General features: G+C 62.5%; 49 protein-coding genes and 3 pseudogenes (2 of these 52 cut by a window edge). 24 read left to right on the top strand and 28 right to left on the bottom strand.

The annotated features are described in order from the left end of the window. From V8U06_RS14305 to V8U06_RS14290, 4 genes and pseudogenes are all read left to right on the top strand, one after another. Positions 1 to 6 carry the final stretch of a threonine/serine dehydratase gene (locus V8U06_RS14305; RefSeq protein WP_427141221.1) on the top strand. Its footprint begins 954 nt before the window's first position, so only the last 6 of its 960 coding nucleotides appear in the window; its start codon lies beyond the left edge, outside the window; it ends in the stop codon at positions 4 to 6. Further along, on the top strand, positions 6 to 413 hold the full coding sequence (locus V8U06_RS14300) for a M20/M25/M40 family metallo-hydrolase (RefSeq protein ID WP_427141220.1): 408 nt from the start codon (positions 6 to 8) through the stop codon (positions 411 to 413). Before V8U06_RS14305 ends, V8U06_RS14300 begins: the two co-directional genes overlap by 1 nt. Next, a pseudogene (tnpC, locus tag V8U06_RS14295) lies at positions 373 to 1290 on the top strand (IS66 family transposase); the annotation flags it as partial. The gene V8U06_RS14300 and the pseudogene tnpC, both read left to right, overlap by 41 nt. Before the next feature lie 187 nt (positions 1291 to 1477). Next, entirely contained in the window at positions 1478 to 1732 is a 255-nt protein-coding gene (locus V8U06_RS14290; RefSeq protein WP_117372067.1) for a DUF6894 family protein, read from the top strand. 39 nt (positions 1733 to 1771) lie between these two features. On the opposite strand, the gene V8U06_RS14285 is transcribed toward V8U06_RS14290, so the two are convergent. Then, positions 1772 to 2485 carry a Crp/Fnr family transcriptional regulator gene (locus tag V8U06_RS14285; RefSeq protein WP_427141219.1) on the bottom strand — a complete coding sequence of 238 codons (714 nt, stop codon included), beginning with the start codon at positions 2483 to 2485 and terminating at the stop codon, positions 1772 to 1774. Between the two features lie 255 nt (positions 2486 to 2740). Here V8U06_RS14285 and V8U06_RS14280 point away from each other — a divergent pair, with 255 nt between their 5' ends. From V8U06_RS14280 to V8U06_RS14270, 3 genes and pseudogenes are all read left to right on the top strand, one after another. Then, positions 2741 to 3109 (top strand): response regulator, encoded by a 369-nt coding sequence (locus V8U06_RS14280; RefSeq protein ID WP_427141218.1) that lies wholly within the window; start codon positions 2741 to 2743, stop codon positions 3107 to 3109. Between the two features lie 193 nt (positions 3110 to 3302). Further along, a pseudogene (locus V8U06_RS14275) lies at positions 3303 to 4076 on the top strand (sensor histidine kinase); the annotation flags it as partial. Positions 4077 to 4156: 80 nt separating this feature from the next. Next, the gene (locus V8U06_RS14270; protein WP_427141297.1) at positions 4157 to 4507 is read left to right on the top strand and encodes a response regulator; all 351 of its coding nucleotides are present in this window, start codon (positions 4157 to 4159) and stop codon (positions 4505 to 4507) included. Positions 4508 to 4645: 138 nt separating this feature from the next. Here the strand turns inward: V8U06_RS14270 and V8U06_RS14265 are convergent, their stop codons facing one another. The 5 genes from V8U06_RS14265 to V8U06_RS14245 form a co-directional block, all read right to left on the bottom strand. Beyond that, on the bottom strand, positions 4646 to 5017 hold the full coding sequence (locus V8U06_RS14265) for a COG4315 family predicted lipoprotein (RefSeq protein ID WP_427141217.1): 372 nt from the start codon (positions 5015 to 5017) through the stop codon (positions 4646 to 4648). Between the two features lie 158 nt (positions 5018 to 5175). Next, on the bottom strand, positions 5176 to 7092 hold the full coding sequence (locus V8U06_RS14260) for an ABC transporter ATP-binding protein/permease (protein WP_427141216.1): 1917 nt from the start codon (positions 7090 to 7092) through the stop codon (positions 5176 to 5178). A gap of 126 nt (positions 7093 to 7218) precedes the next feature. Continuing rightward, positions 7219 to 7671, bottom strand: coding sequence for a pyridoxamine 5'-phosphate oxidase family protein (locus tag V8U06_RS14255; RefSeq protein ID WP_427141215.1), 453 nt, complete (start codon positions 7669 to 7671; stop codon positions 7219 to 7221). A gap of 423 nt (positions 7672 to 8094) precedes the next feature. Then, entirely contained in the window at positions 8095 to 16494 is an 8400-nt protein-coding gene (locus V8U06_RS14250; RefSeq protein WP_427141214.1) for a GH36-type glycosyl hydrolase domain-containing protein, read from the bottom strand. 301 nt (positions 16495 to 16795) lie between these two features. Next, complete coding sequence (locus V8U06_RS14245; RefSeq protein WP_119258563.1) at positions 16796 to 17047, bottom strand: DUF1488 family protein; 252 nt, start codon at positions 17045 to 17047, stop codon at positions 16796 to 16798. 410 nt (positions 17048 to 17457) lie between these two features. Here V8U06_RS14245 and V8U06_RS14240 point away from each other — a divergent pair, with 410 nt between their 5' ends. After that, on the top strand, positions 17458 to 17799 hold the full coding sequence (locus tag V8U06_RS14240; RefSeq protein WP_427141213.1) for a hypothetical protein: 342 nt from the start codon (positions 17458 to 17460) through the stop codon (positions 17797 to 17799). 112 nt (positions 17800 to 17911) lie between these two features. Here V8U06_RS14240 and V8U06_RS14235 read toward each other — a convergent pair whose 3' ends face one another. The 3 genes from V8U06_RS14235 to V8U06_RS14225 all read right to left on the bottom strand — a co-directional run bounded on the left by V8U06_RS14235 (position 17912) and on the right by V8U06_RS14225 (position 18851). Continuing rightward, the gene (locus V8U06_RS14235; protein WP_427141212.1) at positions 17912 to 18112 is read right to left on the bottom strand and encodes a hypothetical protein; all 201 of its coding nucleotides are present in this window, start codon (positions 18110 to 18112) and stop codon (positions 17912 to 17914) included. 55 nt (positions 18113 to 18167) lie between these two features. Then, positions 18168 to 18416, bottom strand: a complete 249-nt coding sequence (locus V8U06_RS14230; protein WP_160788259.1) for an acyl carrier protein — start codon at positions 18414 to 18416, stop codon at positions 18168 to 18170. Between the two features lie 144 nt (positions 18417 to 18560). Then, positions 18561 to 18851: a hypothetical protein gene (locus V8U06_RS14225; protein WP_427141211.1), complete on the bottom strand. Its 291-nt coding sequence runs from the start codon at positions 18849 to 18851 to the stop codon at positions 18561 to 18563. A 377-nt stretch (positions 18852 to 19228) separates the two neighbouring features. Here V8U06_RS14225 and V8U06_RS14220 point away from each other — a divergent pair, with 377 nt between their 5' ends. From V8U06_RS14220 to V8U06_RS14200, 5 genes are all read left to right on the top strand, one after another. Beyond that, on the top strand, positions 19229 to 19558 hold the full coding sequence (locus V8U06_RS14220; RefSeq protein WP_427141210.1) for a hypothetical protein: 330 nt from the start codon (positions 19229 to 19231) through the stop codon (positions 19556 to 19558). A 182-nt stretch (positions 19559 to 19740) separates the two neighbouring features. Beyond that, a complete protein-coding gene (locus V8U06_RS14215) occupies positions 19741 to 20094 on the top strand; it encodes a response regulator (protein ID WP_427141209.1) in 354 nt (117 codons plus the stop codon). Between the two features lie 88 nt (positions 20095 to 20182). Beyond that, the gene (locus V8U06_RS14210; RefSeq protein WP_427141208.1) at positions 20183 to 21226 is read left to right on the top strand and encodes a sensor histidine kinase; all 1044 of its coding nucleotides are present in this window, start codon (positions 20183 to 20185) and stop codon (positions 21224 to 21226) included. 77 nt (positions 21227 to 21303) lie between these two features. Further along, on the top strand, positions 21304 to 21600 hold the full coding sequence (locus tag V8U06_RS14205; protein WP_427141207.1) for a hypothetical protein: 297 nt from the start codon (positions 21304 to 21306) through the stop codon (positions 21598 to 21600). A 519-nt stretch (positions 21601 to 22119) separates the two neighbouring features. Further along, positions 22120 to 22407, top strand: coding sequence for a hypothetical protein (locus V8U06_RS14200; protein ID WP_427141296.1), 288 nt, complete (start codon positions 22120 to 22122; stop codon positions 22405 to 22407). A gap of 188 nt (positions 22408 to 22595) precedes the next feature. Here V8U06_RS14200 and V8U06_RS14195 read toward each other — a convergent pair whose 3' ends face one another. Further along, positions 22596 to 23189: a general stress protein gene (locus tag V8U06_RS14195; protein ID WP_427141206.1), complete on the bottom strand. Its 594-nt coding sequence runs from the start codon at positions 23187 to 23189 to the stop codon at positions 22596 to 22598. Between the two features lie 21 nt (positions 23190 to 23210). Beyond that, complete coding sequence (locus V8U06_RS14190; RefSeq protein ID WP_427141205.1) at positions 23211 to 23528, bottom strand: PepSY domain-containing protein; 318 nt, start codon at positions 23526 to 23528, stop codon at positions 23211 to 23213. A gap of 443 nt (positions 23529 to 23971) precedes the next feature. On the opposite strand from V8U06_RS14190, the gene V8U06_RS14185 reads away from it, so the two are divergent. The 3 genes and pseudogenes from V8U06_RS14185 to V8U06_RS14175 all read left to right on the top strand — a co-directional run. After that, complete coding sequence (locus V8U06_RS14185; RefSeq protein ID WP_226922982.1) at positions 23972 to 25054, top strand: extracellular catalytic domain type 1 short-chain-length polyhydroxyalkanoate depolymerase; 1083 nt, start codon at positions 23972 to 23974, stop codon at positions 25052 to 25054. 103 nt (positions 25055 to 25157) lie between these two features. Beyond that, the gene (locus V8U06_RS14180) at positions 25158 to 25664 is read left to right on the top strand and encodes a ferritin-like domain-containing protein (RefSeq protein WP_226922983.1); all 507 of its coding nucleotides are present in this window, start codon (positions 25158 to 25160) and stop codon (positions 25662 to 25664) included. A 43-nt stretch (positions 25665 to 25707) separates the two neighbouring features. Next, positions 25708 to 25889 (top strand): annotated as a pseudogene (locus V8U06_RS14175) (hypothetical protein); the annotation flags it as partial. Between the two features lie 74 nt (positions 25890 to 25963). On the opposite strand, the gene V8U06_RS14170 reads toward V8U06_RS14175, so the two are convergent. The 5 genes from V8U06_RS14170 to V8U06_RS14150 form a co-directional block, all read right to left on the bottom strand. Further along, positions 25964 to 26125 (bottom strand): hypothetical protein, encoded by a 162-nt coding sequence (locus tag V8U06_RS14170; RefSeq protein WP_226922984.1) that lies wholly within the window; start codon positions 26123 to 26125, stop codon positions 25964 to 25966. Next, positions 26122 to 26409 carry a hypothetical protein gene (locus V8U06_RS14165; protein WP_427141204.1) on the bottom strand — a complete coding sequence of 96 codons (288 nt, stop codon included), beginning with the start codon at positions 26407 to 26409 and terminating at the stop codon, positions 26122 to 26124. The genes V8U06_RS14170 and V8U06_RS14165 overlap by 4 nt, the downstream gene beginning before the upstream one ends. A 51-nt stretch (positions 26410 to 26460) precedes the next feature. Then, entirely contained in the window at positions 26461 to 26859 is a 399-nt protein-coding gene (locus V8U06_RS14160; RefSeq protein ID WP_427141203.1) for a hypothetical protein, read from the bottom strand. A gap of 377 nt (positions 26860 to 27236) precedes the next feature. Further along, entirely contained in the window at positions 27237 to 28565 is a 1329-nt protein-coding gene (locus V8U06_RS14155; RefSeq protein WP_427141202.1) for a DUF4038 domain-containing protein, read from the bottom strand. 33 nt (positions 28566 to 28598) lie between these two features. After that, positions 28599 to 29798: a glycosyltransferase family 4 protein gene (locus tag V8U06_RS14150; protein ID WP_427141201.1), complete on the bottom strand. Its 1200-nt coding sequence runs from the start codon at positions 29796 to 29798 to the stop codon at positions 28599 to 28601. Between the two features lie 217 nt (positions 29799 to 30015). Here V8U06_RS14150 and V8U06_RS14145 point away from each other — a divergent pair, with 217 nt between their 5' ends. From V8U06_RS14145 to V8U06_RS14135, 3 genes are all read left to right on the top strand, one after another. Next, positions 30016 to 31254 (top strand): polysaccharide pyruvyl transferase family protein, encoded by a 1239-nt coding sequence (locus tag V8U06_RS14145; protein ID WP_427141200.1) that lies wholly within the window; start codon positions 30016 to 30018, stop codon positions 31252 to 31254. A 131-nt stretch (positions 31255 to 31385) separates the two neighbouring features. Then, positions 31386 to 32840, top strand: a complete 1455-nt coding sequence (locus V8U06_RS14140; RefSeq protein WP_427141199.1) for an oligosaccharide flippase family protein — start codon at positions 31386 to 31388, stop codon at positions 32838 to 32840. Positions 32841 to 32843: 3 nt separating this feature from the next. Then, on the top strand, positions 32844 to 33815 hold the full coding sequence (locus V8U06_RS14135) for a glycosyltransferase family 2 protein (RefSeq protein WP_427141198.1): 972 nt from the start codon (positions 32844 to 32846) through the stop codon (positions 33813 to 33815). Between the two features lie 4 nt (positions 33816 to 33819). Here V8U06_RS14135 and V8U06_RS14130 read toward each other — a convergent pair whose 3' ends face one another. From V8U06_RS14130 to V8U06_RS14105, 6 genes are all read right to left on the bottom strand, one after another. Beyond that, positions 33820 to 35004: a polysaccharide biosynthesis/export family protein gene (locus V8U06_RS14130; RefSeq protein WP_226922992.1), complete on the bottom strand. Its 1185-nt coding sequence runs from the start codon at positions 35002 to 35004 to the stop codon at positions 33820 to 33822. 85 nt (positions 35005 to 35089) lie between these two features. Next, positions 35090 to 37276, bottom strand: a complete 2187-nt coding sequence (locus V8U06_RS14125) for a GumC family protein (protein WP_427141197.1) — start codon at positions 37274 to 37276, stop codon at positions 35090 to 35092. A 27-nt stretch (positions 37277 to 37303) separates the two neighbouring features. Next, positions 37304 to 38104 (bottom strand): response regulator transcription factor, encoded by an 801-nt coding sequence (locus V8U06_RS14120; protein WP_226922994.1) that lies wholly within the window; start codon positions 38102 to 38104, stop codon positions 37304 to 37306. Positions 38105 to 38171: 67 nt separating this feature from the next. Then, positions 38172 to 38825 (bottom strand): PIG-L deacetylase family protein, encoded by a 654-nt coding sequence (locus tag V8U06_RS14115; protein WP_226922995.1) that lies wholly within the window; start codon positions 38823 to 38825, stop codon positions 38172 to 38174. Further along, on the bottom strand, positions 38822 to 39634 hold the full coding sequence (locus V8U06_RS14110; RefSeq protein ID WP_427141196.1) for a sugar phosphate nucleotidyltransferase: 813 nt from the start codon (positions 39632 to 39634) through the stop codon (positions 38822 to 38824). Before V8U06_RS14110 ends, V8U06_RS14115 begins: the two co-directional genes overlap by 4 nt. Next, the gene (locus tag V8U06_RS14105) at positions 39631 to 40926 is read right to left on the bottom strand and encodes a methyltransferase domain-containing protein (protein WP_427141195.1); all 1296 of its coding nucleotides are present in this window, start codon (positions 40924 to 40926) and stop codon (positions 39631 to 39633) included. Before V8U06_RS14105 ends, V8U06_RS14110 begins: the two co-directional genes overlap by 4 nt. Before the next feature lie 291 nt (positions 40927 to 41217). On the opposite strand from V8U06_RS14105, the gene rfbC reads away from it, so the two are divergent. Next, a complete protein-coding gene (rfbC, locus tag V8U06_RS14100; protein WP_226922998.1) occupies positions 41218 to 41763 on the top strand; it encodes a dTDP-4-dehydrorhamnose 3,5-epimerase in 546 nt (181 codons plus the stop codon). Here rfbC and V8U06_RS14095 read toward each other — a convergent pair. From V8U06_RS14095 to V8U06_RS14080, 4 genes are all read right to left on the bottom strand, one after another. After that, a complete protein-coding gene (locus V8U06_RS14095; protein WP_427141194.1) occupies positions 41754 to 43073 on the bottom strand; it encodes a DUF4910 domain-containing protein in 1320 nt (439 codons plus the stop codon). The genes rfbC and V8U06_RS14095 overlap by 10 nt on opposite strands. A gap of 9 nt (positions 43074 to 43082) precedes the next feature. Next, positions 43083 to 44153 (bottom strand): NAD-dependent epimerase/dehydratase family protein, encoded by a 1071-nt coding sequence (locus tag V8U06_RS14090; protein ID WP_427141193.1) that lies wholly within the window; start codon positions 44151 to 44153, stop codon positions 43083 to 43085. Positions 44154 to 44251: 98 nt separating this feature from the next. Then, a complete protein-coding gene (locus tag V8U06_RS14085) occupies positions 44252 to 45649 on the bottom strand; it encodes a glutamate-1-semialdehyde 2,1-aminomutase (protein ID WP_427141192.1) in 1398 nt (465 codons plus the stop codon). 103 nt (positions 45650 to 45752) lie between these two features. Then, positions 45753 to 46502, bottom strand: a complete 750-nt coding sequence (locus V8U06_RS14080) for a LuxR C-terminal-related transcriptional regulator (RefSeq protein ID WP_427141191.1) — start codon at positions 46500 to 46502, stop codon at positions 45753 to 45755. A gap of 305 nt (positions 46503 to 46807) precedes the next feature. On the opposite strand from V8U06_RS14080, the gene V8U06_RS14075 reads away from it, so the two are divergent. Then, positions 46808 to 51133 carry a chemotaxis protein CheB gene (locus V8U06_RS14075; RefSeq protein ID WP_427141190.1) on the top strand — a complete coding sequence of 1442 codons (4326 nt, stop codon included), beginning with the start codon at positions 46808 to 46810 and terminating at the stop codon, positions 51131 to 51133. Here the strand turns inward: V8U06_RS14075 and V8U06_RS14070 are convergent. Together V8U06_RS14070 and gmd are read right to left on the bottom strand one after the other, a co-directional pair. Next, the gene (locus V8U06_RS14070; protein ID WP_427141189.1) at positions 51124 to 52113 is read right to left on the bottom strand and encodes a GDP-L-fucose synthase family protein; all 990 of its coding nucleotides are present in this window, start codon (positions 52111 to 52113) and stop codon (positions 51124 to 51126) included. The genes V8U06_RS14075 and V8U06_RS14070 overlap by 10 nt on opposite strands. Continuing rightward, positions 52097 to 53167 (bottom strand): GDP-mannose 4,6-dehydratase, encoded by a 1071-nt coding sequence (gene gmd / locus V8U06_RS14065; protein ID WP_226923005.1) that lies wholly within the window; start codon positions 53165 to 53167, stop codon positions 52097 to 52099. Before gmd ends, V8U06_RS14070 begins: the two co-directional genes overlap by 17 nt. 298 nt (positions 53168 to 53465) lie before the next feature. Here gmd and V8U06_RS14060 point away from each other — a divergent pair, with 298 nt between their 5' ends. The 3 genes in view from V8U06_RS14060 to V8U06_RS14050 are tightly spaced (each overlapping or abutting the next) and all read left to right on the top strand, a layout consistent with a single transcriptional unit that may run on beyond the window. Then, complete coding sequence (locus V8U06_RS14060) at positions 53466 to 54728, top strand: glycosyltransferase family 4 protein (protein WP_427141188.1); 1263 nt, start codon at positions 53466 to 53468, stop codon at positions 54726 to 54728. Beyond that, on the top strand, positions 54725 to 55957 hold the full coding sequence (locus tag V8U06_RS14055; RefSeq protein ID WP_427141187.1) for a glycosyltransferase family 4 protein: 1233 nt from the start codon (positions 54725 to 54727) through the stop codon (positions 55955 to 55957). Before V8U06_RS14060 ends, V8U06_RS14055 begins: the two co-directional genes overlap by 4 nt. Further along, positions 55954 to 57098: the 5' portion of a glycosyltransferase gene (locus tag V8U06_RS14050; protein ID WP_427141186.1), read on the top strand. 25 nt of this gene lie beyond the right edge of the window; 1145 of the gene's 1170 nt are visible here — the first part of the coding sequence; its start codon is at positions 55954 to 55956; its stop codon lies off the right edge, out of view. Before V8U06_RS14055 ends, V8U06_RS14050 begins: the two co-directional genes overlap by 4 nt.

Here is a 57098-nt window from a genome sequence, read left to right as displayed (position 1 = left end):
CTCTGATGTCCGCCGAAACTGCCGCCGGTTTCCTCACCACCGAGCTGCCGCGCCTAACGGCGCTGCGCCAAAAACTCCACGCCATGCCGGAACTGTCCCGCCAAGAGGTCGAGACCTCCAAACTCGTTGCTGCGGAACTGCGCGCGCTGGGGCTCGTCGCCCACGAGAATATCGGCGGTTACGGCGTGGTCGCGGAGATCGCCGGCAAGGCGGAGGGGCCGATGGTCGCGCTGCGGGCAGACATGGATGCGCTGCCCATCCAGGAGGCCACGGGGCTCGGCTACGCATCTCGCCATCCCGGCTGCATGCATGCCTGCGGTCACGACGGACACACGGCCGCTCTGCTGGGTGCCGCGGCCTATCTCGCCGCGATGGGTCGGTCGGGCGGCCTACGAACTGCGGCCTGTCTTTGACGCACTGATGGTGGACCTGAAGCGGTCAACCAAGCTCTTCATGGATGAGACGCGTGCTCCGGTTCTCGATCCCGGCTCCCGCAAAACCAAAACGGGATATTTCTGGGCGCTGGCGCGGGATGATCGACCTTGGAATGGCAGCGCTCCACCGGGCGTGGCCTTCACCTATGCACCCGGTCGAGGCGGGCATCATGCGGAACGGATATTGCAGGGCTTCGCCGGCATCCTGCAGGTTGATGGCTATGCCGGGTATAACAGGCTGATCGCACCAGAGCGCGTCGGCCCGGACATTCAGCTTGCCTATTGTTGGGCACACGCCCGGCGCAAGCTGGTGGAGGTCACTCGCAACGGAACAGCACCGATTGCCGAGGACAGTGTCAAACGGATAGGCGTGCTGTATCGCATTGAAGGAGAATTGCGCGGCCTTGATCCTGAGGCTCGCCTTGCAGGTCGGCAGGAACGATCAGCGCCACTTGTCGCGGGCCTCCATAACTGGCTAATCCATCACCGCGCCCATGTCGCGACCAAATCTCCGCTCGGCGAGGCTTTGGCCTATATCGCCAAATACTGGGATGGTTTGAAGCTCTTCCTGACCGACGGCCGCATCGAGATCGACAACAACAGCGTAGAGCGGACCATTCGTCCGATTGCCCTTAATCGGAAGAACGCACTCTTTGCGGGTCATGATGCGGGAGCCGAGAACTGGGCAACCATCGCCTCTTTGATCGAGACCTGTAAGCTCAATGGCATTGATCCGCAGGCCTATCTAACCGCCACGCTCACCGCCATCGTAAATGGCCACAAGCAGAACCGCATCGATGAGTTGCTGCCTTGGCATTGCCGTACCAGGACCGCACGTGCCTGGAGCTCGGCTTAGGAAGACGGTGACGAGACTTTAAGCAAGGGCCCAGCCTGGCACATCCGGTGATATGTGGTGGAACTTCTCTGCTACCGCTCTGTTGGGGAGTAACCGGGCCTAATCCGACGCCCGCATAGCGACCGTGCCTCCTTGGTGAGAACAGGTTTGGTCGCGACGATCTCCTCTTCTCGCTGGTGGGCATCCAATGTCACTCTACTTTTTCAACATCTACAACGGCAAGCAGTCCTGTGACGATGTCGGCTCCGAATGCACAAACGTCGCTGAAGTGCGGGCCGAAGCAGTCGGAACCATCCAGGAACTGGTGCGGCACTCTTTGCTGGAGAAGAAGGACCTGTCATCTATGACCGTCAATGTCGTGGATGGCGAAGGCAAAACAGTAATGATCGTCAGCCTCGCGGCTTCCGTCGAAACTGTTGCTGGGTCCTCACTAGCAGCCTAGTGGACCCACGACCGGCGCAACCCGGCGCACAGCCGACCACTAAAACAGGTCGGACATCAGCCGCCGGTATTCGGCCTCGGGTGTTCCGTAGGCATCATGAGCAAATTCCTCAAGGGCTGCCCTATTCTTGATAACCACACTACCCCGATAGGCACGAATGAAGCCGTTTCCCTCAAGGATATGCATGGCGGTGGTAACGCTGGGACGCCGAACCGCCAGCATCATTGACAGGAAGTCGTGAGTGAGGGGCAGCTCGTTCGCCTGAATACGGTCCTCACACATCAACAGCCACCGGGCCAATCGTTCATTTACATCATGGATTGCATTGCAGACGGCCGTATAGGAAAGCTGAACAGAGAACGCCTCGATGGATCGGACCACAACCTTCCAAAGGCTGCGGTTTTCCTCCATCGCAATCCGGAAGCTCTCATAGTCCATCCGATAGGCCTCTGCATCCATCTGCACCACGATATCGTGCGAACTGCTGTCCACACCTGCGGCCGCAGATGTTGGAACATAGCCCTCGTTCCCGAAGATGCCTGCTTCCCCCTGGTATCCGCCAGGCGTCGTAACAACAACCGATGCAATCCCGCTCTCCAGGAAGTAAACATGTTGAATGCTTTCGCCTCTTTTCGCGATCAATGTACCTCTCGGGAGGCTCGCGAGCTCAAGCTGGGGCGCAAGCACATTCATGTCTCGCTCCGGCAAGATGTTGAGTAGCTTGTTCCTGATCTGGGACTGTTGCTGCACCATCGTCACCCCTCCGTGCTGTCGGGTTGACGCACAAAGCCACCCGCCCGTCCAACTTACCTTGACAGATGAACAAGAACAGCAGGGCCGTGTATGTGAGATCGCATTTTTCGTTGACGCGCACCTAAGACATGGGAACCTTCGTCACCGTTACAACTCAATCAGCCCAATCCGCCGCTGATTGATAAGGAACCTATACCAGCGACTGATTGTTGTGTACGATACCGTACATTTTTCTCCAGCAGAAACGAGCGCACCGTGCCTGATCCTAGAACCGCCGTTCTCGTGGTCGAGGACGAGGCGCTGATCCTCATTGGCATTTCCGATGATCTGACGGACCTGAACTTTCGCGTTTTCGAAGCGTGCAACGCCCAACAGGCAATCGAGCAGTTGATGCTACACCCTGAGATCGAGGTGATGTTCACCGACATCGGCACGCCGGGTGACATGGATGGACTTCGGCTTGCCAAGCTGGTGCGAGGGCGTTGGCCACCAATCAAGATCATCATAACCTCGGGCAAGCATAAGCTCACGAGAGACGATCTTCCGGTTGTTGCCACCTTCATCCCGAAACCATACGATCCGGCTTCGGTAGCTGGTGCTATACACGAAGTCATGGCCAATTAGAGGAAGGTCCGGAGCTAAACACCGGCTAGTAGGCGGCCGACTGATGATCAGAAAACCTGCCTTTATCCAGCGACGACCTAGTTGGCATTTTCAACTGAGGCTTCAATCGCAGCCCTCGTCGCCAATTTCAGAGACAATCCGACTCCAAGTAGATAAAGCCGCCCATCAAGGTGAGACAGCAACATCGCTAACGCCAAACCGCAAGACGCGACAGTTGATCGTCAATGCGCAGATCCTCGACGATGGCGACAAGGCGCGTATCCGGCTGCTGCTGGCCATCACCGACGTAACGGACGCGGGCGCCGAAGCGAAACTGAAAGATGACCTTATCCGGGAGAAGGCCATCTTGATGCAGGAGGTTCAGCACCGCGTGGCAAACAGCCTTCAGATCATTGCCAGCGTTCTCATGCAGAGCGCACGCCAGGTGCAATCGGAGGAAGCGCGCGGCCACCTCCGCAACGCCCATCACCGGGTCATGTCGATCGCGGCCGTGCAACGGCAGCTTTCCACGTCCAGCACCGGCAACGTCGAGCTGCACACCTACTTCACGCAGCTTTGCGAAAGCCTCGGCGCATCGATGATCGCCGACGACGACCGGCTTTCGATATCGGTGAACGTCGATGACAGCTTGGTGGAAGCCGGCGTTTCCGTCAGCCTTGGACTCATCGTGACCGAATTGGTGATCAACGCGCTCAAGCACGCCTTTCCGGGTCAACAAACCGGCACGATCGTCATCGACTATTGCTCGACGGGCAGCGACTGGACGCTTTCCGTCACTGACGACGGCATCGGCATGTCGACCGGCGATCTTGCCCCCAAGTCTGGCCTGGGGACCGGCATCGTCGAAGCGCTTGCCAGGAACCTGGAGGGCGAAATCCAGGTGAGCGATGCAAATCCCGGCACCACCGTGACCATCAGGCATCAGGGAGACGCCGATCGCCAGATCACGCCTCCAGCCGCCGCCTAGGAACTTATCTCCCGCTGGAACGCTCTATCAGGGAGCGGACAAGCTCCGCTTCAAACAAACCCCTGAGGCTCAGGTGTTCAATCCTCGTGGTCGAAGACAGTGCGCTCATCCGGATGAGTGCCGTCGATCTGGTGCTATCGGCCGGCTACGAGGCCCTTGAGGCTTGGGACGCCGACGAGGCCATTCGCATCCTGGAAGCGAGGGCAGACATCGACCTGGTGTTCACGGACGTACAGATGCCGGGAACGATGGACGGCATCAAACTGGCGCACTACATCCGCGACCGGTGGCCACCGGTGAAGTTGATCGTCGCGTCCGGCAATGCGATCCTCGAAGAGAGCAGCCTTCCGTCGGGAAGCCGGTTCTTCGCGAAACCCTATGAAGATCACGCCATCTCAGACGCGATAGCCCGAATGCTGTCGAGCCAATAGAATGCGCGCGGTGCGGAGCCACATTCTCCATTCATATCATCGGAAATGAAGGCCTTTTGCTATGCCCTGCCGCAATCGAGACCGCCTCTACGACAACGGGCGGTCCGAAGACCGCCCGTTCAAAAGATCGTGGATTGGTTACCTGGCCAGATGCCAAACGCCCCCAACGCCGTCGCCGTTGGTCTCACCGGCCTTCTCGTCCTCAGCATATGTGTAGAGCGGCTTGCCTTCATAGGCCCACATCTCCATCCCGTCCGTCGCCTTGACCAGAGACCAGTCTCCTTCAGCCTTGGCACCGGCCGCAGCGTGGAATGCCGGCCATTTCTTCAGGCAATCCGCATCGCAGTTGGATTTGCCTTTGGCATCCTTGTCGAAGGTGTAGAGGATCATCCCCTTTTCGTCGGCCAAGGCCTTGCCTATTTTGGTGTCGACCATCTTGGCAGGCTCGGCTGCGAACGCCGATCCGCCCAGAGCAGACACCAGGCCGATCGCAATCAACATCGTTCTCATGACATTCTCCAGTTCGGGAGTGCCGGCGGAATGCCGGTAGCGCCCGATCTAACGAGGAGAAACCCATCAGGGATGGACGAGGTTCCATTTGGCATCACCCAATCGGAGCGCTCAAAAACGGCATCGGGCGTTGAAAATTTGAACCGGCCCGACCGCCGTCACCCCGCCTCCGCCTGACGCCACGCCGCGATGGGTGTTTTTTCCGCCCTGCCGTTCTCGACGGCGAGCACGCTGTCGAAGAAATCGGCGCCGCTCGCGGATCGTATGGGCGAAACATCATGCATGACGGCGATCACCGTCGCCTCCGGGCAATGATCCCTGATCGCCTGATGGAACGCATACACTGCCTGGGTATCGAGCGCGCTCGTTGCCTCGTCGAGAAACAGAAGACCCGGCCGGAGCAAAAGGATCCTGGCAAGGACGAGCTTCTGCTTCTGGCCTCCGGACAGAAGCAGGTCCCAGCTTTGGCCGTCGCGGCCATCTTTCAGGAGTTCGTCGATGAGTTCGCCGAGCCCCGCCTCGTGCAACGCCACCGCGACACGCGTATCCGGGTAGTCCTCGGCCGCATCCGGAAGACAGACGAGATCCTTCAAGGATACGGCCTGAAGCTTGACGTCCTGGGCGGCATACAGGGTCCTGACATGCCTCGGCATTGCGATCGTGCCGCGACCATGCGCCCATAGACCGTTGATCGCCTTGAGAAGCGAGGTCTTGCCGCTCCCCGACTCGCCAACGACCAAGGTCCACTCGCCCGGCAGGAACCGGAGGTCGGCGGCGGCCAGAAAAGGAAGATCGGCGCCCGCATGCAGAAGTTCGATCCGCCGAAGAGCGAGGCCGAGCGCGGAATCCTGCTTGGTATACTGGAATTCGTACAGGCCGGTTTGCGAATAGAAAGCCTCGGGCCGCTGAACGGTTTCGATCGCCTCCGCGAGATCGGTTATGCGGCGGGCGTTCGCCCTGAGCGTCGCAATGTCGGGCATGACGTGGATAAACCACGAGCACTCGTTGATGAGTGCATTGGCCAGCTCGGCACCCGTAACGTAATGCTGCAGGCTGACCTTGTTGTCCATGTAGGGAATCAGGCCCGGCGCATAGGCGACGATCCGCGAGCCGATGAAATTGTGGACGAGCTCGAACCCCAAATAGCCGGCAGTCACCCGGTTCAGGCTGGCCCAGGTTTTGTCGATGTCGAGATACCGGCGCGCATTGACGACCTTCTGGGCCCTTTCGCCATGGAGGACGGCAACATGGAAGCTGCGATGCAGCAGGGTGTTCAATTCGGCGCGGTAGCTGCCCTCGGCCCATTGCATGCGCACCGACAGGCGCTGGAGGATCCCGCCGAGCTTCGCCGCGACGACGGTGTTGAGCGACACGTAAATCGCGACCGCCGCGAAGGCCAGGAACGCGCTGCCATAGCTGCCCAGGAACGCGAGCCCTCTGACATGGCTCGACATCTCGATGAGCTTGCTGCCGACGAAGCCAAGGGACAGCACGACGCCGGCAATGCCCATCGCAAGCCCGATTGCGCCCCCGGTCATGCCTTTGATCGATTCCTGGACGCGTTGATCGACATTGTCAGGCGCGGGGGTAGCCGATCCGGCCGCGTCGGATCCGAATTGCTGAAGATGGAAATGCGTGTGGTTGGTATCGAGCAGGGCTTCGTTGAAGCGTCGGTCGAGCCATTCGCGCCACTTGCGGTGGAGCGTGGTCGAAAAGAAATGGCGGACTGCCGTGAAACACACGTCCTTCATGATCGCGATCGCGGCAAGCGTTGCCGCTGTCGTCAACAGGGCCGTGGGCGTGGTGGGTGTGGTCGGATGGTGGAAATTGGCGATCCGGTTGATCAGTTCGCCCGAGGTGACAGCGAACCAGACGCTGGCCTGGGCGGACAATGCCGTCAGCACAAGGATGGCGCATGTCAGTCCCCAGGCCTCGCGCCAGCTTTCGGAAAACCAGTAGGCGCGCATCAGGCCCCAGAAGCTGCGCATTGACGAAACCGGGCTTGTATGGCCGCGCGTCTCGCCGCCGATCATCCTTCTGACGGATGAGCCTATTCGCCGGGCATGACTGCGCATGGCGACTTGATCTCCCCGAACCGATGCAAGCAGAAATCTGGCGCAGGCGCCGCAGTTGTCAAATCGAGACGACGAGCCGAGCGCCGAGACCTTGAGGCTCGCTCACATGAATACTCCCGCCTCCCGTCAGGCCATCGTTGCTTGCCGCCCCGACAATGTGTCGATCTCCACGCGATAGAAGACCGGCCGCGTTTGCGCATCCGGATGCGCACCCCCTTCGGGCTTGTAGGCGCCCGGTTCCCACCAGTTGCCGCGCTCCTGCAGGAGCTGCCAGGCGCGCATATGTTCGCCATGGTCCTTTTCGTCGTCAGGCAATTCCCGATAGAGGCCCTCCAGAAGGACGCTTTTCCATTCCTCCGAGGTCACCAGCTGTTCGACCTGCACGCAGACGCGCGGATTGAAACGAAGGCTGTCGATCTTCTTTCCCGGCAGTGAAAAACTGTAGAAGACGCGTTTCTGATAGACGTAGCGGATCGGCACGACATAGGGCCGGTTGCCGGAGATACATCCCAGATGGCCGATGGAGTTCGTCGAGAGCGTGGCCTCGCATTCCGCCCTTGTCATATCCCGCAAAATCATTTCGACCTCCCGGCATGGCTGCCATGGAAAGCGGGGCGATGGACGTCCGCCGCCTGCAATCGATTTTGCGCCTTTTCAAGCGCTGTGGCAAACAGCCGCAACACGGCGGGTTTGCTCTGGAACAAGGGCGGTCATGGAGCGTTGAGGTGAAGTGAAGTGCCGTCCGCACATGCCACCTACGGCAAGACGATCACGAGCACTCACCGGAGCCTGTCATGGACATCACCACCCTTGTTATCATCCTCCTTGTCGTCGTTCTCTTGGGCGGCGGCTTTTATGGCCGTGGGCGCTGGTATTGAGCCACATCGTTCCCTATGCCCGGCCTGCGCTAGCGAGCCGGGCAATCCAGCCTCGAACACCAAGCTCGCCGTTTGTACCGTGATAAATTCTAGGCGGACGCGACTTTCGAGCTTGATCGACAGCTCATTCAACCAGCACCAGAACATGCCTGTCACCATCCACGGGCAAACGTATCGGGCCGCCGGCGTGGGGCAATGAAGAGCCGTCCAACGTCGCGGAGGGTGGTTGATCGGAAGCCCGTCTGACCTCGATATTGTAGCAAGTGTCTCCCAATTTGACCGTCACCTCGACCTGCAGCCATGATGCCGGCAGGCAGGGTTCCATCACGAGCACTCCGCCTTGCCGGCGCAGGCCGAGGATGCCCTCGATGCCGGCACGGTACATCCAGGCGGCGGAGCCGGTGTACCATGTCCAGCCGCCGCGCCCGATATGCGGCGCGACCGAATAGACGTCGGCGGCCACCACATAGGGCTCGACCTTGTAGCGCAGCGCCGCCTCCGGCGTGCCCGCATGGTTGATCGGGTTGAGGAGCGCGAAGAGACCGTGCGCCTTGTCGCCCTCCCCCAGCCGGGCGAAGGCGAGGATCGCCCACATGGCGGCGTGGCTGTACTGGCCGCCGTTCTCGCGCAGGCCCGGCGGATAGCCCTTGACATAGCCCGGATCACGCGGGGTTGCGTCGAAAGGCGGCGTGAAGAGAAGCGCAAGCCCGTCCTCCCTGCGGATCAGGTGGCGCTCCAGCGACGCCATGGCGGCGGCGGCACGGGCGGGATCGGCGGCGCCGGATAGAACCGCCCAGGATTGGGCGATGCTATCGATCCGGCATTCGTCATTGTCCTTCGATCCCAGCCATGAGCCGTCATCGAAGGTGGCGCGCCGGTACCAGGCCCCGTCCCAGGTTTCCTGTTCAATGGAAGCCTTGAGCGTCTCCGCATGCGCCTTCCAGCGCGCGGCGCGCGCGGGGTCGCGGCGCTCCGCAAGCGGCGCAAACAGGTCGATCGCGCGGGTAAGCAACCAACCAAGCCAGACGCTTTCGCCCTCGCCGCCCTCGCCGACCCGGTTCATGCCGTCGTTCCAGTCGCCGGTGCCCATCAGGGGCAGGCCATGCCGGCCGGTGAGCGCGACAGCCTGGTCAAGGCCGCGGGCGCAATGCTCGAAGAGAGAGGCCGTCTCGCCGGAGGGCGTCGGCTGGAAGAAGGCATCGTGTTCTCCCTCGGCGAGGACCGGCCCATCTAGGAAAGGGATGGCTTCATCGAGGATCGGCGCGTCGCCGGCCGTTCCGATATAGGTCGCGGTGGCGAAGGCGAGCCAGATGCGGTCGTCGGAAATCCGCGTGCGAACACCCGCGCCCGAATGGGGCAGCCACCAATGCTGCATGTCGCCTTCGGCAAACTGCCGACCGGCGGCGCGCAGGATATGCGCCCGCGTCTCCTCCGGCCGGGCGAAGGCCAAAGCCATGCCGTCCTGCAACTGATCGCGGAAGCCATAGGCGCCGCTGGCCTGGTAGAAGGCCGAGCGCGCCCAGATGCGGCAGGCGAGCGTCTGGTAGAGCAGCCAGCCGTTCAGCATGATATCCATCGCTCGGTCCGGCGTCCTGACCTGCACGGTCTGCAACAGCGTCCGCCAATGCTCGGTCACGTCGGCAAGAACCGTATCGAGATCGGCGGCGCGGTAGCGGGTGATCAGCGCGCAGGCTTCCTCGGCCGAAGCGGCCTCGCCGAGGAAGGAGACGAGCTCGATGCTTTCGCCCGGGTCGAGCTCGATCGTGCATTGCAATGCGGCACACGGATCGAGGCCCGCGCCGACCTTGGCGCCGAGCGGCACTCTCCTTGCGAGCGCCGCCGGTCGTCCGGAGCTGCCGCCCCGCCCGAGGAATTCCGTGCGGTCGGCGGTCCATGCGGTCTGCCGGCCGCCGAGATCGGCAAAGGCAACCCGGCCGGGAAAACCCATGGCCGATCGATTGCTGGCGAAGATCGCCCCCGTCTCGGCGTCCAGGGATGTTGCGATGAACGGCGCACTCGCACCGCGCAGGGTGCCGAGCACCCATTCGGCATAGCTCGTGACCGACAGGCGGCGCGGCAGCGACGAATGGTTGGTCAGCGTCAACCGCGAAATGCGGATGGGATCGGCAAGCGGCACATAGGAGAGCAGGTCGCTTTCGATCCCATGCGCCCGATGCCCGAAACGGCTGTAACCGAAGCCGTGGCGCACGATATACCGCCCGTCGTTTCGGATCGGCTGGCCCGTCGGGCTCCAGAGTTCCAGCGTCTCCTCGTCGCGGATGTACAGCGCCTCGCCGGAGGGGTCACCGACCGGGTCGTTGGACCATTGCGTGATCTGGTTCTCACGGCTGTTTTCCGCCCAGCTATAGGCGCTGCCATCGCTCGACACCTGGAAACCGAAGGCGGGATTGGCGATGACGTTGATCCAGGGCATCGGGGTCATCGCGCCGTTTTCCAGCACGGTCACATATTCCGTGCCGTTCCGATCGAACCCGCCCAGCCCGTTGAAGAATTCTAGATCCACCGGTGGCGCGACCATCTCGGCCGAGGATTTCGAGGGAAAGGATGGCGGCAGAGAAGCCGAGCGCTCGACGCCAGCAGAAAGGCGTGCGAGCTGATCGGCGATGAGGCCATGATGGGCGGACAGCACGACGCGCGCGGTGGCGTTCAGGAGATTCTTCGTCTCCTGGTTCAGGAAATCGGTGCGCAGCACATGCACCGCGCCCTGCGCCGGCATGTCGCCGAAACGCGGGCGGGACTGGCTGGAGCGCACGGCGGCTTCAACGGCGTTCTGCAAGTCCTGCACATAGGAGGCGGCACGTTCGTTGACGATCACCAGATCGACGGCGAGCCGCTTGATGCGCCAATATTCGTGTGCGCGCAGCATCTGGCGCAGCTGGGGAAGGTCTTCGGTATCCTCGATGCGCAGCAGCACGATCGGCAGGTCGCCGGAAATGCCGTAGGGCCACAGGCCCGACTGCGGCCCGGCACCGGCGAGGATGGCATCCGAGGCGGGACGGAAGCGCGCGTCGGCATAGAGGATGGGCGCGGCAAGACGCTGGAAGTCCGACGCCTCCTCCAGATCCATATCGAGATGGTGAAGCTGCACCTGCGCCTGGGTCCAGGCGAGCGTCTTCGCCCGCTCGAAGGCGCTTCTGTCGTGGTGCTTGTCGATGCGTTCAAGAAGCTCTTCTCGCGACCGTGCGACGACCGTCCAGAAGGCAATGCGCGCCACTTTGCCGGGAAGCACCCGCACGCTGCGGCGTAGCGCGAAGATCGGATCGAGCACGGTTCCCGCGGTGTTGGAAAGCGCCTGCCCGTCGTGGATGGCGGCGGCGTTGGCGATGGAACGGCCGCGGCCCAGGAAACGGGCGCGATCGGATTCGTATTGCGGATCGGCAATCGCATCGCCCTCAACCACGGCAAAGTGGGCGGCCCAGATCTCGGCCTCCGAAGGCGCCCGGCGGCGGCGCGTGGCGATGAGCGCGCCGTATTCGGCCAGATGCTCGGTCTCGACGAACATCTTGGCGAAGGCGGGATGCGCGTTGTCGGTTGCCGGCGTGGCAAGCACCAGTTCGGCATAGGAGGTCAGCTCGATCTCGCGCGCCCGCCGCCCGCTATTGGTGAGGCAGATCCGGCGCACCTCGCCGTCGTCCTCGCCGGAGACGATGACATCCATCTCCGTCGTCAGCGTCTCGTCATGGCGAATATATTGCGCGTGATCCTCGCCGAAGACCACCGAGGCCTCGGCCCTGTCGCCGACTACCGGGAGCGTGGGGGAGAAGATCGTGCCGGTCTGCATGTCCCTGAGAAAGATGAAAGCGCCACAATCGTCGCGGGTCGCATCCTCGCGCCAGCGCGTGACGGCGATATCGCGCCAGCGGCTGTAGCCGCCGCCCGAGGCCGTCAGCATCACCGCATAGCGCCCGTTGGACAGGAGATGCGTGACCGGCGCGCCGGCAACGGGCAGCGAAAGCCGGCGCACCGACGGCGCGGGGTTCAGCGAGATGCCGGCGGAAGCCTTGACCTCCTCGGCGCGCGGCCGGGCGATCGCCACATCGCGCGGCATGCGCTCCGACAGCAGGAGTTCGCTGGCCATGATCATCGGTTCGCGGTGGAACCGCGCCCGCATGCGCCCGTCCTGCAATAGGACGGCGATGGCGACGATGGTCATGCCCTGGTGGTGGGCCATATAGCTGCGGATGATCTCGACGCGCGCGTCTTCGGGCAGGCGGGCGCGGGTGAAGTCCAGCGCCTCGTAGAAGCCGTGAACGCCGCGCGCGCCGAGGGATTCGAGATGCCGGTAGTTTTCGAGCGCAGCATGGGGATCGACCATGGCGGCAAGGCCAGTGGCATAGGGGGCGATGACCATGTTGCCTGAGAGCCCGCGCTTGAGGCCGAGCCCCGGCACGCCGAAGTTGGAATATTGATAGGTGAACTCGATATCGCGCGCATTGAAGGCGGATTCCGATATGCCCCAAGGCACGTGCCGCGACCGCCCATAGGCCTCCTGCCTCGCGACGATCAGCCTGTTCGTGTCGTCGAGCAGGCTTCCCGCCGGTGCGCGCATCACGAGCGACGGCATGAGATATTCGAACATCGAGCCCGACCAGGAGATCAGCGCCGAGCCGCTGCCGAGCGGCGTCGCCGCCCGGCCGAGTCGGAACCAATGACGCGTGCTGATATCGCCCTTGGCGATGGCGAAGAAGCTAGCAAGCCGGGCTTCCGAAGCGAGAAGATCGTAGCAGTTCGGGTCGAGCCCGTTGTCGGCGAGCGAATAGCCGATGGATAGGAGCTTCCTGTCGGGATCGAACAGAAACGCGAAATCCATGTCGAGCGCCATGATGCGGGCCGTATCCGCAAGCGCCTGAAGCCGGTTTTTTACGGAAGTGGCATCGTCCCGAAACGCCTGCCGGTCGCGCGCGGACTGCGTGACGAATCGCCCGAGCGCCCCGATCCAGAACGCAAGATCGGTGGCCGTGCCGGCATCGGCAGGTGCTGCCTGCTCGGCCAGTTTCAAGGCCTTGTCCAGAAGCCGCGTCAATGCGGGTGTTGCAGCCTCGATGGATTGCGGGCCGCGCACGAGGGTTTCGGCCTCGTCGAGAATGGCTGTCAGGCCGGCACCGGGACTGCCGGGACTGTCGGCAAGGGTCATGCGGGCGAGCGCCAGCGTATCGCCGAAACCCTCTCCGTCTTCCGCCGGCGGCATCTCGGCCCACTCCTCGCAGGCATTCGCCAGCGCGATCAGATGGCCGGCGAGATTGCCGCTGTCGACGGAGGAGACATAAGGGGGAGCGAGCGTCCTCAGATCGCGCGTATCGTACCAGTTGAAGAAATGTCCATTGAAACGGTCGAGCCGCTTGAGCGTCGAAAAGCACGCTTCCAGCCGTTCGAGCGCTTCAAGGGTGCCCACCCAGCCGAAATCGCGCGCGGCGACCGTCGAGAGAAGATAGAGGCCGATATTGGTCGGCGAGGTGCGGTGGGCGATGGCGGGCAGCGGGGTTTCCTGGAAATTGTCCGGCGGCAGCATGTTTTCCAGCGGGGTAACGAAGGTTTCGAAGAACCGCCATGTGCGCCGCGCGACGAGCCGGAGTTCCACCGCATCGGCATCCGAAAGCGCCCTGCCCGGCCGCGCCGTCGGCGATCGGCTGACCCAGAGCGCGACGGCGGGCGCAGCCGACCAGAGGAGTGCCAGCAACAGCGCCAGAGGCCAGGCGGCCGGCGAAAACGCGACGGCAGCGGCCAGAAGGACCAGCGCGGTCGCCGTGCCGCCCGCCATGTCGCGGTAGAAGCCGGCAAGCGTCAGCCGCGTCCGGTTTCCGGATGTCGCGGCGGTCGTCCATTCCAGCAGTTTCCTACGCGTCACCAGCAGGCGGCCGGCGGTTCTGAGCACGGCATCGCAATTGCGCCAGGCCTGATCGGGCAGGAAGGAGAGGCCAAGCGCGGCCTGCATCGCGGCGAGCTTGATATCGCCGGCAAGCCGGACGGCATGGCTGCTCAGTTGCAGACCGCTGCGGCGCGGCAGGAGGGCGAAAACCACCGGCAGGAACGCGGGAACGACGATTGAGGACGCGATCAGCAGCGCCGCGGTCAGTCCCGCCTGAAGCGGCATCGCGCAACAGGCCACGAGCGCCGCGAAGGTCGATGGCGCGACGAGGGTGCGGCGCAGGTTGTCCAACATCTTCCAGCGGCCGAGGGCGGCAAGTGCCCGCCGCCCGAAGATCCAGGGCAGCAGCTGCCAGTCGCCCCGCGTCCAGCGGTGCTGGCGCCGGGCGGCGACGTCGTAGCGCGCCGGGAAATCATCGACCACCTCGACGTCGGAGGCAAGCCCCGCCCGCGCGAACGTGCCCTCGAAGAGATCGTGGCTGAGAAGGGTATTCTCCGGAATGCGGCCGGCCAGCGCCGCCTCGAAGGCCTCGACGTCATAGATGCCCTTGCCGGTATAGGAGCCTTCGCCGAACAGGTCCTGATAGACGTCGGAAACGGCTGCCGCATAGGGGTCCATGCCGCCGGGCGCGGAAAACACCCGCTGGTAGAGCGAGCCTTCGCGGCCGATGGGAAGCGACGGGGTGACGCGCGGCTGGATAATCGCATAACCGTCGACGACCCGCTGCTGCCCGGCGTCGAAACGCGGCCGGTTGAGGGGATGCGCCATCTTGCCGATCAGCCGCAGCACCGTGTCGCGCGGCAGTTTCGTATCCGCGTCGAGGGTGATGACATAGCGCACGTCCGGCGGGACGGATGGCGACTTTCCGCCGAGCGCCATGAAGCTGGTGTCGTTCGCGCCACGCAGCAAGCGATTGAGTTCATGCAGCTTGCCGCGCTTGCGCTCCCAGCCCATCCAGACGTTCTCGCCGGCATTGAACCGGCGCTTGCGGTGCAAAAGCAGGAAGCGGTCGCCGGCCGGACCCGGCCCGTGCCGGCGGTTGAGGTCGGCCATGGTCTCGACGGCGAGCGCGAGAAGTTCGCCGTCGCCCTCGACGATCTCCTGCGAGGCATCCTTCCCGTCGGTCAGCAGGGCAAAGCTCAGGTCGCCGCCAGCGCCCGAGAGATGGTGGACCTCCAGCCGCTCGATCTGCTCCAGCAGGTCGGCACGGTTGCTCAGGAGCGTCGGCACGACGACGAGCGTGCGCGACGACGGCGGGACACCCTGCGCAAGCTCCAGCCCCGGCAGGCCGGTCGCGCCATGGCTCCAGCTCACGAAACGGTTGACGAGCGCCGTCGCGATATCGCTTGCCGGCAACAGCGCCAGCACCGCGAAGACGATCATGCCGGGCGCCGAGAGACCAATGATAGACAGCAGCCATAGCGCAAGCGCCAGAAGCATCGCCGTCATGAACCCGATCGCCCCGGCATAGCCGGCAATGCCCGTGCGCGCCGCCAGCCGCCCGGCGATCAGGTGCCGGGGCGGGCGGAACCCGATCGTGCGCTCGAAGGCTGGCCGCCCTTCCGCGATCAGATGGTAGCCCGGATCCCCGACACGTTCGGCCTGCGAGGCGGTATCGTCTGTGACCGCTGCGGCCTTTGCCGCTTTCACCGCCTGCCCGGCAATGTCCAGTTCCGACAGGTCCGAGCCGCGGGCGAGGTCTTCGATGGCGCTGCGATAGAGGTTGCGCGTGGCGAAATCCATGCGGGCGAAGCTGCCGTCGGCCGAAAGGCGCGCATCGACGAGGCTGACCTTCTCAAAGAGATCGGCCCAGTCGACATCGCTGATCAGCCGCATGCTTGTGATGATGTTCCTAATCGTGACATTCGACGCGCCCTGGCGCTGCTGGGCATGCCGCACCACAGCGTCAACCGAACTGTCCTGCCTCGCCAGCCGCGCCTCCAGCCAGCCATGCGCCGGTGTCGTGCTGGGGTCCTGGTCGCGCAGCCGTTTGGCAAGCTGGGCCGCGAAGAGCTCGGGTAGGGGGTCGGCGGAGACCTTTTCAAGCGCGCTGCCGCGACCCTCGTTCGCCAATAGCCGGTCGGCCAGCGCATCCGCCTCGGCACGCATCCGGCGCCCGGCGGTGATCTGGTCGGCAAGCCTCCGCAGGTTCTCGACGAGCACGATGCGCAAGGTGATCGCCACGGCCCACAACTCGCCGATAGTCAGCGGCTGAACCTTTTGATAGGCAGCGATGAAGCGGACGAGCGTCTCTGGATCGAAATGGCTGTCGGTGTGCGCGACGAAGGCCCAGGCAATGCCGAAGACGCGCGGATATCCGGCGAACGGCCCCTCGGCGAGTTTTGGCAGCTGCCTGTAATAGTTGGGCGGCAGGTCGTCATGTATCTCGCGGATTTGCTCCTCGACCAGATGGTAGTTGTCCAGCAGCCATTCGGCCGCCGGCACGACGCCGCGCTCGTTCTCCACCTCCAGGGCGCTGGCACGGTAGGCGGCAAGCAGGACCACCGCGTTGCTCTTAAGGCGCTTGTGCAGCGACTGGACGGACGGCCGCCGCTTCGTTACCGGTTGGGCAAGCGCAAGGGTCGCGGCGTGCTGCTCGAGCCGTTCGATGCCGAACAGTTCCTCCCGCACGGGCATGGGATCGTTCCATGGCATGCCCGGTGCCCGGCGGAAACCGAATCCGGACGACGGACCGTTGCCCTCGCCTTTCCCGTCCGTAACTACTTGCGGCTCCGGCGCCGACTTGGAGCCCACCTCAGGATGGTGAGTCCTTTCGGCAACGGCGGTTTCCGAATTGCCGATGTCTTGCACGCCACGCTCTTGGCCTCTGGCCATAATCATTCCTTTGCCCAGATGCGGCCAGGCAGCCGGCCGGGCGAAACCCGGCAATCGTGTCGGGGATGTAGGTCGCCGAAGCTTCGTCCGGGAGCGGACGCTCTCAGCCGAAATCGGCGCGCGTCAAGACGTAAACCGGCTTTCGGCCAGCGGAATAGGCGCGCCGCGCCGCCTTGTAGACAGAGACGCGGGCATCGTCGAAAGCCCTGAGATAACCGGCTTCGGATAGCACTCCCGGGAATAGGTCAGCCCCCGCGAAGAACGGAATCTCGAACATGCCGTCATGACCAATGAAACGGATACGCTTGCCAGCCTCTTCATAGCTTCGGCTTTGGTTTGGAAAACTGAGACTCATGGAACGTTCCTCGCGGTGAACGGCTGCCTCTTCGATACGAAAAGCCGCCATGAGCACCGGAATAGTCCCGCCGGCGCTGTTTAATAAAGAATTTCATCCAAAAACCTGATGCAGGCTGCACAAAATTCCAAAAACTCAAATAAAGGATGTAACTCATGACTGTAAATTCTCATCGACAACCCATGAGTTCATGTGTTTTTCGATTGCATTCATCATATCACAAAAATTGAAATCATGTGTTTTTGTTTTGCGACCGGAAAACAATGAGTGACTTCAAAGAAAAAACTCTAAATTCATTTGCTTTCTGCGCGTTGAGGCGCACACTGAAACTGTCCGGATTGCCATTGGCTCCAGGTCCGAGCGCGGGCCCTTATCGATCCCGATAATCATCGATTACAGGGAGTAAAGTCATGTCATTCAGTCTGAACATGGAAAAAGCAAAACCCTACATGGTGGGTTTCGTTCTCGGCCTCGTGGCTGCGCCGCTCATCGCCTTCAATACGGGATGGGTTTCGACCACCAGCGCACGCGCCGAGGCGGTGAGAGCCGCGCGGGTAGAGACCCTTGCGGGCATATGCTCCGCCACGGCCGGCCGCATAGCCACGGCCGCGAGCACCGATCTGGCAACCGTCAAGGGATACGAAAACCGTGCGAAGCGGGACGAACTCGTCGCCGCCGCAATGGCCGATATCCAGGTGCCGGCGGATCTTCTCAGCAAGGTCACCTTCGATTGCGGGCGCACATTGTCCTGACGAGCATTGAACTCACAAGAGCGAAGCTGAAGGCGTTTTCGCCTTCGGCTTTCGGTTGGAGTTATTCGTGAATTTCAAGCAGGCGGCCGTCCAACCACACCTGCCTCCGTTGCTACTTTCGCTTCAACCTCGGCAAGTGCGCAGGATTGACCACCTCTTTCGCCAGGCGAAGCGCGCGCAACTTCTCGGTCTTCTTTTCCCGCATTGCTGCCTCCTGGTCGATGATCCTCCAGGCGACCGAGTTGGTCTCCGAGGCCTTTTTATCTGCAGTAGTTTGTGTCGGCTTGAAAAACCGTTCGCTATTCGCTGTCATCCGTCAACTCCTTCACCCGCAACGACTGATCGTCATCCAGGCGTCCGCTTATCTGTCACGACTGTGAGGCGACCACGAAGTCGATGGCGTCCCGAACCGTCAGGAATTCCTCGGCCGGCTCGTCAGGAATGGCGATGCCAAACTCGTCTTCGATGAGCATCACGATTTGGACCACCTCCAAGGAATCAGCGCCCAGGTCATCGACAATTGAAGCGTCATCGACGACCTTCGATTTCTCGACGGCCAACTGTCCGATGATGATGTCTTTCACACGCTCGGCAATATCGGCTCTTCCGTCTTCCATGGCGATGTGTCCTGATGAAGAATAATTACTGGGACGCTGCCGGCTGACGCGACTGGGAGGGATGAAGGCGATCATAGCGGCTCTGGTCCGGGCGGTAGGACCAAACAAAACCAACCGCCAAAACCAAGACGACAAGAATCGCCGTCAGACGATTGGGCATCGTGGCCACGCGGCGGTGGAACCGCCCTCGTTTTCCCAAACCTCGACGCCGGCGCGCTGTTCTTGCGCGCGCGCTTTGCGGGATAGAGGATAGTTTCCGGCATCGATCGTCGCCGACTTGATCAATCGGATAAGATTTGCCGCATCCTCATTCATGGTTTCCTGCCCGGGCACAAGGCTGTGGGTCTCATAGTCGGCGTTCTTGAGAATCTGCCGGAGGACGGTACGGCGGTGCGTTCCCGGAATATCGGGGCTCTTGAAGATGAGGATTACCATAGCCAACCCTCCATGAGGAGGATGAGGATCATCGTCAGGCTGGCTGCAAAAAACACATAGCCGCCCGCGGTGGTCCATACATGTCTTTGCTGTTTGTGGAAGAATGCGGAAGACATTGAGTCCTCCTTCATTTCAGGGCCAGGGTAACCAACCCTCAAACAGCAGCGCCCTTATCAATGGCTACTGGAACATCAACCTTGCGCCCGATACCACGCATTGGCAAGCCCTCAATTGGGGCCGTTTCATGCCGGTAGCGTTCCGAAGTTAGTGGTCGACGGATGAGACGGCGAAGCGTACTGTTCGTCATCGATGGCTTTTGAAAAGGGCGCCATTGCTGAAGGTCGTAAGGCTTCCGCCCCAACAGGCGTGAGGCAACAATGCGCACCAAGCGAAATCCCCTGCTGTTTTTGAAACCACGCAACAGCATCACGGCTGACCCTTTTCCCAATTTCGGAGCCCGACCGATAAAAAGCGATGTCCGGTCGCACGAAGACAAGAGACACATTGTCATCGAGACATCTGACAAGGCTGGCGTCAGGCGCATCCAGGTTGTTCTTTTGCTGTCTGTCGTTGATGACGTCGCTCACATTTTTTGTGACGGCGTGGTTACGGCGCTTTGCCTGAACGCGGTTACAAACGCCTACCACATCCAGGACGGTATGCCGGTGCTGGAACTGACAGCAAAAAAGCGCCGTTTCGATGCCTGAGCGACAGCGTGCTGCGCAAGGCAGCAAGTCATGGAGCCGCACGGGTGTACGGAAATGGCTCCCCCAGCGCGACCTTTCCCCGACAACCACAAGACCCACGATGATGCAGATAACAGCGACTTTGATCAAAGACGGAACGTTGCGCGGTTCCAGGGGTTGGTGAACATTGGCAGGAGAATATCGTGCGCAAAATTCTGGTCGTCGAAGACGAAGTGCTGGTCCGCTTGACATTGGTTGACGCCCTGCTTGAGGCGGGCTTCGACGTCATTGATACAGGTTCGGCAGACCATGCTATCGAGATCATAAACGAACAGACGATCCACCTGCTTTTCACGGACATCCAATTGCCAGGCAAGCTAACGGGCCTTGATCTCGCCCATAGAATTGCCGAGCGTTTTCCTGAGGCAGGGATCATCGTGGCGTCCGGCCGGATACAACCGGCGATCACGGATTTGCCGCCTGGGGCAAAATTCATTTCAAAGCCATTTGGTTTCGATCAGATCATCGCGTGCTTCAAAGCAATGAATCGCCCTTAGATTTCGGCCGCATTCCAATGCAGATATATGACTGCAAAAGCGATATGATCCGCAGCATAGCGCGCAGGGCCGAAATCGAGAGACCTTCATGAAAATCGCAGGCGATACCGGAACGATTTCATCACGAGAGCGCTTCCTCGAGGCGATCGTGCAAAGCGCGATCGACTACGCCATCATATCCATGGATCTCGACGGCCTTGTGACGAGCTGGAACGAAGGCGCCGTGAAGATTCTGGGCTGGGCAGCCGAGGACATGATCGGGAAACCGGCCACGGTTTTCTTCACGCAGGAGGATAGAGAAAACGGTATTCCGCAGAAGGAGATGACCGCAGCCCTCAACCGTGGTCGCGGCAGTGACGAACGATGGCATCTGCGCGCTGACGGCACGATGTTCTGGGCCTCCGGCGAGATGATGGCGTTGCGGGCGCCCGACGACAAGACCATCGGCTTCATCAAAATCCTCCGCGACAGAACCGGCGAACGCGAGCGGGCCGACCGTGAACGCCTCCTTATGCACGAACTCGCTCACCGTATGAAGAACACGCTGTCTGTCGTCCAGGCGATCGTGACGCAGTCCCTGAGGAATTCCGCTTCGCTCGACGATGCGACCGACAAGCTTCAATCGCGTATTGCGGCCTATGCCAAGGCCCATGAGATCCTGTTGCAGAGGGACTGGGTGAGCGCGGCGCTTGCAGACATCGTGACGGCCGCCAGCATGAACATCGGGTTGGACGGGAGCCCTCGTATCAGGGCAGGCGGGCCTGACGTCCGGCTCGACCCCCAGGCGGCTCTCTCATTTGCAATGGTTTTCCACGAACTGCTCACGAACGCTTCGAAATATGGAGCTTTATCAAATGAAGAGGGGCATGTTGAAGCTACCTGGCATATCGAGCATCGCGAGGGAATAGAGACACTCATCGTATGCTGGCGGGAAATAAATGGCCCGCGCATTGCCAGCTCCGAACCGGACCGCAAGGGTTTCGGCTCGCGCCTCATCGTTTCCAGCCTGCAAGCCTTCGGTGAGGCGTCGGTTTCCTACCCACACGAAGGATTCGTCCTCCTTGCCGCTTTACCGCTCGTGAAAATCCAGCTCCAGAGCGACTTGTCCGCGATTGAACAATCTGCACGCTGAGGCTGTCGGCCTCCTACTGGTTAGCGGGAACCTGCCATCCTTTTTCCGGTTTCAGCGTCATCTCACGAACATGATCCTTGCTTGCTGAGGCGTTTCTCACCGGTCTGGAGCTTGCGCCGATCAGCGGATTCTTCGGCGATTTCGGCTGGGGCTACGGTGTCCTGCCCTATGCTCCAACCCGGCACTATGGTGAGCGTGATGAACTGAAGGCATTTATCGATGCGGCGCATGGACAAGCGGAGTCGCGCCACTTCTCAGGAGAATGTGCGCTGCTTTGCCGACCCCTGCTCACGCTGCAGGGCGCCATTCCGGATCGCGAACAATTGGCAACATGGCAGGACGCAATTTCGCGCCGCCCGCCCATCGCGACTTAAGCCTCGACAAAAAGGCCGGGGCGAAACCGCACCGACCTTCCTCATCATCGTCAATCCACCAGTGCTGCTACCTCCGTGGTCAAAAGTGTACAACGATGGCGGCAATTGGGAGCGACAGAGATTTTCCAGCGCCCATAGGCAAAGCCGACAGGTAGAGCATAGAGGGTCATTGCGTCGAAAAAAACGCGCCCGCACTGCGTTTTATTGAAATTGACAAGGGATCTGTGAAAGGCACATCGAGACCACCAAAACGATTTGTTGCCAAAGGAGGGGAACGGGTTCACTATACTTGTTCCAGCAGCCATATTACGGGCGCTGCTGTTTGAGGGTTTGTTACCCTGGCCCCAAGCGAGGAGGACACCATGTCTTCCCTATTCCACCAACCGAAGAAATACGATTTCGCGACCTTGGCCGGTTACGTCTTGTCCGCAGCGAGCCTTGTGATGATCGCCTACATCCTGACCGAGGGATGGTTCTGATGGTCTTCGACGCAAAGACGACAGGAAAGCGGTGTTCAAGATGACCGAAAGAACCACGGAAACCGAAATTACATTCACGCATGCGTTTCGTCTGGAGTCCCTTTCCGAACCGCTGGAAGCGGGTACATATCGCCTGGTCGTTGACGAGGAGTTGATAGAAGGCCTTAGCTTCACGGCGTATCGGCGGGTGGCAACCCATCTCGAGATTCCCGCTATCTCGGTCGCGATGGCAAGGCGCCAGTTCCTTCAGGTATCGCCGAGTGAGATTGACGAGGCACTGGCACGGGATGGAAGCGGCACCGACATCGGCCAAGGAAGAGTTTCCTGATCGCAGGCGTCGTCGGCACGGCCAAGCCCAATAGAGCATTCTATTGATTGCGGCACCATGAACACAATGGCATGGCGCTGAACACGAATAGACCTTCGAGGATCCACCATCAAGGTGTCGCGATAACCGGCCTGCTCTGCCTGATCCAAGAAAAAGGCCGGCAGCGCCGGCCTTTTGCCCGAACTGGTTCAGCGCCTGTAGCGCAGGCGCTCCTGTTCGATTTCCGCCGGCCCGTAGGGCGCACGGCTGTCATCGAACCGGGTCCAGCCGTCTTCGGCATAGACCGCGCGCCGCTCGTCGGGATCGACCCAGCTCGACCTGCGAAGGATGGCTTCGGCCTCTGCCTGGAGGCTTTCGTCGACCTTCGCCGTAACGAGCGTTCCGCCGCGGCGAACACCCTCCGCATAAACATGCGCATCGTCCTCAGAAACGCCGGATTCGGTCAGCGCGCCGATGAGCCCGCCTGTGGCGCCACCGGCCACAGCACCAGCAACCGCGCCTGCCGCCGTCGCGGCAAGCCAGCCGGCGGCGACGACCGGCCCGACGCCGGGGATGGCCATGATGCCAAGTCCGGTCAAAAGTCCGCCCACACCACCGACCGCGGCGCCGATGCCCGCACCGGTGCCAGCCCCCTTGGCAGCATTGCTTTCGTCGTTATGGCGTTCGTCCACATTATTGGAAACGATGCTGATATCACTGGACGGCACGCCACGCGCCTCGAGGGCGCTGACGGCGGCGCTCGCATCGGAATAGTCGTCGAAAAGTCCTGTCACGGTTCTCATGGAAACATCCTGTAAGCTGAATTATTTGGCGACGATATTGCCCTGGTAATCGAGCGCGACGCTCACGGCCTTGCCGTCCTTGGTCGCCTTGGCCTGCCAGACACCCTTGTCGTCCAGCACGAGGTCGGTAACACCGGTATAGCCAGCTTCGGTGATGCGTTCCTTCGCCTGATCCTCGGTAAAGCTGTTCGCTCCTTCCACGGGCGCGGTCGCATTCTTGGTGTCGGGCGTCGCAACAGCCAGCGTATCGCCATCGGTCGTCGGAGTGGTTGCCGTCTGAGCAAAGGCGCCAAAGGTCGATGCGCCCACCAGGGCGACGGCAAAGAGCAGTTTTTTCATGATTTTGTTCCTCATTGGAGCCCAAGATCAGGCCCCAAAGGAACACCCCGCTCGCCGCATGGTTCCGTCGGCCAAAGAATAGAAATTCCCGTGACCTTTCACGGAACATCAGAGGATTCAAAGAGTTCGGTGGCAGAGCCCCGCGCATTATCGGTGGGCGTCCCAAAGGGGTCGCGGGTGGCTGAGTGACTGGCCAGCATTCCATCTGCAGAGGCGCTCATCCACGGCAACGGCGGCGATACGTGGCGCCTTGGCCCTCTCATGGGGCCTTGGCGGCTTCGACTGCTGCCGTCTTGGCGGGTGCCAGCGATCCGGGAGCCTATTTCTAGCCACCTCTTTTCCGCTTGGATGATGGAACAATTTATTGTGCAATGCAGCAACCTTATTGCCACGGAAGGGTTACAGTGTACGCGGCCAGTCCGACGCGCTACCGGGAGTCCCTCATGAGATCCTTATCTGATACACTCGAACGGCTTGCACGACTGCGCGCCGTAAAGCCCGCAACACCGACCGACTCCATTCTTAAGAATCTCGATCACTTCGGCGGGAACCCGGGCGCTTTGGCAGCGTGGCTGCACGTGCCGAAGCAACTACCGACCGCACCGGCCCTGGTGGTCGTGCTGCACGGCTGCACACAAACCGCCGCCAGCTACGATGCCGGTTCCGGCTGGTCCGCGCTCGCCGAAGACTACGGATTCGTGGTGCTCTTCCCCGAACAGAAGAGACAGAACAATGCCAACCTGTGTTTCAACTGGTTCGATGCCGCGGACACCCAGCGGGATCGAGGCGAAGCGATGTCCATCCGGCAGATGATCGCCAACGTGGTCGCCGAACATGGCATCGACGAGCGCCGAATCTATGTCACAGGTCTATCGGCCGGCGGCGCCATGGCGAATGCCATGTTGGCCTGCTACCCGGAAGTCTTCGCCGGCGGCGCCATCATCGCCGGCCTGCCCTACGCGACCGCCTCGACGGTTCCAGAAGCGTTCGACCGCATGCGTGGGCACGGTCTTCCCGGCACCGGCAGACTGCAGGAAAGCCTGCGCACCGCCTCACGCCATGAAGGCGCGTGGCCGACAATTTCCGTCTGGCAGGGAACAGGCGATAATACGGTGGTCCCGGACAACGCGGCCGCACTTGTCGCGCAATGGCGGGGCGTGCATGCGGTTTCGGAGGAGCCCAGCCAAGTCGAGACGATGGGTCGACATCTGCGCTCGGTATGGCGCGACGATCGCGGCCTGGAGGCCATCGAACTCTACGCCATTTCCGGAATGAGACACGGTACGCCGATCGATCCGTCCAGCGGATATGGCAGGGCGGCACCCTTCATGCTCGACGTCGGCGTTTCCTCGACGGTGCAGATAGCGAGAAGCTGGGGCCTTGCTGCCTCCTTCGAACGCCGCGACCGGCCGCATGCATCCTCCCCGCCAGAAGGAACGATCAAGCAGTCCTCGTCCAGCAATGCCGACAACAGTATCCAGTCCATCATCGAGAAAGCACTGCGTTCCGCAGGTTTGATGAAGTGAGGACGGTCGATCCGTACAGATTTATTTTCCGAATAGCGGAACGTCGTCTCTGTTCCACGGTTGTGTGATTCCATCCCTCTCAAAAATTTGATCGGAATCTCCAATGCCTACAGAAAAGTCTTTGAACGACCTCTTCCTTGATACGCTCAAGGACATCTACTTCGCTGAAAAGCAGATCCTGAAGGTCCTGCCGAAAATGGCGCGTGCCGCCCGGTCGGAAGAAGGCAAGGCCGGCTTCCTGCAGCACCGCGACGAAACCCAGGGGCAGATCGAACGCCTCGAGCAGGTGTTCGAACTTCTTGGCAAGCCGGCGCGCGGCAAGACCTGCGAGGCGATTCAGGGTATCATCGCAGAAGGCGAGGAGATCATGGAAGACTACAAGGGCACCGCGGCCCTCGATGCCGGCCTCATCTCCTCGGCCCAGGCGGTCGAGCATTATGAGATCGCCCGCTATGGCACGTTGAAGGCCTGGGCGAAACAGCTGGGCATGAAAAGCGCGATCCCGCTTCTTGACGCCAATCTCCAGGAGGAGATCGCCACCGACCAGAAGCTTACGGCACTCGGCGAATCCTCGGCAAATGCCAAGGGTGCGATGAAGAAAGCCAGCTAGACCGCCAACGACACACATCAGGCCGCCCTTCCAGGCGGCCTTAACGGCACGCGACTTCGTGGCCGATGCCTTTCAGCACTGCAAGTCATCGGCTATGACGCGTCTGCGACAAGGTTGCTTGAGAAAGCTGGCATCGGGGATGCGCTGGATGAAGGTGTCGTTGTACTTCCCGGCGAGGATGGGCTTTCCGGCTTCGTGTCGCAACTCGGCAAGCTGCGCGTATGAGGACGGGAACCTTCGGTAAAGCTCGGCAACGCGTCGCCGGCGACCAAATAGGAATATCGGTGCCGTGCGTGTCCTCATGGATTCCGTTCGACGTCTCCTCCAGGCTGCGCCGACATCGGCTGGTGCAGTTCAGCGGGGGTCAGTCGCTCGAACGCATTCTGTTCAGGGCGAAACGCCCAGACCAGCGTGATCGAGAGAGCGACGAGGAGGACCGACAGCGTCAAGCGACCGGTCATATCGCGTCTCCTTTCGTCGCCCCGCCCTCGTTTTCCCACACCTGAAGGCCTGTATCGTCCGCGGCTTGGCGCGGATGATACGCTCTGTGTTCGAGACCATGCAGCATGAAGGACGGTTCAATGAGGCCGGCCTTGAACTGACCGATCACGAACATCGCGGCGGAGCGACTGCGCTTCGTCTCCGCTCCTCCTTCGGCAAGCCGGTAACCCGAACGCTTCAGAATGTCGCGAAGCATTCTTATGTCTGCGGCATCCATATATTGTTCTGGATAGATGGAAGACATGCCACCCTCCTTTCGCATTGGGTGGTTTGTGCGCGTCTTGCACTCTGCCCGTCAGTGGACAGATTTATTGTGCGAGGCGGGTTTCAGCGCTCCACCTTCATTCTCCCATTCCTGCAGATCGTTTTCACCAGATCGCAAGGGCACGCTGATCGGGCGGAAGCCCGCCCTGGGAACAAGCGGCAGGCCTTGTATGGCATACCGTGGCAGTAGGGAGGCAAAGAGGACCTTGTACTTCATCGGGCGACCGAAACACTGTTCCAGGTGCTCCGCCAGCGCATGCGGCGCGACTTCGCCGGAGAGGACCAGCTGCATCAGCAATTTGGTGGCCGTATTGAATTTTTGCCGATCCTCGGCAAGGACATCGGGACTGTAGCCCGCAACGCGCAGCACGGACCGGATCATTTCCATCTCGCGCAATGAGATTTCAGGCGTTCTCGTATCGGAAGACATGTCGTCCTCCTTGGATTGGGGCCAGGGTAACCAACCCTCACACAGCAGTGCCCGGAACCATGGCTGCTGAAGAAACCAGTGTGAGCCCCCTCCGCACCATTAGCAAGGTAAATCAGAGATGCTGCCTCTGAGGGCAGTAAAGTCATCCCATGTTGAGGAGACGGCTTCGGCGCAGGCGAGCATAGGTCACGCAAAAATTCACAGTTGCCTTGCAACAATGATGCGCGAAAAATCCACGCGCGAAATCATGCAAAGAAAATCTATCGGCATCAATAGGTATTCAAATAGAAATAGTCTTTCTGAAAACGACGAACATATTCACGCTTTAAGAAAATTATGTTCAAATAAAGAACGTAAAACACTTAAATTCCCTGCGACTAATTTCTTGCTCGCAAAACCAAAAGCCAGTCCGCGATACCAAATTCGTTCGTTGGTTCAGGCACGACCAACCGTCGTTGTTCGGTTCCGTTCTCCGACAATGCCATTGCTCCGGTTGAGGGATCATACCATTCGATGGTCCCGATCGAGGCTCCGAGAACGGACGGATCGATCTCGATCCAGGCCGCACTGTCGACATAGACGACGGCGAAGGTTCCATCGCCCGCAACCGCGGCTATGGCTGAGGCGGGCGACGCACCCTCGACATGACGTAGGAGCCGCCCGTCATCAGGCTTCAGCTTCCACCATTCGAAGCGTGCGAAAAGGTCCGCCAGATGGCCGATGCTCTTGGCTCCTTCGCTGGCGAGCGCCTTCCGCCACCCCGTTGGCGCGGCATAGAGCGAGGGTCCACCGAAATGCCAGACGGGATTGTTGCCGAAGACCTGGCCGCTCGCGCCGGACAGAAGCGCACCATAGGCGATCTTGCGGATTTCGCCCGCCTCTACCCCGTGCTCCCCTTCGTAGCGCGATTCGATCAGGAAGAAGGGGCGACGAGGACCGGCACGGTATCGCGCACGCGCGGCGACGGCGACATCCTCATAGGTATAGACCGTATCGAGCGCCAGCCATCCGGCATCCGGCCAGTAGGCAGCAGTCGTCGTGTCGCGGTTGCCATGTACGGTCTGTACCGCCGCGGGGACGCTCTCCGCGATCCCGTCGGCCAATGCCTTGATCAGGGCGCGGTCTGGCGGATCATAGTCACCGCCCTGGACCCAGATGATATTGGGATACCGGGCATAGCGCCTGCCGACATAGCGCCCGTAGGCGCGAAGCGCGGTCGGGCCAGCCGCCGCCATTTCGGCATACCAGCCCTGTGGCCCGCCATTCGCGCCCGTATAAGCGGGTGCCAGCAGGACCAGCATACCGGCTCGGAATGCGGCGTCGAGGATATGTTCCGCATCGGAGAAATAGCGTTCGTTCGGCCGGGCGAAATCGCCCGGCGCCAGGAACGGCGCCACGCCGGCGGCATTGTTCGGCGCGTTGCGGGCAAATTCGTGCTCAATCAGCGAAACCAGTATGGTGTTGAAGCCGCGCGCCTTGCGATCGGCGATATAGAGCTTGGCGTCTTCGAGCGAAAGATCGGCAATCAGCGACCAGGCCGCGTCGCCGGTAATGAGAAAGGGTTTCCCGGCCGCGTCTTCCAGATAGGTGCCCGCGGCGGCGATGCGCAGCGGAAAGCGCACTTCCGCACCTTCGGCCGCAGCGGGACCGGCCAGCAAGGCGAGCAGCACGAGGCAGAGCCTTAGGGAAAAAGGAATGAGGCGCATCGTCATATCCGCTCCGTTGGTAGGTACGACGGCTCAAAGCCGCTCGCGGACGCCCCTTAGCCAGTTCTTCACGGGACGGGGCAGGAAAGTGCGCAGGCCGGGGCGCAGGCCACGCGGCAGCGACCAGCCGTCGAGCGCAAGGGGCGCTGCGATCGGCGGCGGGTTCGCAGCGATCTCACGCAGCAACGCTGCGTAATGCGCCGCCATGCGCTCCACCGTGAAGGCGCCCGCGACCTTGCGGCGGGCGCCGAGCGACAGGCCGTGAAGTTGCGCGCGATCCTTGTTCAAGGCGTGGACGATGGCCGCCACCCGCGCCGTATCGCCGACCGGAAAGAGCAGCCCGTCCCGCCCGTCCGCGACGATCATGTCCGTGACGCCGCGAAGCGCCGAGACGACAGGCACACATCCGGCGGCCATGGCTTCCACGAGTGCCATCGGCAGGCCCTCATAGCGGGAAGGCATGAGGAAAACGTCGTGGGCTGCCAGCAGGCCCGGCACGGCATCCGCCGCAACGGCCCCGGTATAGACGACGCGCGGCGGCCTCCACGGCATGGCGGCCTTCAGCCGCTTGAGATCCGGACCGTCGCCGGCGACCGTCAACGTCACCGAGGCCGGCAACCGCTCCAGGATATCGGGCAGCCACATCACCCCCTTCGAGGCATCTTCGATCCGCCCGAGGAAGAGGAGGCGAAGTCCCTGCTCGATCGGCCGTGGCGGCCGGTCACCCGCCGGAAAGGCGGCCAGGGAGACCGCATTGGCAATGACGATGGTGCGCTCGGCAGGAAAGTGATGGCGCTTCACGAGGTCGTCGCGACAGCGCTGCGAGACGCAGACCGTGGCATGCACGTGCGGCCGGATCGCCGCCGCCGCCGCATAGGTTCCAGGCGTGATATTGTGCACGACCATCAGGCGCAGCAGATCGGCGGGCAGATAGCGCACGATATTGGTTAGCACCCGGTCGCTGAGCACGTTGGCGACCACGCCGTCGAACCCACCCGCCAGGATCGCCCGCTCCACCAGACGCGCGGTGCTTCCGGCATCGTCCAGGGCTGCTGTCTCGACGAACGAGCCGAAGGCGGCCTCCCTCTCCAACCCAGGGTCAAGGCCTTGTGCGCGGGAAGACAGGCCGAGCCAGCAAAACTCGATCCCGTACGGCGCCAGACCGGCCCGCAGGTGTCGGAATACGGTGTAAGTGCCGCCGAGATGCGGCTGGACGAAATAGGCGATCTTCATGGGCGACCCTCTGCGTCCTTTTTCCGGCCGAACGGGCCGCCATGAAAGCTGGGTCTTCGAGGGCATAGGTGCCCTTTTGCAGGAGGCGGAGGGGCCTCTACCTCTTTCGATGGAGGCCCGGTCACCGATTGCCGCGTTTTCCGCGCTGCGTCAGGGCGCGATAGTGCGGCCGTTTTGGCACTCCCTTCACCCCCCAATCGACAGCGGCGGACACTTCATGAAGATCGCCTTGCTCGGGCAATTCGGGTCCGGAAATTCAGGCAATGACGGCTCGCTGGAAGCGATGCTCGTCTTCCTGCGTCGCGCTTGCCCCGATGCAGCTCTGCTGTGCATCTGCTCCAATCCCGCAGCGATCGGCGAACGCTTCGCGCTGGAGGTGACCGGCCTTCGCGGCGGCGTGGCCTTCGTCCACCCGTTCCTGCGCTGGCTCGATGCGCGGCTCGGACGGGTTCACGGTCGGCTCGTTGGCCTCGCTTCGATCCTGCGGGTGCTCGGCGGCGTCGACGTGATGGTAATCCCTGGGACGGGCATTCTCGACGATTTCCAGGAAGCGCCGTTCGGTTGGCCGTTCATCGTCTACTGGTGGTGCCTTGCCGCCCGGTTGCGCGGCGCCCGCATCGCCTTCGTCAGCATCGGGGCCGGGCCGATCCGCGGCACGCTCAGCCGCTGGTTCCTTAAATCGGCGGTTCGCATGGCCGCCTATCGTTCCTACCGCGACGACTTTTCGCTCCGTTATGTCCAGGGCCTCGGGATCGATACCGCTTCCGACCACCGCTTTCCCGATCTCGCCTTCGGACTGCGCGAGCCCGCGCGCACCGGCGAGCGGCGACATAGGCAAAAACACGCGACAATCGGCATCGGCGTCATGCACTATCGGGGATGGGAGCGCGGCCACAGGAACGGAGGCGCCATCTACCGGGCCTATGTGGACAAGATCGCGGCAACGGCGCGACGGCTGCTCGACGGCGGGCACGATGTACGCCTCTTCATGGGCGACACATCCGACGAACAGGCCCTCGACGACATCCTCGCCGCCTTTCCGGCGAACTGCGGGATGGGGCGGCTTGAGGCCATCCGGACCATCTCGCTGCACGACGTCATGAACGAAATCGTCAAGGTCGATATCGCCATCGTCTCGCGCTTTCACAATCTGCTCTGCGCCCTCAAACTCGACCGCCCGGCCCTGTCGCTCGGCTATGCGGAAAAGAACGACGAGCTGATGCGGGAATTCGGCCGGGCCGACTTCTGCCATCACATCGAGACCTTCGCGGTAGAGCAGGTCCTGCGGCAGGTGGACATCATGCTCGCCGACCTTGCCGCTACCGGCGGCGCGCTCGCGGCGCGCAACGCGGCGATCCGCCTCGAGCTTTCCCGGCAACAGGACCTGCTTCTGGCGCAGGTGCTGGTCGATCGACGCGGCAGAACTCTACCACTTGCACAGGATGCCCTACGCTGAATGGGTAAGTGGTCTTCGGCCCTGGTGCGCCTATCCTCGTTGCAACGCAGGAGTGAAGGACATGCTCCAACCAACAGATCTCCTCAGCCTTTTGCGGAAAGCGTGAGCTCATGGTCCGACGCGCCTATGTGATGGCATCACTGGAACAATACGTCGCGCTTCTCATCAATTTCGCGGCGCTGGTGATCATGGCCCGCATCCTGACACCGGGCGAAATCGGCGAGGCGGTGATGGGCCTGGCAATCGCCGTCGTCGCCTTTTCCGCCCGGGAATTCGTCACGTCGGAATTCCTCATCCAGCGCCGCGCCGTCGATGCCGAGGTGCTGCGCACCGCGCTGACCCTTCAGGTCGCGGTCAGCGCAGCGATCGCTGCGGTCCTCGTCGCCCTTTCAGGCTTCGTCGCCCGTTTCTATGCAGCGCCGGACCTGTCCTTCTTCCTTTTGCTGGCGGCGGCGGCGGGACTCGCCGAGGCGCTCGCCCAGCCCGTCATCGCCCTGCTCCGGCGCGAGATGGGTTTTGGCGTGCTCGCCTGCATTCGCACGGTGGTTTCACTGATGACCGTGCTGACGACGATCGCGCTCGCCATCCTCGGCTTCGGCCCCGCCAGCTTCGCATGGGGCATGCTGGCCGGTGCGCTCGCGCTCGCCGTGCTGGCGATCGCCTGCTCGCCGTTTCCGGCGAGGCAGACGTTCCGCCCGGGCCTCGAGCACTGGCGTGAGGTGCTGGCCTTCGGCCTCTTCAAGGGCGCGGCGCTCGTGGTGGAGCGAATCCACGAAACCGTGCCGCAGCTGATCCTCGGACGCCTCGCATCCATGACCTCGGTCGCGCTCTACAATCGATCGAACGCACTGTGCGGCATACCCGACCGCATCATCATGTCAGCCTTCTACAGCATGGCCTTTCCGGCGCTGGCAAGCCGTGTGCGAGAGGGGCACGATATCGACAAGACCTATCTCGCCGTCCTCACCTACTTGTCTGTTCTCTACTGGCCGGGCGTGGCGCTGATCTCCTTTCTCGCACCGTCAATCGTCGAGATCGTACTCGGTCCGCAATGGTCACAAGCCGCGCCGGTCGTGCGCATCCTCGCCCTTGCCGCCATCTTCTGGCTGCCCGTCATCGTGACGGGACCGCTTCTCCTGGCGCTCGGCCGCAACAGGGATGCATTCCTGGCAAGCCTGATCTCGCGATGCCTTGCGGCCGGCATACTTTGCGCCGCCAGTCTCTATGGTGTGACGACCATGGCGTTCAGCCAGTTCGTGTCGCTACCTCTCCAGATGCTGATCGCGCTCGTCTTCGTGCATCGCCACGTTCCCTTTTCTCTGCACGGCCTCCTGGCGGCATTGATGCCGAGCGCGATCGTCACAGGTTTCTCATTGGCAGGACCGATCACGCTGCTGGCCTTGCAAGGGCAAGAAAATGGGGGGTTGCCCGGCTTCTGCGCCGCACTTCTTCTTGCCGGCTGCGGCTGGCTGGTCGGGCTCCTTGCAACGCACCATCCATTCCTGGCCGAACTGCGCATCCTGCTGAACGCCGGCCGCGACCATGCCCATCGCCTGCGGCAGTTCCTCGTCGCATTGGGGACATGAGCCATGGCGAGCGTCGACGTCGTCATTCCGAACTACAACTACGGCCGCTATCTCGAAGCCTGCGTGAAAAGCGTGCTGTCACAGGACGTGGGCGAAGTGCGCGTCCTGATCGTCGACAACGCCTCTACCGACTACAGCGTCGCGGTCGCCAGACGCCTCGCCTCCGGCGACCGGCGGGTAGAACTGCTGCTACGGCCGGAAAATCTCGGTCCTCACGCCTCCTTCAATGCGGGGATCGACTGGGCGCAGGCCGATTACTTCCTCCTGCTCTGCGCTGACGATTTCCTTGTGCCGGGTGCGTTGCGGCGGGCCACCGCCGTCATGGAGCGGGATCGCAGCATCGCCTTCTCCTATGGTCGTGACGTGGCGATCCGGGGTGACGCACCGATACCCGACATTGCGGCACAGCCCACCGCCCCACCGGTCACGCTCATGACAGGACGGGCTTTCATCGAGCGCTTCTGTCGTCTCGGCGTCTTCCAGATACCGGGACCGTCCATCGTCGTGCGCACGAACATACAGAAACGCGTCGGCTACTACCGCCCTGCCCTGCCGCACAGCGACGACTACGAGCTGTGGCTGCGGCTTGCCCTGCACGGAACCGTCGCCGAGCTGGATTGCGTCCAGGCCGGCATCCGCACCCACGACGCGAACCGGTCGGCAGACCTTTGGGCGCAGCAGATCCTGCACATTCGCCATACGGCGGATGCCGCCGAGAGTTTCTTCCATCATGAAGGCCGCTGGCTCGACGGGGCCGAGACCTTGCGCCGCCGCGCCCGGCGCGGCATTGCCGAGCGCGCCTACTGGTCGGCCGCCGCGCATGCGCTCAGGGGCAACATGCAGGCGTGGCAGCTGCTCATGCTCGCTGTCCGCATGGCGCCAGCGACCGCCATACTGCCGCCGCTCGGCTACCTGCTGCAACGACCCGATACGATGCCGCGGCTGCGCGCCCTTCTCACCAGGGTCCTGCGATAGGGCATCAGCGCTCCGCCATATCGTTTCCATCCAGAGCAAGGCTTACTCGCAGGATATCGCCCGCCTGCACCGGGTCCGTCTGGCCGACCGCGACTTCCCGATATGTGTCGCCGACCATCCGCACGGCGGAAAAGCGGAGGGCCGTCTGCTGCGTTCCGTCTCTTTTCTCAACCGCGATGCCCGCCTCGACCATCGCCTGCAGGCTATAGGTCAACTTGCGGCGAAGGCGCAGGATATCGATGTTCACCTCGCGCAGTTCTGTCGCCACGTCCCCGCGGCGCTGCCCGCGCAGCGAACTGAGGCGACCGTCGATCACGGTCAGGTTCTGCCGGGCGCGGGCAAGGAAGGAGCCAAATTCCAACATGTCCCGGTTCGTCGCCGATATCTCCCGCTGCTTGTCCCGAAGCTGGGTCTTCGACGTCAGGCCGCGCTCCACCATGCTTTGGGCAAGCTTGACGTCCTCGTCCAGCAAGGTGAGTTCGCCGTCGCGCAGCTTGCCGCTCTTTTGCAGCGTGTCGATCTCGTCTACATAGCCAACCCTCTGCTGCTCCAGGCTTCTCATCTCGGCGTCAAGCGTCGCGCGGCGCAACTCGAACAGGGTGCGCTCGGCCTCCACGACCTGACGAACGATCCGCGGATCCGGCGTGCCGATCTCCTCGCTCGGCAGATAGGTGAAAGGCTTCCCGTTCAGCTCCGCCTCGAGACGAACCCGTTTCACATCCTGACCGAGAAGCTGGACGCCAAGATCCGCATAGTCCTGGCGCAGGCCGGCAAGCCGCATGCCGGCATTGTCGCCCTGCGCCAGCACCTCCTTCTGCCCACCCCCGAGCGCGAAAAGCTCGAGAGCGATCATGCCGGGTCGGAACTCATACCGGCCGGGCTTCTGGACTTCACCCACGATGAAGACCGGCGCATAGGCTTCCACGACGACCGCGACGGAAAGGTTGGCGATGTGCTCCCTGAGCCCGGCATCGATGGTCTGGCGAACCTCATCGATACCCTTGCCGGCCACAGCGACGTTGCCGAGCAGCGGATATCCGATCGTGCCGTCCGTGCCGATGGGAAAGGACCCGCTCAATCCCGGATCGCCATAGACCGTGACGCGCAGCACGTCGCCCCCGGCCACCCTGTAGTCCTGGTTCTGGGCGCTTGCCGGCGTGATCGAGACCGCGACGAGCAGAAGACACATGGAAACTGCCCGGCGCGGAACATGCCGCCAAAGGCGGCGATCTTCATGCTGTGCGGCTTGGTGGCGTGCCATGGTATCTCAGACCTCACAACCCGACGAAAGTAGGTAGATCGGTGGACATTTCCACGCGTTTTCTTGTCTCCAGAGACGAACCGGGATGGTCGGCGGCGAGGGAAGCGACGTTGCGCCCCTCCAGAATGCTGCGGGGCGCACAGTTGACGACCAGGCCGTCGATCGCGATGCGGGCCCTGCCGAACCTGCGGATGGCGCGGGTGGTATCCTCACGCTCGGCCCCCTCGGGAACGACAAGGATCGTCCGGTCGACCAGCGCGGAAACCAGCAATGCGCCGGAACCGTTCGATATCGCCGTCGAATCGACGATCACGACGTCATAGGCGCCCCTCAGCGCAGACAGGAGCCGTGCAAAGCCGTCGTGGCCGAGAATATGTTCGGCGGGAACCTTCGCCATCCCCGCACAGATCAGGTCGATGCCGGAGGGACCGTCATGGCGGACAAGCTCGCGGAACTCGACGTTTTCTCGGGTGCAAACGCACTCCATCGTGCGCAGGGGCTGGGCACCGAATTCCCCGGCAATGCCGGGCGAGGCCGGGTTCGCGTCCAGCAGCAGCGTGCGGAGGCCCGTCGCTGCAAGCGAGCGGGCAAGGCAGGACGACACAAGTGTCTTGCCCTCGCTCGCAGCAGCCGATGTCACCGCGATGACCAGAACGTTGCCGGGCCGCGCGGAGAGGCGCAGACGGCCCTGCATGTCGGCAATGGCATGGGCGAAAGGCTCGCGGGAGTGACGGATGAGATCGGCGACACCGGCACGCTGCGGTGCAGAAAGCTCCGGGATGCGGCCGATGACCGGAATGCCGGCGCTGATTTCCCGCGGATCGGGACGGCGCAGGAAGCCGGCGCGCAGTTCGAGAAGGAGGGTTGCGAGCGCACCGCCGGCGAGGCCGAACACCAGCCCGCCGATGAGCCAGGCGGCTGCATTCGGGCTCGATGGCGATCCGGACGGCACCGCGCGCGAAATGATGCGCGCTTCCGCCATCGCGATGCCGTCCTGTTCGATCGTCTGCTTGTAGCGCGTGAGGTAGCTCTCGTAGATCGCCCGGTTGGCGCTGGCCTCGCGGTCGAGCTGGTCGGCCTGCACGATCGCTTCGTTCGCGTTCGACATCTCCGCCTGTAACTGCTTCAAGCTCGCCTCAAGGCCGGTCTGCTGGCGGCGCGCGACCTCGATCTCTGTGCGCAGACTGTCGACGATCTGCTCCACCTCGGCGCCGATCTGCGTCTGAATCGTCCCCAATTGCGAGGTCAGGTCCGGAATTTGCGGATTCTTGACCGCGCCGCTTTCGCTGATCGCGGCAAGCAGCCGCTTGAGACGGGCTTCCTCGGTGCGCAATTGCTGGATCGCCGGCGAGTTCAGGACTTCGGGAATGGCAAGGCCGCTCTGCCCATCCGATACGTCGACCGCCGTCGCAAGGCGCGCGACCAATCCCGCAAGCTGGGCCCGCAGTCGCGCGAGTTCAGCATTTAGTCCGGCGATCTGCTGGGACAGCAAGGTCGTGCCGTTCGACTTGGCGATTCCGGATTTCTCCCGGAACGAGGTCGCCGCATGTTCCGAGCGTTCGAGTTCGCTGCGCAGGCTTACGAGGCGCGTTCCCAGCCAGTCGCTGACACGCCGCGTCGCGGACGTCTGCACATCGACCTGATAGTTGATATAGGCCTCGGCATAGGCATTGGCGACCGCAGCCGTGAATTCCGGCTCCATGCCGCTGAACGCCACATAGATCGTATAGGAACGGCCGTCATTGGTGACGCGGACACCGGAAATGAGGCTGTCGAGAAGGACGCGGCGGTCGACGCTGACACGGTTCGCCCGGGCGGAGGATCCCGCATGGCCGACCGCATTCTCCGCCGTCAGGCCGAAGCCCTTGGCGGCATCGATTCCAGCCGCCTGCAATTGGGTCAGAACCCGTTCGGCCATCGAACGGGAACTGATGATATCGACCTCCGTGCGCAGCACCGGGCTTTCCTGCGGCAGCGGCGAAACGACGGATTCCGTGGGCAGCGCCTGGAACTTGCGCATGTCCAGCGCCAGCACCGCCTCGGCGCCGTAGCGCGACGGCTGGTCGAGATAACCGACCGCCGCGATCGCAACACCCGCGGCAAGGCAGGCGAGGATCGGCCACCGGCGTTCCACGATGACGGCAAGGGGCCGGGGAAGGACGAACTCCTCCGGTCCGGCCGGTCTGTCTGACCAGATCATGACTGAATTCCTGTAATGGGGCCGGCTTTACGCCTGGCTGCTTTGATAGGTCTCGTCCGACAGGATCTCACCGACCTTGCAGGCGACTTCCGTGCGATTGGTCGCGCCGAGCTTCTTCATGATGTTGCGAATGTGTACCTTCACCGTGCTTTCGCAGAGATTGAGCTCCCGGGCGATGATCTTGTTCGCCTTGCCGCGGCGCAGCGCCTCGGCGACGGCCGCCTGGCGCACCGTGAAGGCAGACCAGCCACGGACTTTCTGCGGATAGCTGCCGAGAAGCCCGCGCATCGCAAGCACGCTGCTGGCCGGAACGAATTGCCCGCCGGCGATGGCAAGCCCGATCGCTTCGATGCAGACGTCGATATCGACGGAGCTCGGAATAAACCCGTGTACGCCGAGATCGATGACGTCGAGCACGTGATCGAGCGTCTGGTTGTCGGAAAGCACCACCACCGGCACTGGCTCCAGCGTCGTCAGGAGTTGCGTGATCTCGTCCCGCAGGTCCGGATCGGAGACGTTTCTGCTGCCAATGTTGACGAGACTGGCGCGAAGCGTGCCGAGGCTTGCCTTGCTTTGTTGCCACGCGGCAAGCCCGGAAAAGGTAAACACGCTGATGCCGATCCGATGTGAATCCAGACTGTTGGCAAGACATTCCCGATCGAGGTTGCGCTTGTCGAAGATCGCGACATAGTCGCTTGCGGCATATTGCTGGGATTGTCGGTCGACATATTCCCTGGAATCGGCGCGGCTGTCTCTGCCGGCTGAACTCCGCGTCCGCATGATATTGATCGCCTCTTTGTCGGAATCCGCTTCGTCGTCTCTTGCCATGGTACCCCTCATTAGTTTCCCGGTCAGAATTACGAGTCTGGCCTCTGTTCGATCTCGGCTGTCCGCCCTACGCGAGGGCCATCTTGCGCACCGTGAAAGCCTCCGCGAAAAGCGAGGGCGAGCGGCATTCCATGCCGCGCATGCGGGCTATTCCCCGAAAGACATCCGCGTGGAACCAGTCCTTGGACCGTTGCGTCGCGAAGTGCTCCATGAGCAGGTCGATCTTGCGGTCGATGACGCCGGGCGGCAGGGGCACGTAGGCATTGCGTTCCGTGATGTCTCCATCCCATTTTGGGATTTCGTATTCTAGCACGAAATGGTCGCGAAAAACGTTCGTCGTCAGGGCGTTCAGTTCCCGATGATCCTGGTGGGCGTCGTAACGGCTGTGGGTGAAGATGACATCGGGTTCCACCCGGTCACGCAAGGCCAGCAGGAAGGCCTTGATCTCGCGACTCTGGCTCGGAAAATAGCTGTCCTCGAAGCCGCAGACCTCGACCGTGGCGGACGCCGCGCCGGCGAGGAAGTCGGCGGCGGACCGGCGCGTCTCGGCCGCCCGCTCCGCGGTCGCGCTCATGACGCACCAATAGGCCTCCAGCTTTACGCCGCCCCCGATCAGGCCGAGGATCGTGCCGCCCGCGCCGATCTCGATATCGTCGGCATGGGCGCCGAGGCAGAGAATCCGCAACCGGTGTCCGGCGGAAGCAAAGGGCAGCGTTTTCATGACCTGTCGACCCTGCGCAGCCTGGATATGCGCTCCCCCTCCATCTGGTGGACCCATGGCATCTCGCCGCGCTCGACCATTTCCTCCAGCATCTGCCAGTCGCGCAACGTGTCCATGGAGCGCCAGAAGCCCTCATGCTTGTAGGCCATCAGCATGTCGTCCTTGATCAGCCGCTCGAAGGGCTCGAGAACCAGTTCCTCGCCCTCGCGCATGTAGTCGAATATCTCGCCGCGCATCAGGAAGTATCCGCCGTTGATCCAGATATCGGACGTGTCCGACGAGCGGAATTCACGCACCCGGCCCGCCTCGTCGATATCGGCAAGGTGGTAGGTGAGCGGGGGGCGCACCGCGAGGAAGCAGGCGATCTTGCCGCTGGCCTCGAAGCGGGCGACCATGTCGTCGAGATCGACGTCGGTCAGGCCGTCGCTGTAATTGGCCAGGAAGATGCGCTCGCCCCTGACCTGTTCGCGCACCGCCCAGAGGCGTTCTCCGATATTGCGCCAGATGCCGGTATCGATCAGCGCGATACGCCAGTGCTCCTGTGCCTCGCCGAGCAGTTCGACCCGCCCCTCCCCGGACACGATGCAATCCGAGAAGGTCTGCGGCCGGCAGTTGAGGAAGAAGTCCTTGATGACGTTCGCCTTGTAACCGAGGCAAAGCGTGAAGTCGTCGTGGCCGTAGGAGGCGTAGTACTGCATGACATGGCGCAGGATCGGCTGCGCACCGAGCGGGATCATGGGCTTGGGCACGGCTTCCGAATATTCGCGGATGCGTGTTCCACGCCCGCCGCAGAAAAGCACGACCTTCATGACAGGTCCTCCAGGGGATCGACGACGGCGACCTCGGGAATGGGGACGATGAATTTCGCGCCCCAGCTACCGACATGGCGCATCTGGGCCACGATCTCGGCTTTCAGGTTCCAGGGCAGGATCAGGATGTAATCCGGTCGGTGGAGATCGATCGCCTCGACGGGCAGGATGGGAATATGCATGCCCGGCGTGAAGCGGCCGTGCTTGTAGGGATTGCGGTCCACGGTAAAGTCGAGGAAATCCGTGCCGATCCCGCAATAGTTCAGGAGCGTGTTGCCCTTGCCGGGCGCGCCGTAGCCGCAGATGCTCGCCCCCCGCTCCTTCACGCTGATGAGGAAATAGAGCAGGTTGCGCTTTGCCTGCCGCGCGCGCGTGGAGAAGGACGTGTAGGCCTCCACGCCATGCAGCCCGGACCGGCGCTCCCGCTCCAGGAGAGTGCCGACATTCGAGCTGATCACCCCCGAGCGCCCCGCATGACCGAGATAGACGCGCAGCGATCCCCCATGGGTCGGCAGCTCCTCGACGTCGAAAATTTCGAGGCCATGCAGCCGGGCGGCGACTTGCACCGTGAACAGGGAGAAGTACGAGAAATGCTCGTGATAGATCGTGTCGAACTGGTTCTGCGCGATCAGCGTCGCGACATGGGGGAACTCCAGCGTCACGACACCCTCGGGCTTGAGGATGCGCTTCATGCCGCTCAGGAAGTCGTTGATGTCGGGCACCTGGGCCAGCACGTTGTTGGCGACGATCAGGTCGGCCTTCTGGCCGGCGGCCACCATGTCGCCGGCAAGACGCTTGCCGAAGAAAGCGGTCTTCGTCGGTATGTTGCGGGCGATTGCCACCTCGGCGACATTGACCGCCGGTTCGATACCGAGCACGGGTATACCCCGCGCAACCAAATGCTGCAGGAGATAGCCGTCGTTGCTGGCGATCTCGACAACGAAGCTGCGCGCATTGAGGGAAAAGCGATCGATCATCCGTTCGCAATAGCGCTCCGCATGCGCCACCCAACTCGTGGAATAGGAGGAGAAGTACGCGTACTCCTCGAAGATGCTCTCCCGGCTGACATGTTCCTCCAGTTGCACCAGCATGCATTCTTCGCACACGCGCACATGCAGCGGATAATACGCCTCCATAAGGCCGAGTTCGCTTTCCTGGCGGAAGCTTTCGCACGGCGGCGACATGCCGAGATCGACGACGGTATGTTTCAAGGCTCTTCCGCACAGCCGGCACGCGGGTCTCAGCGATGGGCTGTGGGATTGCGAGAGCGAATGGCTGGCCTGAAAACTCATGGCAACGCCTCCAAGGAGATACCCGGTCCGGACCGAAGGAGGAGGCGATCGAAGATAGCCTATCCGCAAGGGGACCGTTTCTCGACGTGGTTGCCAGATTAAGCAGGGAATACGAAGGCTGCCATACTACCTTGCGAACACCGTCCCTATCCGAAAGGCGTAGCCTTGTGAAACATGCATAAGCGGATGTTAACCACCTTGACGCCGCGGCCTTTGCAATACGCCGGAAACCGTACTTGGCAGACGGCTTGTATCCGTCAGGATCGTGGAACACGGGCAGAGGAGAAACCAATGCTGTTCACCAGAACCGATCTCGACGGCGTGTGGCTTATCGAGGCGTTGCCGATCGTCGATGCGCGAGGCTCATTCGCCAGGACCTTCTGCATCGACGAAATGGAAGCACTGGCGCTTGAGAACCGTTTCGTCCAGCACAGCCTCTCTCGTTCGACGCAGAAGCACACGCTTCGCGGCCTGCATTTCCAACGCGTACCGCACCGGGAGGTGAAGCTGGTATCCTGCCTGAAGGGTGCGATCTGGGACGTGGCCGTCGATCTGCGCCCGCAATCGCGCGGCTACTGCCACTGGACGGCGGCGGAACTCAGCGCCGAAAACATGCGCCAGCTCTATATTCCGGAAGGCTTCGCGCATGGTTTCCTGTCGCTGACCGAGGATGCCGTCGTCGGCTATCTCATCTCGGCGCGCTACGATCCTGACGCGGCTGCCGGCGTGCGCTACGACGATCCCGCTCTTGCGATAGACTGGCCGGCAAAGCCGGCCGTAATGTCGGAAAAGGACCGGAACTGGCCGCTTCTTGCGGAATGCGAATTTCATGCCTGAGACTTGCCGAGCAGTCCGCACGCCTCGAGCCGTGTGGCGGCGGCGGCAATCGCCGAGAACGGCAATCCGGAGCGGCGGGCAATGTCGAGCAGGCAATGGCTGCCGTCGGCAAGGTTCAACACCCAGAGGTAGGCCATGGTGATATCCGAGGTCGCCGTGTGACCGCCCGTCGCCGAATAAAGCCCCCGTCGCCCGAGTTGCGGCTCTCCCTTCGGCGAGAGGTTGAGGGGTATGCGGTCGGTTTCGAGGATGTCGACGACATCCATGATCATGCGAAAGGAGGAGGCAAGGTGCTCCGGCCGTACGAAATCCAGATCATCCGCCGAGGTATGATATTCGGGAAAGGTTCCAAAGGCGCTGCGCTGGAGAAGGCCGACCGGCAGGTTGAAACCCGGCGAGCAGAACTGCCGCTCGTCATAACCGAAAGGACTGAAGTCACGCATCGTCACCTCCCGGCCGTCACAGCGCACGGCTTCCATGGCCCGGTCGATCGTCGCATCGCCGCGGCGGCTGCGCTTGTAGACCGGACCGCCGCCGTCGCCGATGCAGGAGACGACGAGGCCGTGATCGATACGGGAAAGCCCCGCCTCGTTCCCGGCAAGCCAGCAGAGAGCGCCGATCGTGCCCGGCGCGAAGAGGAAGCGGTAGCCGAACCGGATGCGGCGCGCCGCAAGGGTCCTGGCGACGCGCGCGAGCACCGCAAGGCCGGAGCAATTGTCGTTGGCAAGCGAGGGGTGGCAGATATGGGCGGTCAGCAACACCTCGCGCCCGGTTTCGCCCGGCAGGAAGACCTCGCCATAGGTCAGCGCCCCATCGGCAAGCGTGGTGTCGATGAAGACGTCGTATTCGCCGTCCTCCAGCGCGAGATAATCGCGATGCGCCATGCAGAACCCCCAGTTCCGGCTGTAGTAGCTGGTCCGGTAGGGAATGAGGTCGGGTTGGTCCGGCAACGTATGGATATGCGTGCGAAGCTCGCATAGCGGCATGCGGCGCGCGACGGGTTCGCTATAACCGACGAGATGCAGGTTGGATGCAGCGAGATCGACCACGACCTTGCCGCTCGCCGCGCGGACATAGGCGCCACGCACGGTCCACTCCTGCGGCACGGTCCAGTCGAAAACCTGGGCGCCTGAGGGCACCTCGCGGACCGTGATATCGACATGCTCCGACAGGATCGCGAGGGTGCGGCGCACGCCCTCGCCCGTGATGCTGCGGCAAATCGGAAAGAGCCGGGAGACGAGCGCGTGGAGTTCACCGCCGATATCAGCCGTACCGTCCGCCGATGGCTGGAGCCGTGCCGCCTCGTTCATCGCCATCCCTCACGCGTGCGCCGCCAGCGTGTCTGCCAGGGCCTTCACCGCCGGCCGCCACCTGAGGTTCCGGTCGAGCGTGTTGCTGGCGAGAAGCGCGCGGATATGGCCGATGCGTTGATAACGGGGCCCTTCAAATTCCTGGAGCGTGAGGCCTGCGCCATGATAGGCGTCGTGAAGCTGCCTGGCCCCGGCCACCACGTCCCACTGCGGACGGAAGGCCGGCAGGGTTCGCGCGATCTTGCCGAAATCGACGCGGTAGGAGCGCGCATCCGGCCCCGCCTCGCTGGCATATTCCAGCCGGCAGTCTGGCACGGTCCGGGCCACCACGTCGGCTATGTCGCGGACCTGGTAGTTGTGCTCCGTCCGGCCGACATTGAACGCTTCGGCGAAGACCGCTTCCGTCGGTGCTTCGAGCGCTGCGAGAAAGGCGCCGGAGATGTCCTCGACATGGACGATCGGCCGCCAGGGCGTGCCGTCCGATTTCAGCAGGATGACGCCGCGCGTCACGGCCCAGGCGACGAGATTGTTGAGCACGATATCGAAGCGCAGCATGGGCGACAGGCCATAGGCCGTCGCCGGCCGCAGGAACACCGGGCAGAAGCCGGCGTCAGCCAGCCCCGCGATGTCCGTTTCCGCCATCACCTTGGAGCGGCCATAGGCCGAAACCGGATTGAGCGGCGCGTCCTCGGCAACGAGGTCTTCGCCGGCAAGGCCGTAGTTGCTGCAAGAGGAGGCGAAGAGGAAGCGGGCGACACCGGCCTGCTTGGCTGCCCGCGCGACGCGCACGCTGCCCTTGTGGTTGATGTCGTAGGTGACATCGGGATCGAGATTGCTCAGCGGATCGTTCGACAACGCCGCAAGATGGATGACGGCATCGAATCCCTCGAGGTCCTCGGGCGTTATATCCCTGACGTCCTTGAGCGTGGATGGAACCTCCGTCATGGTCCCGCCGGGCGCGTAGCCGCAGCGCCGGTAGAGCCTGCTGTCGTAGCCATGGACCTCATGGCCCGCCCGCAGCAGGATCGGAACCATCACTGCACCGATATAGCCCTGGTGTCCCGTTACAAGCACCTTCATGTCCGCATCTCCCGGCCTCGTTGCTGAAGGAAGATGCTACGGCGGCGCGCCGCGGACCACGATTGACGACAAAGACGGCGGCGCGCACCCGAAAGGCGTTATCGGCCGCCCGCCCTACCGCTTTCGGACAGGCTCAGGCGGTCTGGCGTTCCGGCGCAGGGCTTGGCCTCGGTGTTATAGCGGCGGAACACGACGTCCGAGGGGCGGCCGACCAGATAGTTCTCGATACCGTGGTCGAGGGCGAGGCGATAGACGCCGAGCGCGCCGTCGAAGGCTTCCACGGTCTGGTCGATCTCGTCGTTGCCATGCGTGTAACTCACCACGAGCGATGGCGCGAGCACGCCGCGGCGGATGGTTTCCTGCAGCAGGAGCGTTCGGAATGCCTGCGAGGACGTACCATCCCTGCCCTTCGTGAAATAGGACAGGCAGGCGGGGTGACCCGTCACGCCGACGAAGCGCTGCAAGCCGTGGCGGACAATCGCCTGCTCGATGCCGGCCTTGAGCCGCAGTCCCTGGCTGCGCAGATGAGGAATGACCGGCTCCTGCGCGTAGACATGCATGGTGGCGATCGCCGCCGCCATGGCATGGGTTTCGGCGCCATGGGTCGTCGACAGCAGGAAGACGCGAGGCCTCTCGGTCTGCTCGATACCGCCAAGCGCCATGAATTCGCGTTTGCCGGCGAGCGCCGAGATGGCGAAACCGTTGCCAAGCGCCTTGCCGAAGCAGGAGAGATCCGGCTGCAGCCGATAATAGTCCTGCGCGCCGCCGCGCGCCCAGCGGAAGCCGGTGATCATCTCGTCGAGAATGAACAGCGCGCCGTTGCGTTGGCAAAGCGCCTGCAGGTCGTGCAGATAGCCCTCCGCCGGCTCGTCGCCGCGCGAGGCTTCGAGAATGAGGGCGGCAATCCTGCCCGGATGGCGAGCGAACAGATCGCGCGCATCATCGAGGTCGTTGTAGCGGAAGCCGAGCGTCAGGTCCCGGACGGCCGCAGGAATGCCCGCATTCATCTCGGTCGTGCCGATGAACCAGTCGTCGGTCGAAAAGAACGGATGGTCAAGGCATCGCGCGACGAGGTCCCTGCCCGTCGCCGCCCGCGCAAGACGGATCGCCGCCGACGTCGCGTCCGAGCCGTCCTTGCAGAACTTGACCATGTCCGCGCCCGGGACCATCTGAAGGAAGGTCGCGGCGCAGTCGATCTCGATGCGTGCGGGCCGCGTGAAGTTGCAGCCGAGTTCCAGTTGCCGCGCGACGGCATCCACGACATGGCGATAGGCGTGCCCGAGGCCGACCGCGCGGTTGCCCATGCCGTATTCGATATAGGCGTTGCCGTCGGCGTCCCACACATGGCAACCGTAACCGTTGACGATGAAACCCGGCGACAGGACCGGATATTGGTCGTCGCCCTTGGCATAGGTGTGCGCCCCGCCAGGGATGATGCGGTGCGCGCGCCGGCGAAGCCGGTCGGATTTCTCGAAGTCCTGAATGAATGCGTCCATCTTGCCCTCCCGGGCCTTCCAGCCCTTCCGGGCACTATCGCCCCATCCACGGCGCGCGCATCCGCGCTTTTGGTGGAGGGAACATGGCCGATAGGCGTAGGGATCAGTTGTAGAGCTCGTTGAGCTTGAAGATCACTTCCGTCCGATTGCGGACCTTCAACTTCTTCATGATGTTACGGATGTGGACCTTGACCGTACTTTCGCGCAGTTCGAGCTCATAAGCGATGATCTTGTTGGCCTTGCCGAGTTTGAGCATCGCAATGACGTCCTCCTCCCGGCAAGTGAAGATCTCGGCCCGCTTGCGCTCCTGCTGATCGGCAGCCGACATCAGCCTGCGCAGTTCCGGCAGGCTCTCGGTGGAGATGAAGACGCCGCCTGAAAGCGCAAGCGAGATCGCCTTCACGCAGACGGAGATGCCGACCGCCGAGGGGATGAACCCCCTGACACCAAGATCCAGCACCGTCAGCACCTGCCGCAGGTCATGGTTGTCGGAAAGGATGATGACCGGCAGATCCGGGAACCGCGAAACGAGCATGCGGATGTTGCTCTCGATACGCGGCTCGGTACAATCACGGCTACCGACATTGAGCAACACACCGGTCGATGCCTCGGTATGCTTCGACATCCAGGCTTCAATGGAGTTGAAGAGCACGATGGTCATGTCGAGACCGTGCGACACAAGACTCTGAGAAAGACATTCGCGGTCAAGCGTCCGTTCGTCGATCATGTCGAGGACGCGCATGCTTTCCAACGCGCTCCTTACCGGAGCGACGGACTTGAAAGCCGCCAACCGCAGCGTCCCGTTCAAGGCCGCCCGATGACCCAACCCGTTTATTCCTCCGACCTCGACCACAACAGGAATCCTTAGAATTGATAAATCAGAGGGAGAGAGCTTATTTCCGCAAAAACAAGTTTAAGTCGCATAAAAATACTTTCTCGCGCAGCGAGAAGCGTAGTTACGGTGGAAACAATATTGACGTCTCCAAGCGATACTTTTTGCAATCTTAAATCTATATCAAAAAAGATGCCCGCGAACAGATTCGGAAAATACGTACAGCCCAGGGTATGCAATTCGGCTTGGGCTGTTTATACTGTGTACGAACCGACACACGCATGTTGAACGCTCAAAATGTGTGCAGAATCCCTGAGATTGCATCCATGAGTTCGAGCCATCCCTTTTCGCGCGTTTCGTCGGGGCTAAACGACACCTCCGGCGGGCCGGTCGCAGGCGTTATCGCGATCGGCGCGTCGGCCGGCGGGCTTGATGCCTGCCGAGCTCTTCTTGAAGCCATGCCATCGGGGGGTGGTAATACCTTCATCCTCGTCCAGCATCTCGATCCCATTCATGAGAGCCTTCTGGTCGAACTCCTTTCCAGCCACACCAGCATGAAGGTCGTTCAGGCTGCGGACGGCCGGAAGCTGGAGCCCGATCACCTCTTCATTATCCCGCCCGGCTGCTATATCGCCGTGGAAGCCGACACGATACGCCTCACAACGCCGCCCGTTCGTCGTGGCATTCGCATGCCCTATGATTTCCTGTTGAATTCCCTGGCTGCGGCGTATGGCGCGCGTGCAACAGCGGTCGTCCTGTCCGGCACCGGGACAGACGGAAGCATCGGCATCCGCTTCATCCGCGAAGCCGGCGGCCGGGTCTATGTCCAGGACCCGGAAGAGGCGGACTATGACGGCATGCCGAAGAGCGCGATCGATTCAGGAATGGCCGAACACGTCATGCCGCTCGCTGCTATCGCACAGGCCCTGCAAAGCCCGTCGCCCCCAACCGTCCCCGACAGCGTCCGGCCGCCTTCAAAACAGGCCGTCGTAGACCGGATCCTCACCATGCTTCGCGAGACGGCCGGCAAGGATTTCGCCCTCTACAAGCAGGGAACGCTCTATCGCAGGCTGGAACGGCGCATGGCCATGGCCGGAATAGCTTCCACCGACACGGCGCGGTACCTTCGCCTCCTGGAGGAAAATGCGTCGGAACTATCCCAGCTTGCGGCTGATATCCTGATCAACGTCACAAGCTTTTTCCGTGACCCCGAGATTTTCGAGCGGCTGCGCACGAAGATCGTACCCGAGCTCATCGCGGCTCATCCGTCCGGGCGCACGCTTCGCCTATGGATTGCTGGATGCAGCACCGGCGAGGAAGCCTATTCTCTGGGCATGATCGTGCAGGAATGTATTTCGCATGCCAGGCACGACATCCGGATGCAGATTTTCGCGTCCGATGCGGACGAGGCTGCGGTCGCGTTCGCGCGCGAGGGTTTCTATCCGCTGGCGATCAAGGCGGATGTATCGCCCGAACGGCTGCAACGCTTCTTTACCCAGGAGGAGCAAGGCTACCGGGTTAACTCGGAGCTTCGCTCCTCGATCATCTTCGCGGTCCAGAACGTCCTCAGCGATCCGCCTTTCTCCAACATCGACCTCATCTCCTGCCGCAATCTCCTGATCTATCTCGGACCGGAGGCACAGGCGAAGGTCATCGGACTTTGCCATTTCGCCCTCAACGACAATGGCATCCTGCTGCTTGGCAACACGGAAACCGTGGGGGCGGGAACCAGCCGCTTCGACGTGATCGACAAATCCGCGAGGATTTTCCGCCGCAAGGGCCAACGGGGCCGTTATGGTTTTGCCGTCAACGCATCGGACAATGTCCGGGTGCCAATACAGCACGGACAGATGCCGGGACGGCAGGCCGTCCTCGCCGAACTCTGCCGCCGCACGATCCTCGACAGCTACGCCCCGGCCACGGTGCTGATCAACCGAAAATACGAATACCTCTACTCTCTGGGGCCCGTGCAGCGCTATCTGCGCATTGCGCCCGGCTATCCGACCCAGGACCTCTTCACGATGACGCCGCGCAGCGTGCACACCAAGCTCCGCTCGGCGCTCCATCGCGCCCAGCAGGAAAAGGTCCGCACCATGGCGACCGGCCTGTATCACGATGCGGCCGATACTCTGTCGCGTTACGAAATCGCAGTGCAGCCGGTCACCACCGACGGGGAGGACCTGTTTCTTGTCAGCTTCCTCGACGTCGCGCAGCCTTCCCTGGCCGGCGATCTTGTGGAGCCTGCCCAAAACGACCGGTCCGGCAGGCTGGAAAGCGAGCTTGCAGCCACCCGCACGGAGCTCCAGGCCGCGATCCGGGATCTGGAGAATGCGGCGGAAGAGCAAAAGGCGATCAATGCGGAAACCCTTTCCCTCAACGAGGAGTATCAGTCCGCCAACGAGGAGTTGCTGACCTCCAAGGAGGAACTCCAGTCGTTGAACGAGGAACTGACCGCGCTCAACGCCCAGCTTCAGGAGGCGCTGGAACGCCAGCGCGCGACGGCAAATGACCTTGAGAATGTGCTGTACAGCACCGACGTCGCAACGATCTTCCTCGATCCCGGCTTGAACATCCGCTACTTCACACCGGCGACCCGCTCGATCTTCAACGTCATCATGGGCGACATCGGCAGGCCACTGGCGGACCTCAATGCGCGCGTGCCCGATCCGACCCTGCTCGGCGACGCCGCCGCCATTCTGAAAGGCAGTAGCACCAGAGAGCGGGAAGTCAGAAACGCGAACGGCACCTGGTACATGCGCCGTGTCATGCCGTATCGAACCCAGGAAGGCGGCACAGAGGGCGTCGTCATCACTTTTGCTGACGTGACCACCCAGCACCGGGCCCATGAAGCGCTCAACCGGGCGAAACGGGCCGCCGAGCGCGCCAATGCGGCAAAGTCCCGCTTCCTCGCCGCGGCAAGCCACGATCTACGCCAACCCCTGCAGTCGCTCGTCCTGCTCCAAGGCCTTTTGGAGAAATCCGTGGAAAACGAAAAGGCCGAGAAGCTGGTCAAGAGCTTCCGCGACACGCTGGGATCGATGTCCGGGATGCTCAACGCACTCCTCGACATCAACCAGATAGAGGCAGGTACGGTTTATCCACGCATCGTCACCTGCAAGGTCAACGACGTGTTGCAGCGCCTGCATGACGAGTTTGGCTACAACGCCATGGAAAAAGGCCTTTCCCTGCGCTTCGTGCCGTCGAACCAGCTGGTGCGCACCGACCCTCGCCTTCTGGAACAGATGCTTCGCAATCTCCTGGCGAATGCGCTCAAATACACGCGGGAAGGAAAGATCCTGCTGGGCTGCCGACGACACAAGGACGCGCTTACCATCGAGGTATGGGACAGCGGCATCGGCATCGCGGCCCACGAACTCCAGGTCATCTTCGACGAATACCATCAGGCGGACAGCGACGGCACCGAGGCCGAACTCGGCCTTGGCCTGGGTCTTTCCATCGTCAAGCGCCTCAGCGCATTGCTCGGCCACCAGATCCAGGTCCGCTCCGTTCCGGGCAAGGGCTCCGTCTTCTCCGTCCATGTCGCGCTCGGCAAGGAGGATCCGCAGCAGGATCGGACGCAAGTCGAGAAAAACCTTGAGGCGCCGCCTCTGCGCGGCAACGTCCTCGTCGTGGAAGACGACCAGAAGGTCCGCAACCTGATCGAGATCGCGTTGCGTGACGAACAGCATCTGGTCTATTCCGCTGACAACGGCGCGACCGCGATTGATCTTGTCTCCAGCGGCACGGTGATTCCCACACTCATCCTCGCCGATTACAATCTTCCAAACGAGATCAAAGGCATCGATGTCGCCAGGGAGCTTCGCGCAATCCTTGGCCGAAACATCCCCGCGATCATCCTGACGGGAGACATCACGGCGGAAACGTTGCGCATTCTATCTGCCGAAGATTGCCTGCACATGCCCAAGCCCGTGAGCCTCGGCGATCTCCTGAAGGCAATCCAGCTCCTGCTGCACACCAGCGGAATAGAGATCGAAGGCAAGCGGCAGGAGCCAAAGGCATCACTGTCGGCCGAGCCGGCGATCTTCGTCATCGACGATGACCGCGCGATACGCGAAGCCTTGCAGGAGACTTTCGAGGCCGACGGGCGCCGCGTGCAGGCGTTTTGCGATGGTGAGAGCTTTCTTGCCGCCTTCGACGACGCCTCGCCCGGATGCCTCGTCATGGACGTCAAGCTGCCGGGTATCGGTGGCCTGGACGTATTGCGAACCCTGCGCGGGCGCGGGGTCAACCTACCCATCATCATGATCACGGGTGCCGGCGATGTCGCGACGGCCGTTCTGGCAATGAAGGCAGGGGCATCCGATTTCATCGAGAAACCGATCGGGCCATCCGATCTGCTGGCGAGCGTTTCCAAGGCCCTGGCGCGCAGCCGCAATACGGGCATGCAGGACACAAGGCAGCGAGAGGCAAGGGCTCGGCTGTCGCACCTTACGGGACGCCAGCGGGAAATCCTCGATCGGGTGCTTGCCGGCCAGGCCAGCAAGGTGATCGCGCAGGATCTGCATGTCAGTCAGCGCACGGTCGAAGTGCACCGCGCCGCGATCATGCGGCGGATGCAGGTCGCTTCCCTGCCGGAGTTGGCCCGTCTGGTGGTGCTGGCGGAAAGCGACGAGGCCAACGTTCAGGGATAGTCCTGCTGGGCGATCGGCTTGAGGTCGCTGTCTCGCCACCGGTGATACAGGTCCCTGATTCCGGCGCGAAGCTCGGTCTTGTGCGACCATCCGAGCGCGCGCAAACGGGAACTGTCGAGGAGTTTGCGGGGCGTGCCGTCAGGCTTGAAGGCGTCGAAGACGATATGGCCGCGAAAATCGACGATATCGGCGATCAGGAAAGCGAGTTCACCGATGGAGATCTCCTCCCCCGACCCGACGTTGATCGGTTTTGGGCTCTCATATTCCTTCATCAGGAAAACGCAGGCGTCGGCCAGATCGTCAACATGCAGGAATTCCCGCTTCGGCGTACCAGTTCCCCAGACGACGACGCTGTCGCGATGGGCGACGCGAGCATCGTGCATCTTGCGGATCAGCGCCGGGATGACATGGGAATGGTCGAGGTCGAAATTGTCGTTCTGGCCGTAAAGGTTCGTCGGCATGACGGAGATAAAGCGACGACCGTGTTGCTCCGCATAGGCGGCGGCAAGCTTTATCCCGGCGATCTTGGCAAGCGCATAGGCTTCGTTGGTGGGCTCCAGACTGCCCGTCAGCAGGGCATCCTCGCCGATGGGTTGCTCGGCATGTTTGGGATAGATGCAACTCGATCCCAGGCACATCAGCTTCTCGACACCGAGATCCGACGCGGTCTTGATGACATTGACGAGAATTAGCATGTTCTCGGAAAGGAACTCCGCCGGGTAGCGTGCATTCGCCCCGATGCCGCCGACCCGTGCGGCAGCGATGAAGATGGCCTCCGGCCGCGCCTTGCGCATCCAGTTCTCGGTATCGGCCTGGCGCGTCAGGTCGACCTGCCCGTGCGCGACCGTCTGCAGGTCACAGCGCTCCCGTTTCAGCCGACGCAGGAGCGCCGAGCCGACCATACCCGAATGCCCCGCGACCCAGACGCGCTTGCCGCGCAGGTCATACGATACCGGGGCCTTGTCAGCCGTGGAGATCATTGCGGCCTTCCTCCCTGGTGATGACGCGCAGGTCCGATTCCACCATTTCCGAAACGAGCGCCTCGAAGGACACGGTCCGCCGCCAGCCGAGCCTGTCCCGCGCCTTGCTCGCGTCGCCGAGCAGGATGTCCACCTCGGCGGGTCGGAAGTAGCGCGGGTCGATCTGGATGAGTGCGCGGCCGCTCTTGCGCTCATAGCCGATCTCGTCGACGCCGGCGCCGTCCCATTCGATGGACTTGCCGACGACCTCGAAGGCGCGCTCGACGAACTCCCGCACGGTATGGGCCTCGCCCGTGGCAAGCACATAGTCATCCGGCACCTCCTGCTGCAGGATCCGCCACATGCCCTCGACATAGTCGCGCGCATGTCCCCAGTCGCGCCGGGCATCGAGATTGCCGAGGAAGAGCTTGTCCTGCAGGCCCCATTCTATCGCGGCGACCGCCCGCGTGATCTTGCGCGTGACGAAGGTTTCCCCCCGGCGCGGGCTCTCATGGTTGAAGAGGATGCCGTTTGAAGCGTGGAAACCGTATGCTTCACGATAATTGACCGTCATCCAGTAGGCGTAGAGCTTGGCGGCGGCATAGGGGCTGCGCGGATGGAAAGGCGTTCCCTCCCGCTGCGGCGTCTCGCCGATGCCGCCGAACAGTTCCGAGGTCGAGGCCTGATAGAAGCGGCAGCGCTCTCCCACTTTAAGGAGGCGCATGGCCTCCAGCAGCCGCAACGTGCCGAGCGCATCGGTATTGGCGGTATATTCCGGCGTCTCGAAGCTGACCTGTACATGGCTCTGGGCGCCAAGATTGTAGATTTCGTCCGGGCAGACCTCCTGGATCACCCGGCAGAGGTTCGTCCCATCGGTCAGGTCCCCGAAATGCATGTGAAACCGCACATTCGCAGACCGCGGGTCGACATAGAGATGATCGACACGGGCGGTATTGAAGGAGGACGACCGCCGCTTGAGGCCATGCACCCGGTATCCCTTGGCGAGCAGCAGCTCGGTCAGATAGGAGCCATCCTGGCCCGTCACGCCGATGATCAAGGCAGTTTTCTCAGACATCGCTGGATCAGCTTTCGCACGAGGAAAACGCCGGGCACGATGGTTCGTCGCCCGTCGGCCCGAGAGTTAGCGATGGGACGGGCCGACCGGCAAGGTGGCCGTTCGGGGGACGTGGGAGATCTCGCCGCCACCAGCGAGACGGTATCCCCACCCCTGCACGCCGAAGGTCCATGCCCCTTCGTGCGGAAGACGTAGGCGCAGAGCGGATGCGCCACGCCTTCTAGCGCCTTTGGAGAACTTGCCGTCCACCCGTCCGCTGGCAGGATCGAAGCCAGGACGTGCGATGCGGGGCGAATTCATGAGGACGATCTTCGTCAACCGGTATTTCCATCCCGACCAGTCGGCGACGAGCCGCATGGTATCGGCGCTGGCCTTCGGCCTCGCCCGGAAAGGCGGCACGGTGACGGTTCTCGCGAGCCGGGCCCGTCACGACCGCAATGATGCCCCCTTTGCCGCACGGGAAACCTGCTCCGGCGTGGATGTCGTGCGGCTTACCGCCTCGCGCTTCGGCCGCCGTACCCTGCCTGGCCGGGCCATCGACTACCTGTCCTTCCACCTTGCAGCCTTTACCTGGCTCTCCCGGAACATACGGCATGGCGATGTCGTCGTGGTGTGCACCGATCCACCGCTGATCTCGCTTACCTGCGCGCTGCCGATCCGGCTGCGCGGCGGCCGGATGGTCAACTGGATCATGGACCTCTTTCCCGAAACCGCGATCGAGCTTGGCTTCCTTGGCCGGGCGCCGATGCTTGGGCGACTTGTGTCATGGTTGCGCGACAGGTCGATCGCGCGATCGCGACTTGCCGTCTGCCCCACCGGTCGGATGGCGGACTATCTGCTCGCCCGGCGCGTGCCGGCCGAACGCATCCGCGTGCTGCACCATTGGTCCGATGCCGCCGAGATCTATCCCATCCCGCGGGAGGAAAACCCTTTGCGCGCCGCCTGGGGCTACGCGGACAAGTTCGTCGTCGGTTACTCCGGTAATTTCGGGCGTGCCCACGAATTCGCCACGCTGATCGAGGCGGCGACCCTGCTGAAAGATCACCCGGACATCCGCTTCCTCATGGTCGGCGGCGGGTACAGGCTCGATTCCGTCATCGGTGCTGTGCGGGAACGCGGCCTCAAGAATGTTGCCTTCAAGCCGCTGCAACCTGCAGGGTACCTTGCCGAAAGCCTCGGCGCGCCGGACCTCCACATTGTCTCCCTCAAGCCCCGCCTGGAACATTGCATTATCCCGAGCAAGTTCTATGGCATCCTCGCCGCCGGGAAACCCACGCTTTTCATCGGCGATCCGAACGGCAGCGTCGCGACCGTCGTCGCCGCCGAGCGGTGCGGCGTCCTTGTCCGGATCGGCGAGGCGGAGACCCTTGCTCGAACGATATCCGACCTTGCCGCCGATCCAGAGCAGGTCAAGGCGATGGGCGTGGCTGCAAGGACCGCGTTCGAGGCCGACTACGCCTTTGATCGCGCACTCGTCGCCTGGAGCACCGTTCTCGACGACCTCGCCGAGCGGGATCCCGTTCCCGCGGGCGCCGTTATCCTGGAGCACGGACCGTCATGACCGGGACCATCGTCGTCAGCCATCTCGGTGCCCGCATGCACTATGCAGTCGCCCGCATTCTCGCGAAGGAAGGTCGGCTCGGCCATTTCTTCACCGATATCTGCGGCACGAAGAGCTGGCCCGCGCTCCTCAGCAAACTGCCCAGCGCCCTGCTGCCGCGCGCCGTGCAACGACTGGTCGGGCGGGTTCCAAATGACGTACCGCCGGAGCTGATCACGGACTTTCCGCTCTTCGGCGTCCGTTCCGCCATTCGGCGTCTGCGCATCGAGGGTGTCGCAGAGGAAGCCTCGCATGCCGTCTGGGCCGGCAGCCGGTTCTCGACACTCGTTGCAGCCAAGGGGTTCCACGGCGCCGTTGGCCTTTATGCCTATAGCGGCGATGCGCTGGAGCAGATGCGGGCGGCCAGGCGGCAGGGCCTGTGGGTCGCCGTCGAACAGATGATTGCGCCACGCCCCGTCGTGGAGGCCATTCTCGCCGAAGAGATGCAGCGCTTTCCCGATTGGGCCGGGCCGCCGCAGCGCAACCCCCATGCTTCCGCCTTCGCGGCCCGGGAGCGTGCCGAATGGGCGCTCGCGGACTGCATCGTCTGCCCGTCCGAGTTCGTCCGCGATCACGTCGTTGCGGAAGGCGGGCCGGCGGAACGGTGCGTCGTCGTGCCCTATGGCGTCGATGGGAAAGGTCGCTCCGGTGCAACGCTCCGCGCGCCAGGACCGTTGCGCATATTGACGGTCGGCGAAGTGGGCCTGCGCAAGGGCTCGCCCTATGTGCTGCAAGCTGCCGAACGTCTGGGCCCTGTCGCATGCATGCGGATGGCCGGACCGGACCGGCTGCCAGCGCCGGTCCATCGCCGGCTGAGCCGGTCGATAGAGCTGAGGGGCATCGTGCCGCGCGCGGCAATTGCCGAAGAATACCGCTGGGCGGACGTCTTCCTGCTGCCCTCGCTCTGCGAGGGCTCGGCGACAGCCGTCTACGAGGCGCTCGCCTCTGGACTTCCCGTCATCACGACCTACAGCACGGGAAGCATCGTGCGGGACGGCGTGGAGGGCCTTATCGTACCGGAGCGCGACCCGCAGGCGATGGTCGATGCTGTGCGTTACCTGGCGGAGAACGAACACATTCGGATGACCATGGCAGCGAATGCCCGGCTGCGAGCCAGGGACTACACGGTCGAAAAATACGGCGCCCGCCTTCTCGGCGTTCTGTCCGGACTGCATGGACGCCTCCCATGAAGATCGTCCACGTCATCACCTCGATCGACCCGGACAGCGGCGGGCCACAGGCCGTGGTGATGCGCCTCGCCGCGGCGCAGGCAAGCCTTGGTCACGATGTCCGTGTGGTGAGTCAGGCCGACGAGCGCACGCTCGCCCGCGTCGCCCGGATCGGTGCGGCCATCCCCAATTTCCAGCATGTCGTATGGCACATCCTGCCGCCGCCGGGTGTGGTCGAGACCATCTTGTGCCTCAAGGCCCGCCCCTTCCTGGCAAGGATTCTCTCCAATGCCCAGCATGTGCATCTCCACGGTGTATGGGAACCGATCCTTGCCTGTGCGGCCGCGATCGCCGTGCGTAACGGCGTGCCCTACTGTGTCTGCCCCGCCGGAATGCTCGACACCTGGAGCCTTGAGCAAAAGCCTTGGAAAAAACGTCTCGCGCTTGCCTTGGGCTGCCGCCGCATGCTCGACCGTGCCGCTTTCCTCCATGCGCTCAATCACGACGAGGTGAGGCTGATGGGGCCGCTCGGCCTGAGAGCGCCGGCCGAAATCATCCCCAATGGCGTCTTTGTCGAAGAATTCGAAACCCTTCCCTCCGCCTCGGATTTTCCGGCGCTGATCGGCCTGCCGGCCGAGCGGCGCTTCGTGCTCTTCCTGTCGCGGCTGCACTACAAGAAAGGGCTGGATCTCCTGGCGAACGCCTTTCAGCTTGTGGCGCGACAATGCCCTGACGTCGATCTCGTCGTCGCGGGGCCTGACGGCGGGGCGGAGGACGACTTTCGCGATCTCGTGCGCCGCTTCGGCCTTGAGCGACGGGTCTTCATGGTCGGTCCGCTCTATGGCAAGACAAAACTTCAGGCTTTCGTGGCGGCCGCCTGCTTCTGCCTGCCCAGCCGCCAGGAAGGGTTCAGCATCGCGATTACCGAAGCCCTTGCCTGCGGCACGCCCGCCGTCATCACCGATGCCTGTCACTTTCCGGAAGTCGCGACTGCTGACGCGGGCGCGGTCGTGAGTCTTGACCCCATGGACATCGCCACGGCCGTGATCGACGTGCTTTCGCATCCTCTCGCAGCCAAGTCCATGGGATCGAACGGCCGCCGGCTGGTATTCGAGAACTACACCTGGCCGCGCATCGCCCGCCTGACGACCGGTCTCTACGA

It is taken from the genome of Shinella sp. G-2 (assembly GCF_050172695.1).
Lineage (GTDB): Bacteria > Pseudomonadota > Alphaproteobacteria > Rhizobiales > Rhizobiaceae > Shinella.
The sequence above is the reverse complement of the archived record's forward strand: the minus strand, read 5'-3'. Positions and strand labels throughout refer to the sequence as shown.

Excerpts from the sequence above, each read along its gene's own strand:
- gmd (WP_226923005.1), bottom strand. The coding sequence starts at position 53,167 with ATGTCTGAGAAAACTGCCTTGATCATCGGCGTGACGGGCCAGGATGGC.
- V8U06_RS14070 (WP_427141189.1), bottom strand. The coding sequence starts at position 52,113 with ATGATCTCCACGGCTGACAAGGCCCCGGTATCGTATGACCTGCGCGGC.
- V8U06_RS14130 (WP_226922992.1), bottom strand. The coding sequence starts at position 35,004 with ATGTGTCTTCTGCTCGTCGCGGTCTCGATCACGCCGGCAAGCGCCCAG.
- V8U06_RS14095 (WP_427141194.1), bottom strand. The coding sequence starts at position 43,073 with ATGAACGAGGCGGCACGGCTCCAGCCATCGGCGGACGGTACGGCTGAT.
- V8U06_RS14155 (WP_427141202.1), bottom strand. The coding sequence starts at position 28,565 with ATGCGCCTCATTCCTTTTTCCCTAAGGCTCTGCCTCGTGCTGCTCGCC.
- V8U06_RS14250 (WP_427141214.1), bottom strand. The coding sequence starts at position 16,494 with ATGCCCGTGCGGGAGGAACTGTTCGGCATCGAACGGCTCGAGCAGCAC.
- V8U06_RS14160 (WP_427141203.1), bottom strand. The coding sequence starts at position 26,859 with ATGTCTTCCGATACGAGAACGCCTGAAATCTCATTGCGCGAGATGGAA.
- V8U06_RS14225 (WP_427141211.1), bottom strand. The coding sequence starts at position 18,851 with ATGGTAATCCTCATCTTCAAGAGCCCCGATATTCCGGGAACGCACCGC.
- V8U06_RS14245 (WP_119258563.1), bottom strand. The coding sequence starts at position 17,047 with ATGAGTCTCAGTTTTCCAAACCAAAGCCGAAGCTATGAAGAGGCTGGC.
- V8U06_RS14055 (WP_427141187.1), top strand. The coding sequence starts at position 54,725 with ATGACCGGGACCATCGTCGTCAGCCATCTCGGTGCCCGCATGCACTAT.
- V8U06_RS14255 (WP_427141215.1), bottom strand. The coding sequence starts at position 7,671 with ATGATTTTGCGGGATATGACAAGGGCGGAATGCGAGGCCACGCTCTCG.
- V8U06_RS14150 (WP_427141201.1), bottom strand. The coding sequence starts at position 29,798 with ATGAAGATCGCCTATTTCGTCCAGCCGCATCTCGGCGGCACTTACACC.
- V8U06_RS14195 (WP_427141206.1), bottom strand. The coding sequence starts at position 23,189 with ATGAGAACCGTGACAGGACTTTTCGACGACTATTCCGATGCGAGCGCC.
- V8U06_RS14115 (WP_226922995.1), bottom strand. The coding sequence starts at position 38,825 with ATGAAAACGCTGCCCTTTGCTTCCGCCGGACACCGGTTGCGGATTCTC.
- V8U06_RS14075 (WP_427141190.1), top strand. The coding sequence starts at position 46,808 with ATGAGTTCGAGCCATCCCTTTTCGCGCGTTTCGTCGGGGCTAAACGAC.
- V8U06_RS14135 (WP_427141198.1), top strand. The coding sequence starts at position 32,844 with ATGGCGAGCGTCGACGTCGTCATTCCGAACTACAACTACGGCCGCTAT.
- V8U06_RS14235 (WP_427141212.1), bottom strand. The coding sequence starts at position 18,112 with ATGACAGCGAATAGCGAACGGTTTTTCAAGCCGACACAAACTACTGCA.
- V8U06_RS14200 (WP_427141296.1), top strand. The coding sequence starts at position 22,120 with ATGACCGAAAGAACCACGGAAACCGAAATTACATTCACGCATGCGTTT.
- V8U06_RS14220 (WP_427141210.1), top strand. The coding sequence starts at position 19,229 with ATGCGCACCAAGCGAAATCCCCTGCTGTTTTTGAAACCACGCAACAGC.
- V8U06_RS14300 (WP_427141220.1), top strand. The coding sequence starts at position 6 with ATGTCCGCCGAAACTGCCGCCGGTTTCCTCACCACCGAGCTGCCGCGC.
- V8U06_RS14170 (WP_226922984.1), bottom strand. The coding sequence starts at position 26,125 with ATGACCGGTCGCTTGACGCTGTCGGTCCTCCTCGTCGCTCTCTCGATC.
- V8U06_RS14240 (WP_427141213.1), top strand. The coding sequence starts at position 17,458 with ATGTCATTCAGTCTGAACATGGAAAAAGCAAAACCCTACATGGTGGGT.
- V8U06_RS14120 (WP_226922994.1), bottom strand. The coding sequence starts at position 38,104 with ATGGCAAGAGACGACGAAGCGGATTCCGACAAAGAGGCGATCAATATC.
- V8U06_RS14060 (WP_427141188.1), top strand. The coding sequence starts at position 53,466 with ATGAGGACGATCTTCGTCAACCGGTATTTCCATCCCGACCAGTCGGCG.
- V8U06_RS14265 (WP_427141217.1), bottom strand. The coding sequence starts at position 5,017 with ATGAGAACGATGTTGATTGCGATCGGCCTGGTGTCTGCTCTGGGCGGA.
- V8U06_RS14180 (WP_226922983.1), top strand. The coding sequence starts at position 25,158 with ATGCCTACAGAAAAGTCTTTGAACGACCTCTTCCTTGATACGCTCAAG.
- V8U06_RS14090 (WP_427141193.1), bottom strand. The coding sequence starts at position 44,153 with ATGAAGGTGCTTGTAACGGGACACCAGGGCTATATCGGTGCAGTGATG.
- rfbC (WP_226922998.1), top strand. The coding sequence starts at position 41,218 with ATGCTGTTCACCAGAACCGATCTCGACGGCGTGTGGCTTATCGAGGCG.
- V8U06_RS14085 (WP_427141192.1), bottom strand. The coding sequence starts at position 45,649 with ATGGACGCATTCATTCAGGACTTCGAGAAATCCGACCGGCTTCGCCGG.
- V8U06_RS14190 (WP_427141205.1), bottom strand. The coding sequence starts at position 23,528 with ATGAAAAAACTGCTCTTTGCCGTCGCCCTGGTGGGCGCATCGACCTTT.
- V8U06_RS14110 (WP_427141196.1), bottom strand. The coding sequence starts at position 39,634 with ATGAAGGTCGTGCTTTTCTGCGGCGGGCGTGGAACACGCATCCGCGAA.
- V8U06_RS14290 (WP_117372067.1), top strand. The coding sequence starts at position 1,478 with ATGTCACTCTACTTTTTCAACATCTACAACGGCAAGCAGTCCTGTGAC.
- V8U06_RS14165 (WP_427141204.1), bottom strand. The coding sequence starts at position 26,409 with ATGTCTTCCATCTATCCAGAACAATATATGGATGCCGCAGACATAAGA.
- V8U06_RS14145 (WP_427141200.1), top strand. The coding sequence starts at position 30,016 with ATGAAGATCGCCTTGCTCGGGCAATTCGGGTCCGGAAATTCAGGCAAT.
- V8U06_RS14140 (WP_427141199.1), top strand. The coding sequence starts at position 31,386 with ATGGCATCACTGGAACAATACGTCGCGCTTCTCATCAATTTCGCGGCG.
- V8U06_RS14125 (WP_427141197.1), bottom strand. The coding sequence starts at position 37,276 with ATGATCTGGTCAGACAGACCGGCCGGACCGGAGGAGTTCGTCCTTCCC.
- V8U06_RS14210 (WP_427141208.1), top strand. The coding sequence starts at position 20,183 with ATGAAAATCGCAGGCGATACCGGAACGATTTCATCACGAGAGCGCTTC.
- V8U06_RS14285 (WP_427141219.1), bottom strand. The coding sequence starts at position 2,485 with ATGGTGCAGCAACAGTCCCAGATCAGGAACAAGCTACTCAACATCTTG.
- V8U06_RS14105 (WP_427141195.1), bottom strand. The coding sequence starts at position 40,926 with ATGAGTTTTCAGGCCAGCCATTCGCTCTCGCAATCCCACAGCCCATCG.
- V8U06_RS14185 (WP_226922982.1), top strand. The coding sequence starts at position 23,972 with ATGAGATCCTTATCTGATACACTCGAACGGCTTGCACGACTGCGCGCC.
- V8U06_RS14260 (WP_427141216.1), bottom strand. The coding sequence starts at position 7,092 with ATGCGCAGTCATGCCCGGCGAATAGGCTCATCCGTCAGAAGGATGATC.
- V8U06_RS14230 (WP_160788259.1), bottom strand. The coding sequence starts at position 18,416 with ATGGAAGACGGAAGAGCCGATATTGCCGAGCGTGTGAAAGACATCATC.